This is a genomic window from Bradyrhizobium sp. IC3195, assembly GCF_020193585.1.
GTDB lineage: Bacteria > Pseudomonadota > Alphaproteobacteria > Rhizobiales > Xanthobacteraceae > Bradyrhizobium > Bradyrhizobium yuanmingense.
In genome coordinates, this window is record NZ_JADYVG010000016.1 from 1 (window position 1) to 57,671 (window position 57,671).

A 57,671-nucleotide genomic window follows, 5' to 3' on the forward strand; every position below is an offset into this window, starting at 1 on the left:
GCGCCGCCGTGTATGGGACCTGGGCACCCATCGCAGCCGAGCAGACCGGCGGCGGATACGACGTGGCCTGGAGGGACTCGGTGACAGGTCACTACACGGTCTGGAGCACGGACAGCAACGGCAACTATACCGGCAATATCGTTCCCGAGGTGACGGGGACGAATGCATCACTTCGATCCCTCGAAACCACCTTCCATCAAGACCTCAATGGCGATGGCGCCGTTGGAGTTCCTTCGGCGGCTGCTGGGGCCGACACGTCATCTGCGACAGCGCTCCTCCTGCTGCACAACGGAGGTTTCGTTTTCTAACCTGAGATCGAGCCCCCTGGTAAGGTAGATAGCAGTGGTTCCATCAACAGCGGATTGCCGGATTCTTCGAACCACCTATTGCGGACTGGATTTCTCATGGAGACGCAAGCGTTCTCGTTCGATCATGGATTTTGGGAAGACCAGCACAGTGATCCGGCCAAGCCTGTCCCACATTACGGAGCTTCTGGCGCGAACCTTCCTGTTTCACTAGGATGAAGAGTGCGCCCGCCAAGCGCTGCTCGATCCGAGTCCCTGGGCGACGGATCACGATAGGGAAAATGCACCGCTTCCTGACCGGCGTGCTCTCGGCTCCGAACGGTAAGCTATCGTGGAGCCGTGGCTCCAATCAGGCCAGTTCGAGCGAGTGCTTGAAGTAGGCGATCGTCTCCTTCAGTCCGTCTTCGAGCGCAACCTTCGGCTCCCAGTTCAGCACGGCCTTTGCTTTGGTGAGGTCGGGCTGCCGCTGTCGCGGATCGTCCTGCGGCAGGGGCTTGAACATGAGCTTGGAACGCGAGCCGGTAAGCTTGATGACCTTCTCGGCCAGCTCACGGATAGTGAACTCGGAATTGTTGCCGATGTTGATCGGACCGGTGACGTCTTCGGTCGTCGCCATCAGCCGGGTAATGGCCTCGACCAGGTCGTCGACATAGCAAAACGAGCGGGTCTGGCCGCCGTCGCCGAACACTGTGATCGGCTCGCCTTGGAGCGCCTGGACGATGAAGGACGACACCACGCGGCCGTCGTTGGGCTGCATCCGCGGCCCGTAGGTGTTGAAGATGCGCGCAACCTTGATCGGCAAGCCATGCTGGCGCCAATAGTCGAAGAACAGCGTCTCGGCGCAACGCTTGCCCTCGTCGTAGCACGAGCGGATGCCGATCGGATTAACGTTGCCCCAGTAATCCTCCGTCTGAGGATGGATCAGCGGGTCGCCATAGACCTCACTGGTGGAGGCTTGAAAAATCCTCGCCTTCAGTCGCTTGGCGAGGCCGAGCATGTTGATCGCGCCGTGCACCGAGGTCTTGGTCGTCTGCACGGGATCGCGCTGGTAATGGATCGGCGAGGCCGGGCAGGCCAGGTTGAAGATGGCGTCAACCTCGATATAGAGCGGGAAGGTAACGTCGTGCCTGACCGCCTCGAATAGCGGATTAGCGATCAGGTGGGTGATGTTGCGCCGGCTGCCGGTGAAATAATTGTCCGCGGACACCACCTCGGCACCTGCATCGAGCAGTCGTTCGCAGAGATGCGATCCGATGAAGCCGGCGCCCCCGGTCACGAGGATGCGGCTGTTCTTATAGCTTGTAAAAGGCATTGTCGGTTCCAAAATACCCGGCCGGGCGGAGTGGCTCGAGGAGTGGTATCGGCAACCGCCGGCTCCGCCAATAGCCAAATACTCAGCTGGGTTACGGTATCGCGCTACCATTAATCTTCATGGCGGAGTGATGATGGCGTGCGCCGTCTAGAACTGGCGCCGCTTCAGCCAGGCGCGCGCGCTCCAATGGCCGAAGCACCAGGCCGATTTGAGCAGCGGCAGGTGCTCGACATTTCGATAGATGTTCCAAACCCATTTGGCAGAGCGCACTGGGCGACTGGAGACGGACGAGCCTCTGACACGATAACGCGCCAGGTCCTCGTTGAGGCCGTGGGCGATGTGACCGCGGCGCAGGATGGACAGCCACAGGCAGAAATCGTCATAGCCCTCGTTGGTCATGGCGACGGGACCTGAAATCTGGCGGTCGACCAACGCTGTCAGTGTCGCGATTGAGGTGTTCTTCAGGAGCTGGTCATAGCTCAGCTCTGCCGGCACCTCGATCAGCCGGCCCGCCATTGTATTGGCTTCGTCGATGCGGCGGAAAGCGGTGTAGCTGAGTGCAGCGCGCTTGTCGCGGGCAAAGCTGAGCTGGTGTTCGAGCTTCGTGGGCAGCCATAGGTCGTCGCTGTCGAGGAAGGCGAGATAGCGACCTTCGGCATTGTCGATCGCCGCCTGGCGCGCCAGCGCCGGACCGCCGTTCTTTGGCATCCGGATCAGCTTGACGCGCGGATCGCGCGCGCCGATCTCGGCCACGATCGCGGGCGTGCGATCGGTCGAGCAGTCATCGGCGATGAGCAGCTCCCAGTCACGGAAGGTCTGGACCAGAACCGAAGCGACGGTTTCCTCGATGAAGCGCTCGACGTTCCAGGATGGCGTGATGATCGAGACAAGGGCCATCGCGCAATCCTTCAACCGGCAACGGCAGTCTCGACTACCGCGGCGCGCAACGAGGCCGCGAATGTGTCGAGCTGTTTGGCGTCGCTGATGTAGAGTTCGCCCGCAAACGACCGCCGCCAGGCGGCCTCGAAATACGGGGCGCCCCTGACCGGGTCGAATGGGCCATCCCGCAGCGCCTCGCGCAAGCGGGTCGGCACGTCGCGCAGGCGGTCGGCGGCATAGATCAGCGGACATGAGCTGTAGAAGGCATCCCCCATCACGACGACCGGCTTGCCGAGCAGGAGCGCCTCAGCGCCGGCTTTGCTGTTGACGGATATGACGGCGTCGGAGCGGTTCAGCACGGTGTAATTGTTGGTCTGCGGCGGCAACAGCACGAAATTGTCGAACCGGCGCGCGAGCTCGAACAGGCGGGCGGCCGAGATGGCGCCGATCTGGGCGGGATGCTCCTTCGCCACCAACACGTGCGAATCCGGGATCGTCCGCAGCAGGAAATCGACGGTGGCAACCTGATCGAGATAGTCTGGCGAGCGCAGGGTCAGAGCCATGTCGGCCGGCACGTGAAAGGGGTAGTAGACGAACCGCTTGTCCGGCATTGGACGATAGAGCTTCTTCAGCCATGTCGCATTGAGTGCCATCGCTGCATGCACGCGGGCGTGGCGTAGATTGTGCCCGAATTCCTGGTGCTTGCCGAGGGCGAACTGGTCCCAGAGTTTCTCGGCGAGGCGGCGCGAGTTGCGCAGGTTGACCACCTTCTTGAAGGCCGCCGAATAATGATGCTGGTCCTTCTTGGGGATGACGATCGCCTGCTGCTTCAGGGTGTCGTCGAGATAGCTGCGCACTTCGGGCGACACCTCATCCGCAGGTGTCGCCATCACCTGTGGCGCGGCAAGACTGTCCGGCGTGAAGTACATCCGGCCGCGGAAGAATGACGGCTCGATGAACCAATTGCGGATACTGCGACGTTTCGCAGCGTAGAAGCTCGAGATCACCGAGAGAAAGCCGCCGAGCTCCTGCACCAGCACTGCGTCCTTGCCTTGCCTCGCGAGACGGTCGAGCAACGCCTCCATGGCGTTGGCGTAGATCATGAAGCGCCGGCGCAACGCCGCGCTGTCGCGGATTCCGAATGTGAAGCGCTCATGGCTGAACAGGAAATTGGAGCCGTCGAGGCCATAAGCTTCGATCCGTGCATCAAAAGCCGTCCGCTCATCGGGCGAGGGACCGGCCTTGAGGCCCTCGCGGTACATGTTCGTGACCGGCACACCCGCGGTCACCGACATCTCGGCACTGCGATCGTCAAAGGCGAGCAGTTCGACCTCGCATCCTGACGCGCGCAGACGCTGCGCGACCGGAATCCAGAACCGGGTCTGGTACTCGGCGAGCGTCGTGATCAGGATCGTCTTGGAGGAGCTCATGGTTGGTTTGCAATACGCTTAATTGAAGTTTCCGCATATAGAAGCTTGCGCGATAGCTCAAGGGCGGATTGAAGTGAGTTCCGGCCCCTGATTGTGGTAGCCAACGCTCTCATCAGCTACGATCGCGGGCAGAACAAGGTCGTTGGTCGGGTTCACGAACAGCATGCAGCGAGTCGTCTTTCGCGTTGACGCATCGGTCCAGATGGGTATGGGGCACCTCACCCGATGCCTCACGTTGGCGAATGCGCTTGCCGAAAGGGGCGCGAAGTCTTCCTTTCTTCTGCGCGGCAACGCTGCGGGTCTCGTCGCGTTGGTCGAAGGAAACGGACACGATATACGGCTATTGCCGGATCCGCCGGCCGGGAGCCCTATCGAGATGACCGGAGCGGGCATGTATGCGCATTGGCTGCCGACAACATGGCGACAGGACGCGGAGCAGACCTCTGAGGCCACGGACCAGATCGGCGCGGCCGATTGGCTCATTGTCGACCACTATGCGCTCGATTTTCACTGGGAAAGCGCATGTCGGCGCAATGGTCTGAGAATTCTTGCGATCGACGATCTGGCCGATCGCCAGCACGACTGCGACATTCTTCTCGACCAGAATCTCGTTCGAGAGATGCACGCGCGCTATCGCGACCAAGTGCCAGAGACCTGTGTGAAACTGCTCGGGCCGCGATACGCCCTGCTTCGCCCCGATTTCGCGCAACAGCGTCGCATGTTGACACGCCGCACCGGAGAGATCGGCCGCATTCTCGTCTGCTATGGCGGCTCCGATCCCACCAATGAGACCGCAAAAGCGGTGCGAGCGATTGCGAGCCTCCAGATACCGTCAGTGGAGGTCGATGTCGTCGTGGGGATGAGCAATCCCCATACGGACTCGATCGTGCGGTGGTGTAGCGGGTTGTCGGGTGCGCGGGTCTATCGGGGGGCTAACAATATCGCCGAGCTGATGCGGCGGGCCGATCTTTCGATCGGGGCCGGCGGCGTAATGAGCTGGGAGCGCTGTTGCCTGGGCCTGCCGGCCGTAGTGGTCGATATTGCCGACAACCAGATTGGCGCGCTAACGGCCCTGGCTGATGCGGGAGCTGCGCTTTATCTTGGTTCCGCGGCTGTCGTCACGGTTGAAATGCTTGCGGAAGGCATTCATTCGCTGTTTGACAGTGCACCGCGGGTCAGGACTATGGGCGAGGCCGCCCTTGGGCTAGTGGACGGCGAAGGAAGGAACCGGGTCGTGGCTCGGATGTGCGGCTAGGCCGTTGATTTCACGCCAAAACCCTGCCACCCGTCGAAAAATTCCGGTAGGGTGCAGCCAGCTGCTGGCCAAGCCGGACTTTCGTGCTAAACGCAGGGCGAAACTTGGGAATCCCGCTGTTCGGACCGTCGGTTGAAGATGAAGATTTCGATCCTCTGCTCCAGCGCGTCGCATCCGATCTACCCGCACCTGCAGCATTGGGCGCAGGTTACAGGTGCAACGCACGAGGTCGAACTCGTGCAAAGAAAGGTTGAACTCTCGGGCGGGGACATTCTGTTCCTGATCTCGTGCCACGAGATCATTTCAGTGGGCGATCGCTCACGCTACAGCAAGAGCCTCGTAATTCATGCGAGCGACCTTCCGCAGGGGCGCGGATGGTCGCCCCACATCTGGCAGATCCTCGAGGGGAAGAATGACATCGTTGTTTCATTGCTGGAGGCGGAGGACCAGGTGGACACAGGCGCCATCTGGGCGCAGCGTCACCTGATCCTCGAAGGTCATGAATTGTTCGACGAGATCAATGCAAAGCTGTTTGCGATCGAGCTCGATCTCATGAACGAGGCATTGGCCAGCATCGGACGAAAGGCGCCGGTTGCTCAGGATGACCGCGCGCCGACGTACTATCCTAAGCGTTCGCCGGAGGATTCGAGGCTGGATCCGGCGCAGCCCCTGGCTCAGCAATTCGAGCTTCTGCGGGTGGCGGATCCTGAGCGTTTTCCCGCGTTCTTCGATTTTCGCGGTCATCGCTATGTGGTGCGCATTGAGAAGGTGGAATAACTGATGAGTGACACGATATCCATTGCGGGCCGATCGATCGGCCGGGCGCATCGGCCGTTCATCATTGCGGAGATGTCCGGCAATCATAACCAGTCGCTGGAGCGCGCGTTGGCGATCGTCGGCGCCGCAGCGAAGTCGGGCGCGCATGCGCTCAAGCTTCAGACCTACACCGCTGATACGATGACGCTCGACCTTGGCGGCGACGAGTTCTTCATCGACGATCCGAATAGCCTCTGGAAGGGGAGGTCATTGCACAAACTCTACCAGGAGGCGTACACGCCGTGGGAATGGCACGCGCCGATCTTCGAGCGCGCGCGGTCGCTTGGGATGATCGCGTTCTCCACGCCCTTCGATGCAACGGCGGTTGATTTTCTCGAGAGCCTTGACGTTCCCTGCTATAAAATTGCATCCTTCGAGAACACCGATCTGCCGCTCATCCGCAAGGTTGCTGCGACCGGAAAGCCGATGATCATCTCGACGGGCATGGCCACGGTGGCCGATCTGGACGAGACGGTGAGGGCTGCCAGGGCGGCAGGCTGCAAGCAACTCGTCCTGCTGAAATGCACGAGCACCTATCCGGCGACGCCCTCAGATACGAACCTCATGACCATTCCGCACCTGCGCGCGCTGTTCGATTGCGAGGTAGGTTTGTCGGACCACACTTTTGGGATCGGCGCGTCAGTGGCAAGCGTGGCGCTCGGCGCGAGCGTGATCGAAAAGCACTTTACGCTTGCGCGGGCCGATGGCGGCGTCGACTCGACGTTTTCTATGGAACCTTCGGAGATGGCGGCCCTCGTGGTCGAAACTGAGCGGGCCTGGATGGCGCTCGGTGACGTTCGTTACGGCCTGACGGAGAAGGAGCGCGACTCTCTGGTCTTCCGCCGTTCGCTCTATGTGGCGGAAGACCTGGCGCCCGGCGACCTCCTGAGCGAGCGCAGTCTGCGCATTATTCGCCCCGGTCTCGGCCTGCCGCCGAAATATTTCGAGACCCTGATAGGTAAACGTGTCGGCCAGGCGGTTCGCCGGGGGACGCCGATGAGCTGGGACCTGCTGTCATCCCCTGAAGAAGCGGCGTCTGCGCAGCAGTTGTCCACGACGAGGAGCGCACGTGGCTGACCAGCCGCATGTCTGCCTGATCGTAGATAACCCCCTTCGCGACCTCGAAGGGCTGGTATTACTGGCGCGCCAACTGGCAACGCGCGGCGCACGGGTCACGCTGGTGCCGATGTACGAGCAGGGGTTCGATGTTCCGGCGCTGCGGCCCGAACTTGTACTTGTGAACTACATCCGGCCCAATAACGTCGACCTAATCAAGTCATACAGGCGTGCCGGAGTTCTGGTCGGCATTCTCGATACCGAAGGCATCGGCGGCAAGAACGCTGATCAGTTCGCCGGCATGGTCAAAGGGATGGGGTGCGCCGATCTCATCGATCTCTATTGTGTTTGGGGACAGGCGCAATATGCCGCTTTCCTGCGGCAAGGCACCGTCTCCGCGGACGTCCTTCGCGCGACGGGCTGCCCCCGTTACGATTTCTGCGCACCTCCCTGGCGCGCCGCCTTGCCTGAACCGTCGGTTGCTTCGAATTATGTTCTGATTAATACGAACTTTCCGACGGTAAATCCGCGATTTTCGGACAGCTCCTCTGATGAGGAGGGGGCAATGGTGCAAGCTGGTTTCGCACGCGAATTTGCGCGCCAGTTCATTGCAGAGGGGCGGGAGGCTTATCGCCACACGTTGGGCATGGCGATCAAGCTCGCCGAGCATTTTTCGGATGTGCCATTTGTGCTGCGGCCGCATCCGTTCGAAAATCTGGATTCATACGAGGCGTTTGCGCAATTGCCCAATGCGAGCGTCATCCAGAGTGGAACTTCGCTCGAATGGATCAGCGGCGCACGCCTGCTTGTTCATCAGAATTGCTCCACGGCTCTCGAGGCTACGATGCTGAATGTGGAGCCGCTGAGCTTGGAGTGGTTTAACACGCCGGCCCTTCGCCTAGATGCGGCGAGCAGAGTCAGCCGTCCGGCGCAGGGCGAGGCGGAGCTGATTGAATTGGTGCGGCAGGGCCTTAACGGGGAGCTGCCGCAACCTCCCTCCGAGATTGCGGACTTTCGTAGAGAGATCATTGGTGATCTCTACTTTGCTATGGATGGCGCCAGCTCCGTTCGGGTCTCTGAGGCCGTGTTCTCGACGATAGCCGCAGCCGAGCAGCGCCCGCGGCAGCCGGTCGGTTCGCGTGCGCCGTCGCTTCGCGGGATCGTGGCGGCGGCCGCTCGCCGTACCCTGGGGCATAGGGCAAGTAAAGCCTTGCGTCGCCTGTACGGCTCGACCGAGGGCGAGCGTCGTCGCGCAGGAAAGATATTTGACGAGAGACTCGTCAACACGATATTGCAACGTATCGATACTGCCGCAGTGGACCGGCGGCGGTTTATCGCCCGGACGCCAGCAAATGTCCCGGGCGGCATGTTCAGCGGTGCAAGCCTCCAGCTGGCGGAAGTGAAGTGAAAAGTGCTGCGCCGTTTTCTCAATAACACGGCGATCTCGGCCGTCGCTTACGGCATCGCAGGCGTGCTGGGCCTGTTAGCGGTAGGCCTAATTGCGAAGTCCTATGGCCTCGGGGTGCTGGGGCTAATCGTGCTTTTGCGCGCTTTTCTGCCGAGTGGCTTCCTCGCGGTGATCGATCTCGGCGTTTCTGAGATCACCACTCAGGTGATCGCGCGGGGGCGGCTCGGGGACTGGGTCACGGCTAGTGAAAAGGTTTCGTTGCTGGTCTTGCTTGCCTTGGCAACCGGATTGCTGTCGGGTGCGCTGTTGTGGCTCTCGGCGGCCGAACTTGCCGTGACTTTCAAAGTTCATGCTGATCAGTCCGAGGATTTCATTGCTATCTTGAAGGTATCAGCGCTGATCATGCCAATTGCCTTCCTTGGGCTGGCTGCAGAAGGGGCGCTTAAAGGATTTGAGCAGTACAGCTGGCTGCGACTGACAGAGGTGGCGGTAAGCGTCGCCTATGTGGGAGCCATCTTCATCGCTGTCTGGAGCAACCTTTCATTTGCCTGGATTGCTTACGCCTATCTAGCAACCATCGTTGCCAAATACGTCGTTCTTGCGCTTGTGCTCTGGCTGCTTGCGCGCAACACCTCGCTTCGCTTCAGGTCGTGGACTCCCGAAAGCCGTCATGACGTGGCGTACAGATGCTGGCTAATGCTGAATAACCGGGTCGCTGGAACTTTCCAGCAGACTCTGGTTCCCTTGGCCATAGGTGCACTGTACAGCCCGGTTGAAGTTGGAACCTACGATATACTGACGCGCCTGCCCCGCTTTCTCAAGACGACGATGAGCCCCCTCTATTCTGCGATTCTTCCGATTTCGGCACATCTCGACGAACGAACCGACGTTCGACGTTTGCAATTGCTCGGACGAAATGGCCTCGTTCTCCCTGCCGCAATCGTCGTGCCGATCCTGGTCGTAGTTGCGTTGTTTTCCCAGGACATATTGCGTGTCTGGGTCGGGCCCGAGCACACGAGCCAATGGCCCTGGTTGGCTCTGTCGCTGTTCGTTCCCGCTGTGACTGTCATGCTGGGGGCCGGGCAAACCGCCTTGATGGTCAGGTCGGACTTCCTGCGCATCAACACACGCCTGCTTTATCTGCAGGTCCTAACGCAGTATATGGTGACAGCACTCTTCCTGTCGTGGCTGCACGAGCGCGCCTTCATCCTCGGGTGGCTGCTGTCCTATGTAGTATTTGCGCCTTTGATTGCGCACCGCATGCTCTCAGCCATGCACCTGCCAAGGATGCTGTTTTGGGAGCAACTGGGCAAACAGACATTGGTAGCAGCCGTCCTTGCTGCGGGGACGATCGCCTACAAAACCTATTCGACGCCTCATACGCTTCCGCCACTGATCATAGTGGGAGCAATTGCCTGCGCCGCGGCGTGGATGCTTAGCATCGCTCTTGTTCTTTCACAAACCGATCGAGCCATGCTCGGCAAATTCGCACGCGCGCTGACGCAGCGATGATCTCGTCGTATCAACCCACTTCTTCCTTCGGCCAACGAAAAAGAAATTCGAGTGCCGGTTTCCTTCTGCCCGGGCGGTGTAACTCTGCTTATGGTCCCCGCTGGATCCGTCGTTGTGGGGCCTTGATCGGGCTCGGTCTTCATCTAAAATTGAGGGGCTGAAGCGGCCAACCGCCGGCAGCTTGCAGAGTGGCCGGCGCTGCACCTGGATAGCCGGCATTTACGTAGATTAGGCGGGAGAATTTCGTGTTCAGGCTTCCCAATTTCCATCCTAAGGTTCTTCTCTGGCGTGCTGCGACCAATATCGGGCCTCTACCAGTGCTGGTGAGGGCGCGGGAGTCCGCTGTATGGCAGGATTTCTGGCGTACCGAGAGAAGCGAGGCAGCGTTTCTCGACTACGCAAAGAATACGCCATTGCGAGATTGGCTTGCGAATTATTGCGCTGGACTGCGGCCGGAATCGGTGGTCGAACTCGGTCCGAATGTCGGGGCAAATCTTCAGGCAATTTGGCGGGCCGATCGCAACATTCGGCTCTATGGGGTCGAACTGAACGACAACGCCGTCAAATGGGGCATGCAGCACATGCCAGATGGCTGCGGTGCGGAGCTTCTGAATGGTTCGATGGCAGACGTGGAAGGTGTGCTCAAGCGCAACGGCATCGAAGGTGTGGACGTGGTCTTCAGCTGCGGGGCCACAATGCACGTGAACGACGAGATTTTCGCGGCCGCCAAGCAACAGGCTCTCAAGCTTGCGCGCAAGGCGATCATCCACGTGGAGTACAATGCTTGGACTCCCGCGGAACTGCAAAACGGACGAAATTGGCGTTCGTCTTTCTTGTCGGATCGCTGGGTTCGGGACTATGTTGCAGAGTACGAGTCTATGCCCGGCGTTTCCCGCGTCCATTGCTTTCGCATACCGCCAGCGATCAATGTCGCGCGTAATATCGGTCGGCTTTGGATCAACGATTTGACCGCCATGGTTGTCGTTCATCGGAACTGAGCCGGTCGGTGCGAAGTTCGGTTCCCCCTATAGGAATGCGCTTCTACAACTTCTAGGGTGCGCGGTTCCGACGGGGTGGTCTTCGGTTGCCCGTATAGCGCGGATTTGCTAAGGGCAAATCCGCTTTGGCGGGGCAGATCACGGGGTCTGAACGATATTTCTTTCCGCCATGTTGGGGGGCAGCGAAGATGGGAGTGATGTCGAGGGCGCTTTGGCAGGTGAATCGGTCGCCGCTGCGATGGGCAGTCAAGACGGGCGTGAGCACTTGGCACTACGGCGCCAAACGACAGCGCAAGCGAGAGTTGAACGGCTTGGACGTCACCGCGGCGCAGGCTGCCGCGGCGAAACAGCTGGATCGCGACGGTTACGCCATCGTCAGCGAGTTGATCGATCCCTATTTGCTGCATGAGCTTGCAGCGGCGGGCGAAGCCAAGCTGTCTGAAATCGACGCCGCCGACAAGCAGCAGGCCGGATACTGGAAAAAATTCCTGGTCCACTTGCTCGACTCGGAAATGGTCGATGGCAAACTTGCGGCCGATAATCTGTTCGTGCGCTACGCTTTGCAGCCAGGTGTGGTGAATGTCGTCGCCTCGGCGCTCGGAGAGGTCCCGTGGCTCGACTATGTCATGCTGTCGTATTCGAGGCACACCGGCGAGGCGCTGGCGTCTTCGCAACTGTGGCACCGTGACCATGATGATGTCAGAGTGGTGAAGTTCTACACCTATCTCACCGATGTGAAGGAGGACGCCGATGGTCCCTTCACTTTCCTGCCACGGCAATCCACTGAACGATTTGGCTACCCGTTGCTCGGCAGTCATTTTAGGGACGATGAGGTATTCGAGAAAGTGCCGCGTCAAGATGTGAAGGTTATGAAGGCGCCTCGTCTGGTTTCCTTCATTGTCGATACCGGTCGTTGTCTGCACATGGGCAGCCGGATCGCACCTGGTCACGGCCGGCTGATGTACACTGCGACCTTCATTGCCTTTCCCCGTATGTTTCCCGGGGGCAAGAAACGGCCGTTCCGTGCGACGCCGGGCATGTCCGACCTGGACAAGATGATCTTGGGTCTTGGTTGATCTCGGCGTTTCCGCTATCCCGAACGGCGAGGCCACCGAGATTTTCATGGATCAGCAATCAAGAGCATTTTGGACAGGGTCGCATAATATTGCGCCGGCATCGAGGCTAGAATTGTCCCATGCCTATGCGGCGGACCTTGCACGGAGTCTGCTTCGCCTGGCATTCAAGAAGGTTAAACGGACGCGCGACGTCGTGGATTCCGAATACAATGGCGGCGCCTGGGACAGGGTGCTGAGCGAGCGCGCCTGGCTCGAGACGCCTCTGGAAGAGTTTCTCGTGGGGCAAAGTCACTCACCTCGGCTGGCGAAGGTGAGCGGTCAGCTCGTGCGTATCGCGACGAAGGACTATTACTCGTATCGCATCGGGGCGCTGTCAGAGCTAATGGCGCGCCATGCGGGTGACGCGACATCCCTGATCGAGTTGGGCGCCGGAACCGGTTACAATCTGTTTTCGCTGAGCCTGAATCCTCGATGGACCCAGCTTCGCGGGTTCGACATCGCGCCGAACGGTATTGAAGCGGGACGACAGATCGCTCGACATTATGGGCTGGATGGGCGCGTCAGCTTCGACCGGATCGATCTAACGGACGCGCACGACCCTCAGTTCGGTCAACTTGCAGGTGCGACAGTCTTTACTCATTTCTGCATTGAGCAGATCCCCTATGCCGTGGACGCGGTGATCGAGAACATTCTGCGGGCGCGGCCGAGCCGTGTCGTGAACATCGAGCCCGCGATCGACATGCTGAGCTTGTCCGATCCGCGCGATTTGGCAAGTTTTCTCTACTTGAAATCAGTTGATTACCAGACCCGTCTTTTCGCTCTGCTGGATGAGCTTGAACGGAAGGGGCGGATTCGGATTCTTGCTCGCGAGCGAATGGCCTACGCTCCCACATTGCACAATGACGGTCTGTTGTATGCATGGGAGCCGCTGGGCGGGTAATCGAATCAGGCATCCAGTTCGGTGCTTTCGCGCGTCTCGGCGGGGCGCGTCGCTAGATGGGGGAACGTGAAGTGGACGCATTGCTGGAACCTGAGCCGCTGCTCGCGTTGATGCTGAACATAACCGTCACGTTTTCGGTTTTTGCGCTCATCGCCCGAGTTTCGCTGAGCCAGCCCGGGTTGCTTCTCCTCGCTTTCCTTTTCCTCTTTTCGTGCGTCTGGAGACTAGCCTCAGTCTTCTACATTGACGTATTTGGGCCGATCTTCTCGGAGCAGCTGGGACGAAGCATTGGTCCTGGGATTGCGGTGGTGCCGCTGGGCGTCTGCCAAGCTGCTGTCCTCCTGATGTTGCTGGTCTCGTTTCATCCCCGGCGTCTGGAAGCTCTCGCAGGCGCGCCCAATTCCAGAATTTCAAGTCTCCTGCCGGCCGGCGGCCTCGACTTGTTTAGTCTGGCGTTCTGGGTCGTACTCTTGTTCGAGCTTGCTCTCTGGATAGAGATGTTGAACCGGGGCGCGATCCCGCTTTTCAACAAACTTGAACGGATCGACTATTCGCGGCAACTCGGGGGCTTTCTCCATGGTCGCCTAATGGATTGGGGACCGATGCTGGCTTTCCAGCTGGGACTGCTTTTCGCGATGCCGGCGCTCCGTGGCGCGCGCTTCGACTACCGATTTGGAGGCCTGTTCGGCGGCCTGATGGTTTATCTGCTCCTTGTCGGGCACAGGTTTTCGTCGTTCTTTCTGTATTTCTCGTTCTTCATTATGCCCCTGGGCAGCATTCTCTTGGGGCGAGGCCAAGCCGCAGGGTTCGACAAATCGGCGTTCTTCCGCATGCTGCGCGGACTGTGGTTGCCGGTGACCGGTCTTGGCCTCGTCGTTCTGGGGGCTCTCACATATTCCTACACCGTTGTGCGTGGTGCGGAATCGGAATTGCTGCAGACTAAACTCACTCAGCGGCTTCTCGTTCAGCAGGGCGAGATGTGGTGGATGACGTATGAGCGCGTTTTTGTATATGGAGACTGGAATGCGCTTCTGGCTTCCGTCAAACTTTTTCTGGATCCCTTCAATCCGAACCGCAATTCAACGATGCAACTGCTGATGGAGCTTAGCCTGCCGATCGAGCGCGCGCATGCCTTACTTGATTGGGGGGTGGCCTACACGGGCGGTTGGCCGGAAGTCTCGTTCGAACTTGGCGGACCCGTCAACGGTTTTATTCTTGTTGTGCTCTCGGCAATCATGTTTTCGGAGTTCTTGTTCTTGCTGACGCGATGTGTCGTGGAGGAGCGGTATGCTACTTGCTTTTTCCTGACGCCGATATTGTATGCAATTGAAGTCTACCTCGTGTCCGGAATGATGAATTCGTTCATCCAGCTGACTTTTATGATAAAGTTGGGAGCGGCGATTTTCGTTTACGCCCTGGAAGATAGGTGGCGGGCCAGCTTAATAGCATCGGCATCGTATGGAATGAGCGAGGCGACGGCACTCGAGAGGGAAGTCATGTCATGAGAAATCCGACGGCTTCCATATCCACTGTTGCTTATGTTGGCGGAATGCTCGGCTATCTGGCTCGCGCGATTAAGTTCCGGGCGAAGGCCATAGTCCTGATTCCGCTCGCTGCGGCGCTGGTCGTCTTCGTCGTGGACTGGATGCGTCCTATTGTTTACGCGGCGGACGCCCTGGTGCGGGTTGGCCGGGTTGACGGTGCCGAAGTCGCACCGATCTCGTCGATCGTGTTCCAGATGAACTCGATGTCATTCAAGCGCCGGGCTTTCGAGGCCGCGGGCTCATCCGCTGATGGCGACGCCAAGGCGCGTCAATTGGTCCTGGACAGTTTTAACGTGCGGCCTGCGTCTTCCGAAATGCTCGCATTGTTCGTCGGTGCTCCGAGCGAGCAGGCCGCCACCGAGGCGCTCCAAGCCGCAGTGCGCACGCTGAACGCCGATCAAGATAAGATTCGCGCCCCCGCGCTTTCAGAGATTAACACAAGGATCGCACTGATCGATTCTAATATCGCCAGTCTCACCAGGGTTCGGGAGGCGCTATCGTCTCCCGAGTCGATCGCGCCTTCAGCTGAAAACGATCCGGCCTCATTGATACTGCGCCGAATCTGGCTGCTCGACCTGATCGCGCGCAACGAGGAAAAGTTGGTTGAGGCGACGAACGACCGACGCGCACTGGCGGAGCGGATTGGGCCTTCCAGGACCTACCCGGCGACGCTCAGCGATGATGTGACCGTCCGGAAGATTTCTCCAAATCCGCTTCGGCGCGCAATTTTCGCCGGGGCGATTGTTCTATTAATTGTGCTCGTCTATGCCATGTTGAGGAAACCAATCTCGGCCTAGGCTGGTGGTCCATTCGCAGTTTGTCGATGCAGGCCACGTTACGAGCGGTTGGCGCGATCGGGCAACTCTGAGTCAAGTGCCAGGCGGAGCATTCCTCAAGATGAATATCCTGGTGATCCCGGGAGCACCAAAGTGAGCTGAGAGACCGTCTAAGAGACTCTCCCGTATTTTTGATCGGATGGTCTGCTCAGTGTCGGGAAGGCGTATGTGCAGGACGTCGCCTCGGGAGCTACTTGGGTGTCAATGGTGCTCTGAACCCATTTAAAGAGGGATGATGACGATGTACCGACGCGCAAGCCAGCCCGGCAAGATATTGGATTGCATGATGGCTGGCCAGTTAAGCCCGAAGGCATTCTCCCCGTCGTCGACAATGCTTCGCTACATGGAAGCGGCCCTTGCCGCGGGAATACGAGCCTTCGCTCAAGCGGGACGATCTCGCCGCGGCCCTTCGTCCCTGCTCGTCGCGCGGGGCTAGCTGCCGTTGATCGCGCGGAACATGTGTTCCGCCTGTTCCCAGTCTTCGACGTCGTCGATGTCTTGCACCAAGTGTCGTGGCAGCACGATTCCCACCGAACGCTCTGAAAAGAGAGGAATATCTTCCAGGAACGCCGCGGCGGTCCCCCAGTAGAATTGGCCAGCGTCGTGGTAGGCCGGCTCGAGATCCTGTGACCTCGTCATGCGATGCTCCGGGTGAAACGGATCGACGCGTCCGGCAGGGGTCATGCGCAAGGCACGCTGGATCGGAAAGGCGTAGCTCGTCACCGAAAACGCGAAGGCAGCGTCGGAACTCGTGAGGGCGTCATAGGCCTCTCGCAGAAAGCACGCTTGGATCAGCGGCGCAGTCGCATAGATGCAGCAAACATGTGTGATGTCATCGCCGCGTTCGAGAAACCAACTTACCGCGTGCTTGACGACTGCGGCAGTCCCGGTGTGGTCGTCAGCTATTTCTTTCGGGCGAACAAAAGGGGCGACCGCGCCGAATTGGCAGGCGACCTCGGATATCTCCTCGTCCTCGGTAGAGACGATGATCTCGTCGAACAGGCCGCTCGCCTGCGCCGCTTCGATCGAATAGGCGATGATGGGCTTGCCGCAGAACGGACGGATGTTCTTGCGCGGGATGCGCTTACTGCCGCCGCGGGCCGGGATGACCGCGATCTTCACGCGAGAATCTTGGTGAGCGCCGCGACGACGGTGTCCTGCTCGGCATCCGTCATCTTCGAGAACAGCGGCAGCGTGATGGCGTCCTGGTAGTAGCTCTCGGCCTCCGGGAACATGCCGACCTTGAAGCCCAGGCGCTGGAAATAGGGCTGGGTGTGCACGGGGATGTAATGCACGTTGACGCCGATTCCGGCGGCGCGCAGGGCCTCGAACACCTGGCGGCGGCTGAGCTTGATCTCGCTGCGTCGCAACCGGATCACATAGAGGTGCCAGGCCGAGTTCGTATCGGGATGCTGCCATGGACAGGTCACCGGCAGCTTGGTCAGCAGGCGATCGTAGCGCGCCGCAAGCTGGCGCCGGCGCGCCACGAAGGCATCGAGCCGGTTGAGCTGGCTGCTGCCGAGCGCCGCCTGGATGTCCGTCATGCGGTAGTTCAATCCGAGCTCGATCTGCTCATACATCCAGGGACCGTGTTGGTCCTCGTTGGAACGCCGCTCGTCGGCCGTTGCGGGCGATTGCATCGGGCGGATGATGCCATGGGTACGCAGATAGCCGAGCCGCTCAGCGAGCTTCGGAGCATTGGTCATCAGCATGCCGCCTTCGCCGGTCGTGATGATCTTGACCGGATGGAAGCTGAACACCGTGGCGTCGCTGAAGCCGCCATCGCCGACCTTGCGTCCGCGGTAGGCGCCGCCGACCGCGTGCGATGCGTCCTCGACGATGTGGAATCCGTAGCGGTCCGCGAGCGCGCGGATCTCCACCATCTCGCAACACTGCCCGGCGAAATGCACGGGCACCACTACTTTCGGAAGTCGGCCCGTAGCTTCTGCCTGGGCGAGCTTTTCGGCCAGCGCCGCAACGCTCATGTTGTAGGTGCGCGGATCGATGTCGACGAAATCGACGTTTGCGCCGCAATAGAGCGCGCAATTGGCGGAGGCCACAAATGTGTTCGGCACCGTCCACAGGACGTCGCCGGGCCCGAGATCAAGTGCGAGACAGGCGATGTGGAGCGCGGCGGTTGCGTTCGACACCGCGATGCCGTAGGCGGCCCCGCAATATTTCGCCAGTGCCTGCTCGAAGCGGGGACCGGCCTGTCCCTGGGTCAGCCAGTCCGAAGTCAGGACGTCCCTGACCGCGTCGATGTCATCGGCAGAGATATCCTGGCGACCATAGGGGATCATTGGACCGCTGTCTCGTTGAACTCTCGGATCTCGGCAACGTCGAGGAAGTGATCGTTGCTGCCGGAATTGTACTCGAACCCGTCGGAGACCGGTTCACCATGTTCGCCGATCTGGTTGGTGAGGTAGTCAACGTCACGGCGGAAAAACTTGATCGTCGGCTTGATCACGAAGTGGTCGCTGAACTTCAGCGTCAGATGCGAATCGTCAGTTGGGCACATCACCTCGTGCAGCTTCTCGCCCGGCCGGATACCGATCACGCGGGTCGGCAGGTTCGGCGCCATCGCGGCCGCGAGGTCGGGGATGCGCACCGAGGGGATCATCGGAACGAAGATCTCGCCACCCGACATGCGCTCGAAGCTCTTGATCACGAAATCAACGCCCTGTTGCAACGAGATCCAGAACCGCGTCATTCGCGGATCGGTGATCGGCAGATGATCCGCCCCTTCGGCTATCAGCCTGTTGAACAGGGGCACGATTGAGCCGCGCGAACCGACGACATTGCCGTAACGAACCACGGCAAAAGCCGTACGATGGCCGCCAGCCATGTTGTTGGCGGCAATGAACAGCTTGTCCGAGGCCAGCTTGGTCGCGCCATAGAGATTGATCGGCTGCGCGGCCTTGTCCGTCGAGAGCGCGATTACCTTGTCAACGTTCGCAGCGAGCGCCGCTTGAATCACGTTCTCCGCACCATGGACGTTGGTCTTGATGCACTCCATGGGATTGTATTCGGCCGCTGGTACCTGCTTCAACGCAGCGGCGTGAACGACGAAGTCGATCCCTTCCATGGCCGTGCGGAGGCGTTCACCGTCCCGGACGTCGCCAATGAAATAGCGCATCTCAGGCTGATCGAAGTCCTGCTGCATCTCGTATTGCTTCAGCTCGTCGCGCGAATAGACGACGACGCGACGCGGCTTGAAGTCCCTCAGCAGGCAGCCGACGAACTTCTTTCCGAACGAGCCCGTGCCTCCGGTGATCAGTACAGATCTTTCGTCAAACATGGGCGTTTACAGCGACCTGCGGTGATGTCGGGGGGAACGGCGGCTGTTACCATAGTCATTTGAAGCCGTCTAGGCCGGAATCGCCTGTAGGAAGAAGCTGCGGCTCCGGCACCTTGGGGCCGAGCAAGTCGTGCTTTCAACCGGCGGAGAGTTTGGCTAGATATTGGGGAGGTTAACCGACCAGGTCGATCATGATTGAACGGATAAAGAGCCGCCCGGATGCTTTTCCGCAACGTCGGCGGCATCAGGATCTCATCGAGTTTATCAGGGAAGAGAAGTCGGGTTTGGTGGGCAGGGTGCTCGATGTCGGTTGCGGACCGGGATATCTTGCTGAGCTAATGAGAGAAGCCGGGTTCCCGGAGATTCACGGGGTGGACTGGGGAACCCCTTCCTCGGTTATTCCGAATTCCCTTGCATCCTACCAGCAGGTCGATCTCAACGAACAGAGGTTGGAAGAAGTAATCGACTCCAAGTTTGATCTCATCGTGTGCTCGGACACGTTAGAGCATCTCGAGTGCCCGGCCAAAGTCATACGGTCGATGAGACAGCTGTTGACGGATACGGGTTCCCTTTACGTCACAGTGCCGAACTGCGCTAATGTCTTTCAAAGAGTGAGCTGGCTGCTGACAGGCAACAGTTATCGTTACCGAACGGAGCGTCCCGGCGAGTTTGGTCACATATCGCTGTTTCCGTCTTCGGTAATGAACTCCCTTATCAACCGCGCTGGTCTGCGACAGGTGCGCAAGGGAAAGGGCTATATTGCCGCAGCTGGCTTCATTACCCGCAAGGGCATGAAGTTCAGCGACTTCTGGAGCTATTCGAGTTATTACCACTTCAAGCCGGTTGGATCGAAGCCTGAGTGAGCCCTAACGATCCTCGAATTTGGCAAGCCGCTGGAGAGCGACGCGAAATCCTTCGCCATCGTTTTCGTGCCCCTGCCAAATTTCCGGGATGAAAGAGGCTTGCGGTGCCTGCCTGTTCAGCACCCGGAAGACGTTGCCGAAGTCGATCTCGCCTTCGCCGATCTGGAGGCCCTCGCCGTCGACGCCGCGGGCGTCAGCTATGTGGACATGAGCGACGAACTGACCGATCGCCTCCATAAACTCGTCGAATGACCAGCCGTTTTCAGTGCATGCGAGCTGGGAATGGGACGTGTCGAAGCAGATGCGGACGCCGAGCTCGCGGCAACTGCGGGTAATGTCCTCGCTGGAGACGAACAGATTATGATAGCGCTGGCCGCCGAAATGCCAAGGGTAGGGCGGCATGGTCTGCGGCCAGAGCTCGACCGAGGGATCGGCAAGCTCCCGGACACTGGTAAGAAGATGGGATTCGCGAACCCCCCGTTCCTCCGCAGTCAAAAAACGCGTGGATGAGAAGCCGCCGACGTTACAGATGATGCCGACCGGGCCATCGTTGCGAAAACGTTGCGCCAACGCCTTAGTCTTGGCGATGACGCGCTTCATCTCCGCCACCGAGCGCGTACGATAGTCGTCGTCTGGTATCGTCAGGTCGAGGACGTGGTCGCCCTCGAACAGCTCCGGCGCGTGCACGATCAAGCCGCACGAATAGCTGTCCGCAAGGAAGTCGGCATCGTTGATGCTGAGGTCGCGATAGCTCAGGTGAAATTCGACGAAATCTGGATTAATCGCCTTGATCAGCTTGTCAGCGTCGCGGTGGCGCACGGGAACACCCCAGGGGCGCTTGAACTTGATCTGTCCCCCGGCGGCGAGCTCCCCGAGCTCTGAGATGTCGGATGGATAGAGCGGCGTCTGAGCTGGGATCGCGCGGGGGGCCTTCCGTCCGATCACTTCGTCGATACGGTTTGGCGAAAGTCCCTGTCCCGGGCTGCGGATCTCGATCATCTCCCGCGTGATGGTCGCGCCGGCCGCAATGGTCTCGATGGCGAAGATCGATTTACCGAGGCTAATGCGGTTGGCCTTCTCGCCCTGGCTCAGGATGCGGGGCAGGGCACTGCCGAGGGAGTCCTCGACCTGGCGCACACCTTCGACCATGCGCTTGAATTCATGAGGCAGCAGGCTGACCTTGTGGTCGTTGCCTTCCTGGTCGCGCGCCAGCGTGAAGTGCTTCTCGATCAGGCGCCCGCCCATCGCCACTGCCGCGACCGATACAAAGACATCGCGTTCGTGTCCTGAATAGCCGACGACGCTCTCGCAGAGCTCCTGGAGGCGCAGCATGTACTTCAGGTTGATATCGCGGAAAGGCGCCGGATAGGTCGAGTTGCAGTGGAGCATGACGTACTCCGCACCAGACCTCTGGAGCAACTTCACGGTCTCGCGAATCTCGTCCTCAGTTGACATGCCTGTGGAGCAGATGAGCGGGATTCTCCGATCGACGATGTGCTGGAGCAGCTCGTGGTTGGTGAGGTCGGCAGAGGCGGTCTTGATTGCCTTCAGTCCGTAAGCGTGGCACTTATCCGCGCTGTTGACGTCGAACGCGGTGCAGAGCGGCTCCATTCCAAGGGAGGCCGAATAGTCGAAGCAGCGATAGAGGTCCTCGTCGCTGAGCTGGAAGCGGTCAAGCAGGTCGAGGACATATTCGGTGCCGAGATCCTCACTCTGTCCCGTCGCCCGCTTTCCGTACAGGCCGGACATGTCCCGCATCTGGAATTTCGCGGCGTCGGCTCCGGCCGCCGCCGCCGCCTTGATTAGCGCGAAGGCAGCTTCCAAGCTGCCATTGTGGTTGTTGCCGATCTCCGCGATCAAAAAGGTCGGGTTCGCATCGGCTATGGTGCGGCCGCCGATGCTAATGCCTTCACGGAGATGGCGCTGACGGGCAACGCCCACGACGTGCCGCTCGGCGTCGACCAACGGCACGTAGAGCACATCGCGCAGCAGCCGGTTGGCGGTCTCCCGGTCGCCGGCGATGGCGCTGCGGACGCGGCGGTTGCAGAGGTCGCCAACCGCGGCCTGCACGCCTGAAGCGGCGCCCGTGGCTATCCAGCGGATGATGTCGCCGTTCGACAGGCTGCCGAGCAGCCGACCGCTGCCGTCAACGCAGAACACGATCTCGCGCCGGTTCGCCGCGACCTTGCTCGCCGCCTCCTGGATGGAGGCGTCCTCGTGCACAAGATAGCTCTGAAGGTCCCGGTCGATGATCATCCTGCTATATTCCTGCGGAACGCGGCTTCTAGCATCTCCCAATCGGACAACTCGTCGAGCTCGATACTGGTGCTCTCGTCCATCTCATGGACGACGATCTTGCCGTGAAGGCGCGCGCTGCGATCACGCAATCGATCCACGGTGGAAATGTAAAACGCGCCGTTCTCCATCAGCGTGCCATTCCATTGCTGGCGCAGCGGACGGCGCGAGGGATCATAGTTGATCGGCGTGCCATCGTCATTCCAGAAGAATCTTCGGGTCCTGACGCAGGTGACAAGGGAATCCGCTTTGCTCGACAAGAAATGAGAAATAGCGTCCGCAACGTCGCGACTGGTCGTCTGCGGGCTGGTCGCCTGCGCGATGACGAGATATGGCTCCGAGATGTCGCAGGAGTCGATCAGGTCGTAGATCGCCTCTTCCGTGGTGGAGTTGTCGGCGGCGAGATGGCTGGGGCGGAGATGCACGACGATCCGGGAGTCGACCGACCTGACCACGGCGGCGATCTCCTCGCTGTCGGTCGACACAAAGACGCGAGAGACCATGTCGCAATCGACGAGTGCCTTCAGCGTCCAGGCACAAAGCGGCCGACCGCAGAACGGTTTGACATTCTTACCGGGGATCGATTTCGAGCCGCCGCGGAGCGGAACCAGGGCGGCAAAGCTCGGCTTGCTAGACAGCGCGTTCATTGAAGCTACGTTCATCCAATGCCAGGTGGGATCACCGCGCAATCGGTGCAGGTACGGCGACGGTTGGAAGGCCCCTCAAAAATTGTGCGTGCCCGTCCGAATAAGAACCGGAGGTATTTCCGGCTCTTATCTCCCCGCACGGGCTGCTTGATCGACCGTGATCAGTAAGTGGCTAAATACGGCACAGGGCGCGATTGTGCAAGGTAAACGCTAGCCGAAGCCGGGATTGCCTATTCCAGGGCTCGGCAGACTGGCTGAACCCTGAGGGTTCCACTAAATTGCGTCGCCGAACGACATCGCCTGAGTGCTTTCCTCCAGGGGTCCATCGGACTCTTGGTTTGGTTTCCGCTGCGAGCAAGGCTTCGTCCGAGCTAGCGCAGCTCTCCAGGACGCGCTCCGCAACTCAAGCACGCTGGGCCAACAGCCGCGGCCGACTAAGTCGTTCGCTAAGACGGATCATCGGGCGCTCAATCGCAATCCATGTAGAATATGAAATAAGACAGCAGATGAGCATCACGGTAAATCGCCAGATCTCGCAGCTCCATCCTGGCAAGGCGAAGGGTAGCCATTGACCCCCGATGATCGAAGCGGTCAGAAATACAATGTAGTGCGTCAGGTAGATCGAATAGGATGCATCTCCTGCCTTAACTAGCCAGACGAATGGCCGCTGCCGCCAAGGCAGCTCAAGCGTGACCATACCCGCGAGGATCAGCGCCATCGATATTGGCGCGGAGAACAGGAAATCATGCTCTCGCGTCCAGGCAAGCAGCACGACGCCGGCAGCAAACGGAACGGCACTTCCGAATCGGGTTAGGGGTTTGCGGAGGAGGAACACGAGAACGCCTGCAAGAAAGTCGGCTTGCGTGGTGGACACGATGTGGAACGACCAAGGATTGCCGAGGTACCAGCCAGCGAACGCCAGCGCGCCGAGCACCAGCGCCAGGCCGGTGATCCCGATGAATGGCACACAAAGCGCGGCAAGTGTGTAGAACACCAACTCGCGCTCGAGTGTCCAGCTGACGTCGTACGTGGGAGCGCCCTGCTGCGGCAGCAAGGTCATCGAGTAGATGAAATGCCCCAAAGTTTGAGGTGCGTACTTGCCCCAGGCGATTAGGCCAATCACAGCAATGAGAGTCACCCAGTACATCGGGTAAAGGCGGAACACCCGCTTAGTAGCGAATCCGGCTACGGTGAAGGAGGGTCTCGAGGTGACGAGGCAGATCACGTAACCGGATATGGCGAAGAAGAAGTTTACCCCGAGAAAGCCCCAGCGCGCGAGACCGGGAATCGGCAACCAAGCGCTTTCCGGATAGGCGCCGCGCACGGCTACGTAGGAATGAAAATAGGCTACTGACAGCGCGGCGAGCGCGCGGGCAGCCTGTAGTCCCTCCAGCTTCTGCTCCTGCCCCATGACGTTCTGCTAGCGATATCCGGGCGATCAATCAAGCCTGCACCATACACTAGGACGGTGGGACGCTGGCCGGCTTGACACTCCCGGCGATCCATAGGGGCTTGGCCGCACGCTTCGCGCTCTGCGCACCATTGAATGTTTGACCCGACGGGACGAACGTGAGCAAGCATCTCGTCACAATCTTAAGTAGGAAGATGCCGGTTTTCGCAAACCAAAGCCAGTTTTTCTGTGCAAATTCAACGTTGTGGGCTTGGCGCGCGGCTGCGCACTGGTCGGATAGCCTGGATTTGGCTATTGCGACAGTCCCGTGTCGTGCCGCGAGTGGTTGGGGCATCATCCGATATCGGGTTGTAGAAGGACGTTGCCTGCGTGCATTCTCTCCAATCCCCGCTGGATGAATTGGGTCGATCTCCGGGAGCGGAGCAGGCCTCGTCCGACGCCAACGCCGTTTGCTTCGCTGCGAGTTTCGCGTGCGCGATGTCAGCAACGTCAGGCGCATTATGCGCAATCGTGCGAAGTCCTTTGGGGGGTCCGCACTGGTTCGTGATCGTGAAGGCGTTCCTGCTGCTGGCAGCGGTCGTCTCGTGCGTCGTGGTGTTGGCCCCCAGGCGCGGACTGCAACAGCGCGCACGCCACGGCGGCATGGTTCTCGCGATCATCGCGGTGATGTTCATGCCGTGCCTGGCGTTGGTGAACCGCACCATTGCCGATATCCTCATCTACCCGATCTTGCTCGCGGCAATAGCCGCAGGGGCTTTGCGTTCAGTAGCGCTGGCGCGTAGCATGGCTCGGCGTACGTTGATGCTGGCCATCGTGTGTGGCTGCGGCGCGGGGATTGGCTACTTCTTCGTCGTGAACTCGCGAGGTTATGCGACCGTCCTCACGCCGGAACAGACGTTAACGGGCCTGCAGCACCTCGACACGCTATTTCATGCGTCCATCGCCAACATGCTGGTCAAGTATGGCGTGCTGAGCACGGGCCTCGATGGGCTTGCACACATCAAGTACCATTTTCTGTCTCACATATGGTTCGGCGGTCTGGGTCTATGGCTCCGTGTCAGCACGCTTGAAGCGTATTACATCGCCGGGCAAATCGTCGCCATTCCACTGTTGTTGTTCAGCCTGGTCTCGTCAACCAATCTGCTTCGGCAATCCAGCGCAGGACCGACAGATAGTGCACTGATCACTTTGGTGCCCCTCCTGCTTCTCCTCATCGTCGATCTGTGGGGTTGGACATCCTATCTCGTTTCCGAATCCTATTTCCTTGCGTTGATATTGTTCCTGCTTGGCCTGCCGTTGTTGGCGGAAACCGCTTCGGACCATTTTCGCTTGCGCCCGAGCTTGCAGATCGCTGCCCTCGTCGTGATCGGCGTCCTGATGTTGCTGTCCAAGATCTCCGTGGGGGCTATCTATTGGGCCGCCACAGGCTTTCTGCTGTGGCGACAGCTGGGTCTCACTTTGCTGAATCTGCTCGGGCTTGCGATCCCTATCCTTCTGCTGGTCGGAACCTGCGCCGCTTTCACCTCTCCGGATTCCGGAACCTATCTGCATGCTCTGCGCCCGCTGAGCTTTGTCCGCGAGTATCCGCAAGGCGCCCTGCCGAACATAGTAGCGAACCTGATTCTTCTGTGCGTGGCGTGGCCGATTTGGCGGTCCGGTTCGGGTCGGCAAAAGAAATTGGCTGAGGTGTTTGCAATCGTTGCGATTGGCGGACTGGCTCCGGCTCTTCTGCTCGATCTCGCGGGTGGTGCCGCCTATTATTTCGTGAATGTCGGCACCTGGGCGTGCATCGTGTTTGTAAGCGCCCATTTTGTCTCGATTGTCGGAGGTCGCCGCCCTCGCTTTGCCGGACCTGCTGTTGTTCTTTTCGCCATTCTTCTGGTGGCGCTGGCGACTGACGAAAAGAGGAGCAGCCTTCGAAAATTTGCAGCTCAATTCGAAGAGCTACGGGCCCGCGTTGGGGTGCTGATTGGCGATGCCGGCGTTGCTGCGCTTCCGCCTTGGCGACGAGTTGTTGCGCTTCTTGCTCCGGGCGACCCAGTTCGACGAAAGCTGGCCGAAGATCTGAAGCGGACGCCTGGAGCGCAGGCAAGGCAAACGCTGGTGTCACTGGGGGTGATGGACGATCTGCGCACCGCTGTCTTTGTACCTCCGGACAATCAGGCCTTCTGGTCCACATATCTCGACTGCCGGGGCAATCCGTTGTTTGTTCCCGCTGTTCTCGGCGTGCCGATGCTCAAGGGACTCAATCCTGCAGGCCTAAAATGCGCACGAGATCCATTCTACAGCTTTGCGGCTTACAGGCCTGACGCCATTTCCGAGGCGTCGACGGATCTGCAGCTCTGCGCCCGAGCTGCGGAGTTGGAGCTTCGTTGGGTGGTTGTTCTGATGACCCCGACCGCCGGCCGCAAGATCGAATGCCGAACCGAATGAACTCTAGGGCTGCTTCGCAACGACCACGCCCAAATCAAAGATCTCGGGAATGGCCGTCTTCCAGGCTGACAACGGATACACGTAGGAATCCGAAACGGGAATCCCGCTCTCTTCATACAGAGAGACGAGCTCGTTCAGCGGGCGCAAGAAACGGCCCGCCTCCATGCCGCCAATGATCTTCCGCGGAATCGATGCGTTTGGATGAACCGGAAGCGGATCGTAGGACATTATTGTCGCGTTTGGCCCGGCCAGCCGCTTGGCTTGGCGGACAAGCTCCAGCGATGTTGCGCGATCGACGTGATGCAGGACTCCCGCGATCATCACGTAATCGAACTTGCGATTGAGTGCTTCCAACGGCTCGGATGTAAACTTCAGGGTATCGAGGCGCTTATTGGCGATTTGCAGCGCTCTCTCATCGATATCTTGGCCGAGAAAATCGTTGGTGCGACCTGCAAAGGCTTCCGACACATTCCCGACGGAACAGCCGATCTCCAAGACGCTGCCGCCGGGATAGTGGGACAGGGCAAGCCGTTGCTTCCCATATGTTCCGCCAATCAGCTTTTGCGCTGCCAGCCAAAGATGCAAATACATTGAAATCCTCGTCGCTTCGCCGCGATTCAGTGCGGCACATGAGCCGCCATACAGTACTGCGCGCCGAGCGGCAGCCAACCGAGGCTCGCCTCCAGCTTGTGGAAGAAGGGGGTGTCGAACGGGGTAAAGATGATGAATTGGCGCCTCGGCTCCACCAAGCCGGCGGCTCGGCATAGCTTGGCGAGGCGGCCCGAGCGGAGCAGCACCGCGTTCTGGTCGAACGGACAGCTCCTGACGATCTTCTGCGTCAGCGGATTGAGCGGATTGTGCTCGATAATGATGACAAGCCCGCCTGGTCGGACGACACGGGCCGCCTCCACAAGAAACGCTTCCCAGTCGTCCGGCGGCACATGGTGCATCACGGCAATGGCGTATGCCACGTCGAAGCTGCGGTCAGGGTAGGGAAGCTGCACCCCCTCATAAACGTCGTAGTGAACGTCCGGGTTGGCGGCCCGCGCCTCCTCGATCACCGTACCGGCGACATCGATGCCCGTGAGTTTGATGCCGGCCTGCGTGGGCCGCAGATGCGGATGGATGAGACCTTGTCCGCAGCCGATGTCCAGCACGTCGAGCGACTGCGATGGAGCCAACTTGCGCTGCGAGCGGAAGGTGGCGAACACGTCTAGCAGGTAGCGTGCCTTCGCCCGTGTGAAGAAATCCTGAGGCTGACCGCTGAAGGCGACCGCATTGTCGATCTGTTGGCTGTAGCCCTCGCGATATTGGTCGAACTCTGTCATCGCGCTTGCCTCGTCTCGGTCCGGCGAGAAAGTATGTCAGCCGCGTCGCTGGTGGCAGCGTAAGGCCGGGTAAGCTGCGACAGACGGCCGAGGGATAAGTCCGGCACGTTGACACTGTATTCGATCACCGTCATCGGCCGCGACCGCACCTGATTATAGATGCGCCCGACATATTCGCCGATGATGCCGAGAAAGATGGCGTTTAGGCTGATGCCGAACAGCAGCAGCACGGTCGTGGTGGCAAATCCCGCCGGCCAGTTGATACCGAAGAGCAGCCGCGAGAAGATGTAGAAGAAGCTGGCGAGACAGGTCAGCAACGAGATTCCCAGTCCGACAAAGGCTGCAAGACGAAGCGGGAAGATCGAATGGGTGATCAGCCCGTCGACCGCAAGCGCCATCAGCTTCCCGAGCGGGAACTTGCTGACGCCCGCCTGCCGCGCTTGCCGGTCGTAGGCAACGCCGACCTGCTTGGTGGCGAGCAGCGAGGTCAGGCCGCGCGTATAGGGCGCGACGTCGTTGATCAGATGGAGTTGATCCAACACGGAGCGGTCGATCAGCCTGAAATCGCCGCTGTCGAGCATCAGGTTGTCGTCGGACAGACGTTTGAGCAGCCGATAGTAGAATCGCCGTGCCCATTGCAGCAGCTTGCTCTCTTGCCGAAAGCGCCTGATGCCCACGACGACGTCGTGACCCTGCTCCCACAGCTCCAGGAATCGGGGGAATACCGAGGGCGGATCCTGGAGGTCACAGTCGATCTGGATGGCGGCGTCTCCAGAAGCCAGACGGTAGGCCGTAAGCACGGATCTCTGGAATCCGAAGTTCCTGGCAAAGCGCACTGCGCGGACGCGCGGGTCCATCGCGGCCAGTTCGGAGATGATTGCGATCGATGCATCGGTGCTGTGATTGTCGGTGAAGATGATCTCGAACGCGTAGCGATCCTCCATCTGCTCGAAGACATCGCGAACGGCTTCATAGGCCCTGCGGATATTCCCTTCCTCGTTGAAGACGGGAATCAGGATGGAAATGAGCTTGCGGTCGCTTTCGACAGGCGTCCTGCGCATTACTTGCTTTGTCCGTTCGTGTCTGAAGGGCTTCGTCCGAGAGGTGATGTCAGCCGGACATGCTAGTACCAGATGCCGCGCACCGCGCAAAGCCATCCGAATTCTTCCCACGGCAAATTATGCAATGTTGCGAAGGACATATGCTTGATTAATGGGGGGCGTTCCAGTAAGGGTCGCCCGGCGCGCTCGATGTCGCGCCAGCACTTGCGGGTGCTCTTCCGGAAATTTGCAGTAATCCGATGTCGCGACTAAGGTTCCGAATGCCCAACGCCTCACATCATGACATCCCGACCGGAAAGCTGACGCGCTGCCAGGTTTGCGGCTCCGAACGGCTCGAACTCGTGATCGACCTCGGTCATCAGCCTCTGTGCGATTCGCTTCCCTCGAAGGCGCAGCTCGACGGCCCCGAGACCAGCTATCCGCTGCGCCAAGTCTGGTGCCGGGATTGCTCGCTGTCGCAGATCGACTACGTCGTTCCGCCGGAAGTCGTATTTCACCCCGAATACCCCTATCGCTCTGGCATCACCAAGGAGCTTGCGGTCTATCAGGATGCGTTCGTTCAGGATGCGGTTGCAGACCTCGGGCTCAAGCCGGACCAGCTCGTCGTTGACATCGGATCCAACGACGGGACGCTGCTGTCCGGTTTCAAGCGGCGCGGCATGCGGGTTCTCGGCATCGAGCCGACCAACATAGCGCGCATCGCGCGGGAGCAGGGCGTCGACACGCTGCAGGCCTTCTTCGACGAGGAAACCGCGCGCAAGGTCGTGGAAACGCACGGCCAGGCCAAAGTGGCGACCGCGACCAATGTCTTCGCGCATGTGGCGCAGCTCGGTGGCTTCATTCGCGGCCTGGAACGGCTGCTTGCGCCCGATGGCGTCTTCATTCTCGAAAACCACTATCTGCTCGACGTCATCGAGGGCGGCCAGTTCGACACGATCTACCACGAGCATCTGCGCACCTATTCGCTGAAGTCGATCGTGAAGCTGTTCGAATTTTTTGATTTCACCTGTGTCGATGCCCGGCGCGTCAGTCGCTATGGTGGCAACATCCGCGTCTACGTGGCGAAAGGGCGCGGACGCCCCGTCAAGCCCGCCATCGCCGAGCTTCTGAAGGCCGAGGATGATTTCGGCCTCTCGCGCCCGGAATGCTACGAGGCCTTTCGCGCGCGCGCCGAGAAGGTCAAGCTCGATCTGCTGGAGCTTGCGCTCGACTGCAAGAAGAAGGGGCTCAGCTTCGTTGGCAATTCGTGCCCTGGCCGCTGCAGCACGCTGCTGAACTACGTGGGTATCGATCGCATGCTGATGCCTTACATCTGCGAGCAGCCCACTTCGCTCAAGCTCGGCCTGCATCTGCCCGGTAAGCAGATCCCGATCGTCGACAACGAGCGCCTGATCCGGGAGCAGCCGGACTATGTGGTACTGCTGGCCTGGCACTACGGTCAGCCGATCGCCGAGCAATTGCGGGCGAGGGGACTGAAGTCGAAATTGGTCATGCCGTTGCCCGAGGTCCGCATACTCCCGGATTGAGCGGTGCGCCGGAGATCAAGCCGGTCTGCGCGGGGCTGCGTCTGGTAGGAATGGTGTCATGAAAGCGATGATCCTGGCCGGAGGACTCGGCAGTCGCCTCAGCGAGGAGACCTCCGTGCGACCGAAGCCGATGGTGGAGATCGGCGGGCATCCCATTCTCTGGCATATCATGAAGATCTATTCGTCGTTCGGCATCAACGACTTCGTGATCTGCCTTGGTTACAAGGGATACCTCATCAAGGAGTACTTTTCGCATTATCTGCTGCACACCTCGGACGTCACGATCGATCTCAAGAACAATCAGATTGACTTTCACGCCAGCCGATCGGAGCCATGGCGCGTGACGCTGGTCGACACCGGGGCGGAAACCGAGACGGGCGGCCGTATCAAGCGGGCGCTGCCTTATGTCCGCGATGACGAGGCGTTCTGCCTGACTTACGGCGACGGCGTCGCCGACATCGACATCGCAAAATTGGTCGCATTTCATCGCTCGCACGGCAAGCTTGCGACGGTCACCGGCATTCGTCCGCCGGGGAGGTTTGGCAGCCTCCAATTGGAGGACACCGTCGTGAAGGGATTTACCGAGAAGCCGCTCGGTGACGGCGGATGGATCAATGGCGGATTCTTCGTGCTCAGCCCCCAAATCGCGGAGCTGATCGCCGGCGATTCCACGATCTGGGAGCGCCAGCCGCTCGAGCGATTGGCCGCGAGCGGAGAGCTTCGCGTATTTCGCCACGAAGGGTTCTGGCAATCCATGGACACGTTGCGAGAGCGCAACCTGCTCGAAGGGCTTTGGAAGGGAGACAATCCGCCGTGGCGCGTGTGGACGTAAACCCGGACTTCTGGCGGGACCGGCGTGTCCTCGTGACCGGTCACACCGGTTTCAAGGGCTCCTGGCTAAGCCTATGGCTGTCCACCATGAGTGCGCGCGTTTTCGGTTTCGCTCTGGCGCCGCCCACCTCGCCGTCCTTGTTCGAGCGAGCCGAGGTCGGGGCTGTCGTAGACGATACAAGGGGCGATGTCAGGGACATCGAAGCGCTCTCCCATCTCCTCGCGAGGAGCAGGCCCGACGTTGTGTTTCACCTGGCGGCACAATCGGTCCTGCGGGAATCCTATATTGATCCGGTCGGCACGGTAGCAACCAACGTGATGGGGACGTTGAACGTGCTGGAGACGGTGCGCCAGCACAATCTCAAGGCAAAGGCGGAACGATCGGGTGACGGCGTCCGTTCGCTCGTCGTCGTCACCAGCGACAAGTGCTATGAGAACCGGGAATGGGTATGGGGTTATCGCGAAGACGAGGCGATGGGGGGCCACGACCCCTATAGCACCAGCAAGGGTTGTGCCGAGCTACTGCTGACTTCATACAATCGCAGCTTCGCCGAGCCACCCGCAGCCTCGGGCCGCGCCGGCAACGTCATCGGCGGCGGCGATTGGGCCAAGGACCGTTTGGTCCCAGACGCGGTTCGTGCCTTTGCGGCTGGACGTTCTCTCGAGATACGCCGCCCGCACGCAATTCGTCCGTGGCAGCACGTGCTTGAACCACTCTCGGGCTATCTACTCTTGGCGGAGGCCCTTGCGGTCAGGGGTGCGGCTGTGGCGCAGGGTTGGAACTTTGGCCCGGGACCGGAAAACGAACAACCAGTAGCGCGCGTCGCGGACACGCTCGCGGCGATTTGGGGCAACGGCGCGCATTGGCAACATGTGGGCAGCGATAGATTCCACGAGGCGACTTTTTTAAAGCTGGATTCTTCAAAAGCGCGAACACTGCTCGGCTGGCGCGCTCGGCTCGGATTTGAGGAAGCGTTGAAAATGACAGTCGATTGGTACAAGGAGGATTTGGCGGGGTCGGCTTCCTCGATGCATGATTTTACAGTCGGTCAGATTCGGGACTATTGTCGCGCGACCTAACCGAACGCGTCCGACGGTTCATAAGCTGAGGTGAGGAGAGTTAATCATGCGCCGGCTCACCGTGGCTTTGGTCGGCGGCGGACGATGGGGGCGAACGCATGCTTCTGTCTTAGCGCAGCTTTCGGACCGCGTGGGTCATGTACTGTGGGTGTCACGCCACAACGGCGAAGCCCTCAATTCGTTTCTCGCTGATTGGACGGAAGCGCGTCATCGGTTCACGCCACTTGCAAGCCTGGACGCAGCACTAGCTCTGGGTCCCGACGCTGCCATCGTTGCCACACCGGCCGCCGATCATGTCAAAACTGCCGAATGTCTCCTCCGTAGGGATGTGCCAACCCTAGTAGAGAAGCCGCTTGCGCTGACCGTCGAGAGTGCGAAGCGCCTGGTCGGTCTGGCGGCTGAGCGCAACGTCCCGCTTCTTGTCGGATTACATCTGCTCAGTGCGCCTTTCCTGCAACATTTCTTGGGCCTGTGCGCGGGACGTGCGATTGCCGCCATCGAATTGGAATGGCTGGATCCGGAGCAGGAGATCCGGCACGGCATCGTCAAATTCTCAAATCTCACGACGCATAAGGTCGACGAGATCATACCTCATCTTTGGTCGATGCTGCACCTGGTCGACAGCGCTGAGCCGCAACTGCACGCGGTGAAGCCGTTGGCGCAAGGTGCGGTCGAGGTGGAGCTGGTTCTGAGGCGATCACTTGCCATTGTCCGATTTGGACGAAGGGCTGCGGCGCGCAAACGAATGATTCGCCTCGAATTTGGCGACGGCGGCAAGGCTGAGCTTGATTTCACCGTCGAGCCCGGACGAATCTTGATCGATGGCGCGGAGTTTCCAAGCCCACATCTCGGCGACAAAATCGGGCCGCTTGCGACCGAACTGGCTGGATTCCTGAACATCGTCGACGCAAGTTGGGCCTTCTCGTCGTCCCCCCAACTGGCATCCCGTTGTATCGGCGCCGTCGAGCTGGCAGAAGCGTTGCGGACACGCCTGATTGCAGAAGAGGCGCAGGCAGTGTCAGCCCGTCTCGCGCGCGGGGACGCAATGGAGGATCCCGATATCTCGGCCTGGATTATCGATAATATTGCCCCGATCCTAGGCATCCAGGAACCACATGGCCTTGATCTGAGAAGGGAGCTTGCAGACGGCATCCTGAATGCCTTCCGAGCCGCGGGCCCGATGGCCAACGTCTGCGACCAGGGATTGCGCTCTGCAATCGCAACAATAAGACAATCGAAGTTCTTTGGTCATCTGTCGCTGAGCCGGTTGGCTTGAGGTTTCTGTCTTACATATCTTACATAAGAGCCGGCGCGAACGCCAAAGCGCGGAGGATGATGTGTAATTGTATCGCCTTCATTTCATTTCCTACAGACGGCTTCGAGTGCAGGACTGATCGTGATTGGAATAGAGCTCAAGTCAAGTAGAGCGTCACAACCAATCAGAGGCCGCCAGGATTGCCCATGACTGCTCTTGTCGTTAGTAGGCGCCGGTTCTGACTCAACCTTTGGCGAATTAGGCAGCGCGCGTCATCGGACACGCAAAATGCCGTTCATGGCCTATTCAGGCGGTCTGTGATACGTTGCGTGTCGAGGGAGACCGATTATGATCATTAGCATTACCGCGGCTGCGTTCGCTCTTCATTTTACGACCGTTGTGACGCACCACACTCCATCCGAGGTTCACACCGTCCAATACCGTGTCCCCGCCCATCCGCCTCCGTGCGGTCACGGCTGGGATCTCAGCGCTCGCGACGGAATGTGCTATCCAAATGGCTACCTGCTCCCTCAAGATATGGATGCCTATCGTCGCCGGTATGATCGCCGCGGGGGGTATTATCGTGGCGGAAGGTACCCAGTACCATGCGGCCACGGTGCCGACGTCGATATAAGGGACGGGCAATGCTATCCCAATGGTACGGTGCCGCCGCAATTTCAGCAGGGCCGACAGGGGTACTACGGCGATGACTTTGAACCACGTCTCAGGCGCCGATATTACTGAAAAGCCTCCAACGTGAAGCACGTCTATCCGACACATAGAGGATCAAGGCGGGAAGGTCCAAGTGAATCTGCAGCGGATTTAGCGAGCCGAGGTCTGAGAGAGCAGGATGTCATCATGAATTGGGATAGGATCTAGGTGTGTGCAGCCCCTTGCCTAAGATGCATCTTTTTGACTGCCTGAGATTGCTGATCTCCTTCAGCAACAAAAGACGTCGTAGTTGAGCTCCGTTCAGCAGCGCTTCAAACACAGCCAAAATCTCCCTTGCCTGGACATGGACTTCCATGTTCAGCGCATGCTCATCGAATCCGTAGAATCGGAGTCTAGCTTCGATCTCCGCCGCAGCAGATGGGTCGAGCTGCCAATCCAATGCGTTCTTGATGGTGTGGATTTCCGCTACTTCTTGTAAGTGGCAAGGCACGCCCAGCACATCGATGCGCCGGAGCGTCACCTCCACCGCTTTCTGCCGATATGCGCGGAGCAATCGATGTTGCAATACGCGGTAGCGTTGCACCTCCCAGGAAAGTTCGGCGATGTCGATGGCGAGAAGCCATTCGACTGCGGATTGAGGCTCAATGTCGCGGAAGATCGCGCCTTGGACTGCGCGATAATGCTCGATGTTCTCTCCGGGTAGCAGTTGAGGCGGAGGACACAGCGCCTGGAACTGAGAGGGCAGGACGCTCGCGAACTGCTCTTGATGCAGGCTAACGGGACCATTCATTGACGTGCCTCAGATGGCGAGCCTGATGTTTGTGCAGCGATGTTTGCTCCGTCGGTCAATTGGACTGGACTGGCATCCCAAAGGTGCTTCGCGATCGGCAGCGGCGAAATTTGCAGGTTGGTCCACCAGGCTCTTTCGTCTCCGTGTCGGTGCAGGGATTGATGATGCGATCGGCAGAGCGGCACGGTGAACTCGTCGCTGACTTTGCGACCTAAGGTGCGCGGCTGAGCGAACTTCAGGTGATGCGCATCAGCAGGTGTCTTCTGGCAAACCAGACAGCCCTGGCTGCTGATAAAAGCGAGGTGATCCTTGCTCCGCCGCCGAGCCGGCTCTTTGGGAAAGGCAAGACCGACCTGCTCGCCGAGAGATGTGGTGGCAGGTGCGAGGACGTCGCCGCTTGTCTCTGAAGAAGATGGCTCAGGTCGAGGCCGTCCAACAACTGACACTGCCGGCTGCCCTCCCGGATCCATGTCTGGAAGGGCAACTTCCTCGAGCGTCTTCTGATAGGCGGCCTCAAGCACGCGAGCGTCCCCCTCTAGCAGAGTGTTCTTGAGGGGGAGGCTGATCCTTGCCCAGGCAAGCAGTGCGTCGTGGTCCTCCTGGGCGGATAGCTGGCCCAGGAGCGTGTCCAGGAGCTCGGCGGAGCGTTCGGGAGGCAACATCGGGGGCCGGTTCAGGACGCGTCCAGGTGGCTTTCCTTTCGGTCCTGGCAGGGTCTAGGGCTCGCGCGCCGCCGGAGACCCCGTTATTGCATCAGGCGTATCCAAATCGTCTTCGCCGGCGATCCCGACCAAGGCGAACAGGGCATACCGGCGGGCATAGGTCAGCGCCGCCCCCATCCGGTGCGGCGCCTCGACCTCCTTGGAGGCGCAGACCGGTAGGTCTGAGGAGATCCATTCTCCGGAGGCGTGGGCGAGCAGGGTGGTGAGATGGATTTGGCCCGTGACCTGTTTGATCCGCGTGGTCTGGATGGTCGCAATCTCCTGCTGGCTCAACGTCTTGCGGACAATATCGAGCCCTGAGGCCAGAGATGCGTAGCGGAAGGTTCGATCGTCCTCTCGCGGAAAGGGCGACCGGATCACGGCGGTCAGGGTCTTCTCGGGGTTTGTCAGGTCAGCCTGGGCCCGGGCGAGGGCAGCAGCGATGGTCCCGATGTGCTCACTGGACTGATGCATGGGATCCCTCGGTCGCGTGGGCTTCGAAGTTGATTGCGCCGGATTTGGAGCGCTTGGCCATGATCCCGTGCCCGGTGGCTTCCTTGTCGTCTCCCGGCATGAGGGCTTTCAGGTCGGCCTTCGCTGATTCATGTTGCCCGTGGGCCTCTCGGGTTCGCAAATAGGTGGCCGCCAGCTCTGCCCATTGGTTGGAGGTGGACATGTCGACCACTCTGACAGCCTCCAGTCTTGGGCGAGGCGTCTCGATGTTGAACAGAGCGGGAGTCTCGCCGCTCTGGACACAGCGCCAGAACTTCTTCTCGGCGGTCAAAAGGAGATGCTGATAGAGCGGGTCGGCGTGCACCTTGATCTCCACCCACTTGCCCCGCCGGTAATGATCGAGAGGACTGCGTTGCGGCTGGCTGTGACCCACATGTTATGCTGCAGCTGGGCCATGTGCTTCTCTGCCGCCGCTTCCTCGGAGAAAGCCCAGGGCAGCATGAATTTGGTTTCAAAGACCGCGCTGGTTTGCTCAACGGTCCCATCCAGGGTCGCCGCCATCCATTTGTGCACGGGATGACGAACACGCTTCTGGATGTCCTTCACTGTGAGTCCGCTCACGCGCTGATACCAGGCGCGGTTCAAGACCTCCATCACAGTCCCGAGTTGGACAATCAAATTGTCCGAGAGATCCTGCGGCTCTGCTTCACCGCGCTTTTCGCGCCAAAGGCGAATGAGACTCTCTTGATCATCTCCCATGATGATGCGGGCGTCTGAGCCGCCAATGAAATGCCGTCGGTCATTTGGGTTGAATCTGATGATGTGATTGGGCGCGTCCGCGCCATTCGTTTGAACCGTTGTCACCGGTATCTCCTACGCGAGAACAAGCGGCTGTACATGCCGCACTGCCCGAAGCCCCGCGTCCGCGAGGCGAGATACCGGCGCTATAACCGGCGTTGGCGCCCGGCCGACTCAGTAACGCTCCAATCGCTTGAGAATGCCAGTCCTTTCAGCAGCAACATTGTTGCTTCCTTTAGGGGCAAGAATGGCTCTTGTTCTCACGCGTTTGGGGCAGGGGCGACGGGAGGCGGACCAGCATCAAAGCGACAAAACGAAGCCAATCTACGCTTCAACAGCAAACAGCTGGATGCAAGGCGCGGGCGCAGAGGAGGATCTTGTCCACCCGCGACTTGTTGAAATGGAGCAGTGATTGTCGGAAGATAGGCAGTATTGTTCCGAACGTGGGTGAATGAGCTTTGAAGCGTCCAGCAGTTTTCTTTGATCGTGATGGCGTCCTCAATGAGGACGACGGCTATGCTTTTGATCCGGACAAGATCCGGTGGGTGGAAGGAGCCCAACAAGCCGTGAAAGCAGTCAATGACGCAGGGTACTTTGCCTTTGTCGTAACGAACCAATCAGGAGTTGCGAGAGGCTATTACGAGGAGCGGCATGTTCGCAACCTGCACGAATGGATGTCGCGTGAGCTTGCTATTGTTGGTGCGCATATCGATGCGTTCGAGTTCTGCCCACATCACCCCGATGGACTGATTGAGCGATACCGTGTCCTCTGCAACTGTCGCAAGCCGCAGCCGGGGATGATCAGAGCCCTGCTTGAACGGCACTCAGTGGATCTCGATGCAAGCTTCATGATCGGGGACAAGCAGAGCGACCTTGCCGCAGCGCGGGCGGCTGGCATCGCGGGCTGTCTGTTTGATGGGCCTAACCTCCATACCTTTATCGCCCCGCTGTTGACGACTTGGTCCCGCGATCTTCCTCATCAACATCGCGGGGTCGCGAGAACGGAGGATTAGCGCCGTCGATTAGCGATCGAGATCGGTCGATCACGAGCTCTCGAAATCAAGGAGGGAAGTTGGCGACAAGGAAGCAAATCGAAGCCAATCGCGCAAACGCGACAAAGAGTACCGGCCCGCAAACAAGTGGTGGGAAGGCAGCATCGAGCCGCAACGCTTATCGGCATGGTCTATCACGTTGGGACGATTCCGAAGGTTCTGGTTGCGCCGGATTCGATGCACTATTTGTGGAGGAGTTCAAAGGCGCCGGTATGGAGCTCGCGCTTCAAGATCTGGTTCAGGCCAGGCATCGACAGGATCGCCTGCGAACTCTTCGGTTAGGTCTGATCTTAGCCGTCATAGAGGGCGCTGAACCAAGGCAAATGAGACGTCTGTCGAGCTTGGAGCGTTATGAGAAGGTGGCCCTGTCGCGGCAGCGGCGAGGGCTCAAACGAATCAGGCGGAACAACGGATGAGGACCTCAAGCTGGCCGGGTCCATAGAAGCGACGGGGCGGTAGTACGCCGGGAAACATCGCCCCGATTGGATAGTGCATCGTTGCCAGATTTATTCCGAAGTCATGGAGCCGGTATGAACTACATTTACCCCCGCCATCGGCGGCGGCCACCATCGGCCCCTTCCTGCTCTACGCGATCGTGCGGCCGACTCTGCGTCGATCCCCGCCGGTCGATGAGGTTCCTCGCTGGATTGATTCAAGTCCGAGCTGCCAATGGAGCTACTTGGGTCCGCATTTTGGTTGGCGCGGCTAAACAAGACGCCCAATGGCCGTCCTCGCTGGGCGTATCGAAAAACCGAATTGGAACTTGCATCGTCGGGCAAAACAGTGGTTCATAGGGTGCTGGTCCAGCGCAAATGGAGCCCAGCCAATGGCCGACGAATGCAAGTCTTTGTCCGATCTGCCGGAACTAGCGAAGCTTAACGGAGAATTCCGAAGGAATTACGGGAAGGTTCTCGGAGCCTTTCTGTATCTGCGCTCAATCAGCGCTGCCGGTGGGCGTTCCTGGTTCTGGACTGCATTGCTTTCGGCCGCTTGCTCGACGGCGCTAGCTTGGCTCGGGAAGCGGATGCTGCTGTGAGCAGCCAACTGATAGCTTCCCAACAGAACGCTATTGCCCGTCGAGAAACGATAAGGAGGCCCTCGATCTCGCGTGCAAAGGAGGAGGCGATCTCTGGAAGAGTCGCCTAAACCATACCGCCAAAGTCGATGCCTTCCTTGGCAAGCTCCTCGGCTTCCTCGGCGGAAGCGGCGGGTTTCGTATCAAGGTAGGGATGCTCAGAGGTTGGCAGGATGGTTCGGATGTTTTGACCATCCGCCCGTGTGATGCGGGCAACCCAGCGCTTATGGCCGTGCTCAAACCGCTGGATGTGATACTGCTTGTACGTGATCATGAAACCCGAACGCAACTGACGTTAGCACAGGCCTTATCTACATGACCCGGCGCCGCCGCACAACGGGTGTTAAAGCGCAGTTAACGTTCGCGAGTCTAAACCGACCCATTTCGTCGGTCAGGTTCATAGAAAAGCCCGCCGACTTGGAAGACGGCGGGAGTTAACTGAGATTACGACCGCATAAGTGGCCGCCCCATGAGGATAGCACGGCGGCTCGCTGGCGTGAACGGGGTCGCATGCCCGTTTATTAGCTCGTCCATGCAAAGTCTGCGGTCCGATACGAGGCGTCCGGTTAGAGAGGGCTATAGTTCGCGCTTTTGACCGCCGACCGCCAGCTTCAGCAACACCCTTCCTTTCGGCCTGACGCAATCCGCTCTGCAATTTGTCATGGGCAAGTCGGGACGCATCGGATACCTGCATGGCTGCTCGTCGAAGCAACGCAGCGCGAAAAGCGCGAGAAGGCTAGTCGCGATGGCGGCTCGCGGAGGCGAGGTCGCGCGCGGCAAGCTCCAATTCAAGGTCAGTGATCCGCTCGAAGATGTGAGCGGCGATCGTCTCCGACTCCTGGATGGTCAGCGATCGGATTGCCTATTGACGTGAGTTCATCCCTGAGGATTTTCGCGACAATCGACCTAACACTCATAGTAGGTATATCCCAAATGCGAGCATCAAAGCTCAGCCCGAGCGCCAGCACAAGGTCTCAAATCCGGCTTTGCCGGAGATCAGCGCCGCCGGCGGATGTTTCTGGTTTTGGATCGTGGCGCTTTCTGCCGCTTGCTCCTCGGGCCTTGCGCGATGTGAGAAGTAGGATCCGGCTTTATGAATCGGCGGACGACGGCTTGGATTAGGCCATTGACTGTCTTGAAACGCGCAATCCCCCGCCGCGCTCGTGACTTTTCGGAAAAGCGGATTGTGCGTTTCATTTTGCCGTCGGTGGGCAATAGTACGTAGTCGAGTACTGTCTTGTTGTGCTCGGCTAAGCGGATGGCGGCGATCCAGCCGTGAGGAAGGCACGCCTCGCGCTCGATACTCCAGCACGGTGCATGCGTTGGCTTTTGGCCAGGGGTCCAACGGGCGGCCCTGACTGATAGACAGGCCATCCCGTTCACGCAGACGCAATCGCTCCAGCCTCCCGAACTGATCCGCCCGCCTGCCGCCTTGATTGCAGCAGCGGCCTGTTCGACAAGCTTTGACCTGAGCTCGGACCAGACAGGACGAGCGTCGAGAAATTCGTAATTTCGCTTCGGCGTGTAGCCGAGCAACCGATAAAGATTTCGAAAGTTGCCAAAATGGGTTTGGCAGGTCGCAGAGCAGGGCAGTCCCGGAGTTCGATCGATAATAGCCGGTGTCAAGCGGCCTTCTTTGAGAAGAGTTTTGCGCAACCGCACGAGCATTTCCTCCTCCGTAAGGTCAACGCGCCGCTCTTCGATAATCTTCCTGACGCTGAAGAAAACCTCGTGATCAATGATCGGTTCGATGCAGCCCTCGCATCTGATCCATTGCTCAGGCGGATTCCTCACCGCGACCTGTCGGAGCTTTTGGGACTTCCGGTTGAAGATGAGGTTTCCGATATAGCTCTCGTTTCTGAGAACAGTGCCAACGGCGGCGCGGGTCCATGCCGCGCCGGTACTCGAGACGAGCCCTTTCTGGTTGAGCTCCCACGCGATCACCGTCTCGGACCTAATCTCCAAGAACCGTTCGAAGATCCACTTCACGACCGCGATTTCCATGGGGTCGCCCGGTCTGATACGAATGTGGTCGGTCAGGATGTACTTCCGCTCGCCCTTCTTCATCACTCGTCTGGTTTGCATCTTCTCGTCGACGAGCTCCCGCACCAGCGCATAGCCGGCACGTCCGCATGGCTTGTAGCCCAGCCGCGCAAAGCGGCATTGACCGGCGTAGACCTTCGCGGACAGCTCGCGGCTATACTCGGCAGCCATCACGCGCTTGATGTTTTTGACGATGCTCGCGAGCATGCTTCCATCGTTCTCGAATTGCTCAGCGCAATATGCAACCTTGATGCCCGCGCGCCGACAAACGAACTCATAGTGCGCGCTTTCATCAACGTCCTGGAAACGGCCCCATCGACTTACGTCATAGACCAGAAGGTGACCAAAGTCGGCCTGGTTGCTCTCGACATCCTCAAGCAATTGGAGGAGCCCGGTCCTGTTCTTGATAAGCAGGCCGCTCTCGCCCTCGTCCTTGTAGGTTCGTACCAGCGTCAGATGATGGGCGTGGGCGAAGGCGGCGATGACGGCAGCCTGATTTTGGATCGAGTAGTGCTGCCGGTCGGTTGACATACGGACATATTGCGCTGCCCGTACGCTGAGGAGCGATTTTGGCAGATGAGCTTTGTGAACGATGAGCGCATTACTCATTTTCACCTCATCCGGACGCGAGCCACCAACACATAGAATAGCTTGCTCTGTCGCTCTTCAAGGATCCAAACACTTGTACGAGTTGGATTGCTGCGCTTGCGAATGGCATTTGTGGCTCTGGCCCGCGTGATCAACCGGTCAAGACCCATCCGGTCCGCCTCGCACTGCCAACGCGCCATGCGCAGCGCTTCCCGAACTGCTTACTTCTACCGCGGTTTCAGTGGGTTGACGATCTAGCTCGATCTGCTTTAGAGGCACGGTCGTCGCATCGGTGCGCTGACGAAGCGCTGATGCCTGATCTCGCGCAGCAGCAACGTGCGCTTGGTTTGTGCGGCGTTGAGCAGGCCTTCGAACAGCACCAGGACCTCGCGCGCCTGGATGTAGACTTCGGTGGTGACGGCGTCTTGATCGCAGCCGTAGGCGGCAAGGCGCGCCTCGATCTCGGTCGCAGCGATCGGGTCAGTGCGCCAGCTCAGGGCATTTTGCTGGGTGTAATACTCGGCCTGGGGTGCGAAGTCGGGATCGATCCCGACCATGTCGATGCGCCGCAGCGCCGCCTCAATCGCCTGTTGGCGATAGATCTCGAGCAATTTGTGCCGCAGCATGCGGTAGCGCTGGATCTCCCAGGACAGTTCGGCCACATCGATTGCGAGCAGCCATTCGATGGCGGACCGGGGCGCAAGGTCGGCGAAGATAGCCTGTCGCAGCGCGTGGTAATGCTCGAGATGTTCGCCGGGCAGCAGCAGGGGCGGCGGCGCCAAGGCGGCAAACTCCGCCGGGGGCGCCGTGGCGGTCAGCTCGGGCGCGGTTTGGAAGGGGCCGTTCATCGGGATGCGGTCTCCGCGCCCAGGCTGGCGAGGGCGGCTGCGCTGCCGCCCGCTGTCTCGGTCGGACCCTGCACCGGGCTTGTTGCCCACAGCTCCTGCGCGACCGGCAGTGGGGCGATCTGCAGGTTGGCCCACCACGCCCGTTCGTTGCCGTGCCGATGCAGCTCCTCGTGATGGGCGCGGCACAGCGGCACCGTGAACTCATCGCTGACCTTGCGCCCGAGCGCCCGCGGCTGGGCGAACGTCAGATGATGGGCATCGCACGGCATTTGCCGGCACACCAGGCAGGGCTGCTCCCGGACAAACAGCAGGTGCGCCTTGCTGCGCTTGCGGGGCGGCTCCTTGGGATGAGCGAGCCCGGCCTCGGGTGGCGTGGGCTGCAGCGCGGCGTCGGCGTCCGCAGCCGCCGCCGCCGGCAGGCTTGGGGCGCCATCCAGGACGGCCGGTTGGTCGGTCTGGCTTTCGGCGGGACGCGCGGCGTCCTCAAGCTTGGCCTGATAGGCGGCCTCGACGCGCCGGGCATCCGGCTCCTGCAGGCTGTTCTTGAGCGAAAGGCTCGCCATGGCCCAGCCGAGCAGATCGGCGCTGGCGGGCAGCGCGTCGAGCTGGCGCAACAGCTGCTCCCGGAGTGCGGCGGACTCGCCCGGCCGCAGCACCGGGGCACGGTTGAGCGCGCCCTTGCCGGGCGCGACCTTGAGGTTGGGCGGTGCCGGGGGACCGGCGGCCGTCTCCGGGGCGTCCAGATCATCCTCGCCGGCAATCCCGACCAGCGCGAACAGGGCGTAGCGTCGGGCATAGGTCAGCGCCGCACCCATGCGATGCGGCGCCTCGATGTCCCGCGCGGCGCAGACCGGCCAGTCCGAGGAGATCCACTCGCCGGAGGAATGGGCGAGCAGGGTGGTGAGGTGGATATGGCCACTGGTTGGCTCGACCCGGGTGGTCTGGATGGTGGCGATCTCCTGCTGGCTCAAGGTCTTGCGCACGATGTCGAGGCCGCTCGCCAGCGAGGCGTAGCGAAAGGTGCGGTCGTCATCGCGCAGGAACGGCGAGCGGATCTGAGCGGTCAGGGTCTTTTCCGGGTTGGTCAGCGCGGCTTGCGCGCGGGCCAAGGCTGCTGCGATCGCCCCGATATGCTCACTGGCCTGGTGCATGGACGGCCTCCATCTCAACCGGATCAAAGCTGACGGCGCCGGCTTTGGAGCGCTTGGCGCGAACGCCGTGTCCAAACGCCTCCTTGGCATCCTCCGGCAGCAGCTTCTTGAGCTCGGCCTTGGCCACTTCGTGCTCGGCATGGGCCTCGCGGGTGCGCAGGTAGATCGCCGCACATTCGGCCCAGACATTGGACGCGGTCATGTCGACGACCTTGACGGCGGCAAGCCGCGGCCGTGGGGTCTCGATGCCAAACAGCAGCGGCGGCTCGCCGCTCTGCACGCAGCGCCAAAACTTCTTCTCCGCCGTCAGCAACAGGTGCTGATACAGCGGGTCGGCATGCACGGTGATTTCGACCCATTTGCCGCCGCCGGTGATGATGGAGAGAACGGCGCTTCGGGACGCGGTGACCCACATGTTGTGCTGCAGCTGCGCCATGTGCTTCTCAGCCGCGGCCTCTTCGGTAAAGCCCCAGGGCAGCATGAACTTGGCCTCGAACACCGCGCCGGTCGGGGCGACCATGCCGTCGAGGGTGGCCGCCATCCAGCCGTGCACGGAATGCCGTACCCGCTTCTGGACGTCGGTGATCGCGTGGCCGGTGGCGTGCTGGTACCAGGCGCGGTTGAGCGCTTCGGTGGCCAGGCCAAGCTGAACCACCAGGTTGCGGGTCAAATCTTGCGGCGCGATCTCGCCGCGCTTTTCCCGCCACAGGCGAAGCAGCGCGTCCTGATCGTCGCCCATAATGATGCGCGCGTCGGAGCCGCCAATGAAAGCTCGGCGGTCGTGGCGGTTCAACGTGATGACGGAGCGGGGCGCCGCGGCGCCGTCGGTTGCAATCGTGGTCACCGGTCTCTCCTTGGTTGACGCGGCTTGCCGCCGCACCGCCAAAACCCCCGCCGCTGCGAGGGGAAAGACCGGGGCCAAGGGCCGAAAGGCCGGTCCGGTGATTAACGCTCCTTTTGCGCGGGAATGCCAGTCCTTTCTGCAGTAATTTTGCGGCTCGTTTGGCGTCAAAAGCCTTGAAGTTTCAGGAGGTTGGAGCGAGCGTTCGGGGGCCGCAACCCGCCCCCGACGGAGGCGCTTGGACATGACGTCAGTTCGACAAATCGAAGCCAATCGCCGCAACGCCAAGCGCAGCACGGGGCCGAAAACGGCGGGTGGCAAGACGAGGTCCAGCCGCAATGCACTGCGTCATGGGCTGGCGCGAAGCGCTATCAGCGATGCTGCCGAGGCGGCGAATCTTGCCGTCGCGATTGCTTCCGGGCTCGGGCCTCAAGTCTCGGCGGATGCGGCGATGGCGCTTGCGCGGTCCAAGCTCGCGCGGCTGCACATCCGCAGCCTGCGGCAGGCGATGTTGGCCGCGCTTCTGACCGGCCCGCTGCCCGCCGATCTGAAAGGCCTCCAAGGGCTGGAGCGCTACGACCGCGCCGCTTTGGTGCAGCAGAAGCGGACGCTTCGCTTGCTAGGCTTCGCGCGCGGGTGAGGCAAGGCCAGCTGGCTTCGTTCTGGAAAATGGCCGCAGCGCCCGATGGCTGCGGCTCCTCCACTGCGCACCGAAGGTGATGGGCTTAGCGCTTGGGCTGCTTCGGTGCCGAACCCCGGGTCGACAGAAAGTCCCGGAACAGCCTCACGGGATCAACGCCCAGCGCATGGGCGATGGCGACAAATTCCACGACGTCGATCCGCCGTTCACCGCCCTCGTACTTCGCGATGAAGGATTGCGGGCGGCCGAGCTTCTTGGCCAAAGCATGCTGGCGAATGCCGGCCTTCTGTCGCGCTGCGACAAGAAGTTCGATCAGGCGGGCATGTTCCGCGGTTCTCAGGGACTTTTGCATGACCGCCGGGCCAGAGAATCGGCGGCGGTCAATTTGATCCTGAAGCTGGATTATCCCAAAACTGGATAAATTCGATGGCCGGAGCTATCAGTGGTGGCAGCGACGGGGCACCTGATGAAGGTTTCAGCAACGACGGTTCGGTACATCAAGCTCGGCGCCGGCGGCCGGTGGGAGAGCAGCCTGGACCGTGCTGAGCTGCACTTCGGATACGGTTCGGTGAGCCACGAACTTGCCATTGAAGGCGACCGGGCGAAGATCATCGCGAATCTGATTGCACTGGGCCGATCGCCACAGTCCGCGGCGCGCGACGCACAGGAGGTTGCCGACTTCTACGAATTGGACGAAAGGTGTCTTTGGATCACGTTCGCGCGCGATCATTTGTGGTGGACGTTTGCGGAGCCAGAGGTCACCTGGGTCAAACCTGATCCAACGCGTCCAGGCGAACGCTTCAGGACGGCCATCGTCGGGTGGCGCAAGACCGACATCAATGGGACACCGCTCAAAATCAATTCGCTCAGCACAAAGCTGACCAAGGTCGCAAGCTATCGGCGGACGATTTGCGCCGTGAAAGCGCAGGACTATCTGCTACGGCGGATCAACGGGATCGAGGAGCCGATCGTCGCAAAGGCGAGCCAAGCGCGAACCGCGCTGCTCGAGGTGACGATTGAGGCGCTGCAGCTGCTGCACTGGGCCGATTTCGAGACCCTTGTTGACATCATCTTTGCGCGCAGTGGCTGGAACCGGGTCTCCGTGCTCGGTGGCACCAAGAAGTTGGTTGACCTCGAGCTGGAGCATGCGGTGATCAACGAGCGCGCGGCGGTCCAGGTCAAGTCTGCCGCCAGCCAAAAGACCTTGGACGCCTATATCCGCCGGATGGACGCCACCGAGCAGTTCGACCGGTTCTTCTTCATTTGTCATTCGCCGAAGGGGGCGCTGAGCGCCCCCGACGACCGCTCTGACATTCACGTCTGGACCGGTCGCGAGTTGTGTTCGACCATCATGCGGCTGGGGCTGCACGATTGGGTGATGGAGAGGCTCGCCTAGCCAACCGCGATCGATTAGAGACGACAGCGTCAGACTGTGCCTTGGCCAGGATAGCCATCTGGCCGGATCTTCTCCGGGCTACGGGAAAGAATCTTCAATCCCCGTGGCAGGGGTGGAGTCGGCCAGGATGGTGGCCCGTAGTCGCGCGAACCGGGCCCTTGCTTCCTCTATCGACACCGGGTCACGATCGTTTTCGATTTTTTCACTTTCGATTTCGCGAATTTGCTCGGTCAGTTTCATTGTCATCCTCAAGGCTTTCTCATTGCCCTTGACCGCGAGATCGACTACTCGCTTCACCAATACCTCGTCTGTCTGGATACGCAATCGCTGTCCATCTTCGACAATGGTTCGCTTCCGCCTCAACTCGCGCGCAAAAAGTTCGATCAAAGAGAGACATTTTTTCGGCCTACCGCGTGGATTGCCGGACTGGCCGGGCTTGAAGCGTCGCGCTTTCGGAGGTTTTCCGTAGCCAACTGAATAGTTTTCGGATTTGCGCTTGGTCATTGCCCGCGCTCCCGTTGCTTGTCTGCGGCGATTTCGTCGAACAGGCGTCCGGTTGGGACATGGACCGCGCTTTGACCGGTGTGGCGTTGCCAGCGCCTTATCGCGACATCAACGTAACGCGGCTCGAGCTCGGTCGCATAGAGGCGGCGGCCGACCCTTTCGGCGGCCAGCAAGGTCGAGCCGCTGCCCAGGAAGTTGTCCAGAACAATGTCATTGCGTTCCGTGCAGTCGAGGATCGCATCGGCGAGCAACTGAACCGGCTTCACAGTGGGGTGTACGGCAAGCAGGTTACCTTCTTCGCCGCTCCGTTCGAAGCTATTGCATCCGGGATATTGCCATACGTTGGTTCTGAAGCGGCCATGTCGACCGAGCTCGACGTTGTTGCGGTGGGGCGCTTTGCCGTGCTTAAAGACAAAGACCAATTCGTGCTGGCTGCGATAGAGCGATCCCATGCCAGCGTTGGATTTGACCCACGCGCAGATGTTCTTGAGTTCGAGGCCAATGGCCTGGCCGGCCGCAAGAATCTGAGCGCAGTGACGCCAGTCCATGAAGATGTAGAGGAGAGCTCCCGGGGAGAGGTGCTCGGTCGAGCCGCGAAGATAGCCGCTCAGGAAAGCGGTAAACTCCTCATTGGACATTTCGCCGGACGCCATCGCAAACTCACGGTGGCGAATGCGTCCTTTGCCGGAGACGTGGCCGTGAACGGGGAGGTTGAACGGTGGATCGGTAATCACGGCGCGGGCGCGCTCGCCGGCCATGAGGGTGGAGAATGAATCGGACTGAAGCGCGCTCTGGCACAATATCCGATGTGGCCCGGCTTGCCAGAGATCGTTGACAGCCGAAACGGGGGCCGAGACCACCGCAGGAACAATGTCGGCCGGGTCCGGAGCCGGCTCAAGCTGCAGAGATTCGAGGCTCTCGATGCGAAAATCGATCTCTCCCTGGGAGAAGCCGGTGACCTCGAGACTGAACCCGAGGTCGAGCTGAGAGAGCTCCTTGAAGGCTTCTGCGACCGAGCGATCGTCCCAAGGCGCTAGCTCGCCGAGCCGCTGCTCAGCAATCCGGTAGAGTTCGAGTTGTTCGGGAGTGAGATGCGTGACCCGGATGACCGGGAGCTCGCGCAAGCCAAGCTGCAGCGCGCCATGGTACCAGATCAAACCGGCGACGATCACGCCCGCAGAATCGATGATAACAGGGCTGATCAAGCCCAATGTCTCGATGCATTTCGCGTATTGTTTCTTATGCTGATCGGTGTATTTGCGGAGCGATCGTCGTGGCGGCGAAATTGCCTCAATGGGTAGACGCTCGACCGGTCCCACTTCTGTGAAGACCTCGTTGTGTTTCGATGATGTAGTCATCGTTTGCTCCTATGGGTTGGCCTTGGCGCCGCACGCAGATGTTTGCTCGGGTGCCGGCCGGTTAGAAGCGTCAACATGGGTTTCAATTGGACGTGGGTGCATCGTCGATTGCCCCTTCGGTGCACTCGGTCCGCGCCCTATGCGCGCTTCAGCACGTGGCTTTGCCAGCCCATGCACCAGTCGCGCCAGGTCTGGTTTGAAGCATCGGTACGGGGTTCAATTAATTGTGTGATGTGCGTAGTCCGTTTTTATTCGGCTAGTTCAGCCGCGTCCTCGCTTGCGAGGTCGCGTTTTGGCGAGCTGTTCTGATAACAGGTGTGCGGATCGCGTGAGTTCGATCCAAGTGGTGGACCGGCCCGGCTTTTCAATCCCGTGCTTGAATGCCGCGCCATAGTCCTCGAAAATCTCAACGGCCGGGGCGGGGTCTTCCGCCGTCCGTTGATCCGACCAAATCAGTAGAAGCGCTGGTGAGCTCGTCGCCAGAACTGGACTCCCGAGTCTGGCTTGCAGCCGGATCTGATTCGGATCGAACAACTTGGCCGGATCGAGCCTCATGATCTTTTTGTGCTGGCGTTGCAGCGCCGGCCTGATGCGCCGCAGCGATTCGACAACAAACCTCTGCGGCCATCTGTGATTGAGCATGTGCAAGCCGATCAGCAACGCAAAGCTCTCATAGTCCGAAAACGGAACCTCGCCGCCCTTTCCCGGAGCATCGCCACTCACAAACGCGTAGTTTGCCAGTTCGGGTTGGTCCGATTGGGGACGCACGTCCAGCGCGCGGTCGGTGTCTAACAGGCGTTTCAGTCGCGTGACCACGTTCTTACGTGATTTGTCGTCATTCGCGCCGAGCCCCGCCGCAATGGCGTCCTCGATCTGATTGCGCTTGTATGCTTTCATAGAAGCATGGTATCAGGTTACATATAGGTGTCCAACCGCCGGACATCTTGGAGCGCTGCTCGCAATTGTGAGGGCGGGATAAGCCGCTTTGACGTTGCTCGCAGCCGACGGTCTGCGGCTGATTGCGCGTGGCGCGACGCACTCATGTGGCTGAAAGCCAGAGCTCCATCGCTCATTCCCATCGTTAAGTCGAGGCCCGCGCGTGCTCAATGCTGGCGTTGTCCTCCAAGATGCAGCCGTCTTCGCGGCCGGAAGCTGACGTCTCGGCGACGCCTCCCTGTTCGGGCCGCGCCACTTCCCTGATCCTTAGCGAAATTTTCCCTGTTCTGTGTTGGTGCCCGACCACCGCGATGCGGTTGAATTCACGGGGCGTTTCGGCCGTTTCTCACGTTGCGGTGGCGGCGTTTTGCGTGGGTTTCCCTGCAAAATTCCCTGTTGGCAGGGAATTGGCTTCTTTGGGGACTAGCGCTCGTCCGCGATGACCTTGCCGTCATTCGGCAGCGTGCCGGGACTGACCAGCTCGACGGCTCCGCCGAGCTTCGTGACGGCGCGCAAGCTCGCCGCGATCTCGTCGCGGAGCGAGTCGCCAGCAGTCGTGGCTTCCGCTCTCAACGTCATGGCGTCGGTCTCGCCTTGGCGCGTGACGATGAGGCGAAGTCTTCCGAGCCCCGCGTGGCGCTTGCCGATCTCGGCGATCTGCTCGGGCCGGACGAACATGCCCTTGATCTTGGTGGTCTGGTCGGCGCGGCCCATCCAGCCCTTGATGCGCATGTTGGTGCGCCCGCACGGGCTCGTGCCGGACAGGGCCGCGGTGAGGTCGCCGAGCGCGAGCCGGATCCAGGGATGGTGCGGGTCGAGCGAAGTCACGACAATCTCGCCGACGTCACCTGGTGCGACCGGATCGCCAGTGCCGGGCTTGACGATCTCCAGGATCAGGTCCTCGTTCACGACCATGCCTTCGCGGGCCTCGGTCTCGAAGGCGATGAGGCCGAGATCGGCGGTACCGAAGGCCTGGTAGGCATCGATGCCGCGCCCCTTGATCTCGGCCTGAAGCGAGGGCGGAAACGCTGCGCCCGAGACCAGCGCGCGCTTGATCGAGGAAACGTCACGCCCCGAGCTTGCGGCGGCATCGAGCAGGATCTTCAAGAAGTCCGGCGTGCCGCTGTAGCCGACCGGCCGGTAGGCCTCGATCAGCTCGAACTGCTGTTCTGTGTTGCCGGGGCCGGCGGGGATCACCGCGCACCCTAGCGCCCGCGCCGACGCATCGAAGATGAATCCCCCGGGGGTGAGATGGTAGCTGAAGGTATTGAGGACGATGTCGTCGGGGCGGAACCCGGCTGCGAACAGCGCCCTTGCGCCGCGCCAGGGATCGGCTTGTCGCCCTTCCGGCTCGAAGATTGGACCGGGGGAGGTGAACAGGCGGGCGAACGAGCCAGGCGCCGCCGCCACGAAGCCTCCGAAGGGCGCGGAGGCCTTGTGCAGGGCGGGCAGTTCCGACTTGCGCAACACCGGCAAATCCGCCAGAGCCGCCCTGGAGGTCACGGCGGCGGGATCGAAGCCTTTCAGCCGCTCGGCATAGGCCGGGGCGGCCATCGCGGCTCGCAGCACCTCCGGGAGGCGGGCGAACAGGTCGGCCTCGCGCGCGGCTTGCTCACGCGTCTCGCGGGCGTCGTAATGGGCGGTCATGGCTGTTCTTTCCGTGTTGGCATCCGTTGCGCGCCGCCACCGGCATGGCTATCAGACCGCCAGGGGCGAGGCTTGAAAGGGACCCGATGGCGGACGAAGGAATCATTGCGGCGGACGAGGCGTCGAACGTCGTTGCGCGCCTGAAGCGCCGTATGATCGACGAGGCGCTGCCGCTGTGGTCGACGGTCGGCTGGGATCACGCCGCAGGCGGCTTCATCGACCGGCTGCACCGCGACGGTGCGGCGGATGCCGCCGCGCCCCGGCGCGTGTTCGTGCAGGCCCGCCAGATCTGGTGCTACGCCAAGGCGGCACAGATGGGCTGGTATCCCGAGGGGCGCGCGATTGCGCTGAAGGGGCTGGAGCACCTGCTGGCCAAAGCGAAGGCGCCCGATGGCCGGCCTGGCTATGTGCACCGGCTGACGCCGGACGGATCGGTGCTGGATGCCCGGCGTGATGCTTATGACCACGCCTTCATCCTGTTTGCGCTCGCCAGCGTCTATGCGCTCGACCAGGATACGCAGGTCCGCGCCGAGATCGATGCGCTGCTCGCCTTCCTCGACGGACACCTGCGCTCGCCGCATGGCGGCGTCCACGAAGGCCTTCCGGTCTCGCTGCCGCGCCGGCAGAACCCGCATATGCATCTGTTCGAGGCGATGATCGCGTGCTTCGAGGCGACCCACGATCTGTCGTTCCAGAACCGTGCCGGAGAATTCTTCGCATTGTTCCTCGCCAACCTCTACGACAAGCAGAGGCACGTATTGTCGGAATATTTCGAGGAGGACTGGTCGAAGATCGAGCCGGTCAGCGTCGAGCCGGGCCACCAGGCGGAATGGGTCTGGCTGCTGAAGAATTTTGAACGCATCACGGGATGCCCGACCGGCCAGCGTCGTGCGGAACTGCTGGAGACCTCGCTGCGCTATCGCGACGAGGCGACGGGCTGCCTCGTCGACGAGGGCGACGCAAGCGGCAACATCCGCCGCAGCACGCGCCGGCTGTGGCCGCAAACCGAGATCGCGAAGGCGTGGATCGCGCAGGCCGAATCCGGCGAGGCGGGTGCGGCGGACGAGGCGCGCGCGGCGCTGGTGCGGCTCGAACGGCATTATCTCAGCCATCCCGTCAAGGGCGGCTGGTACGACCAGTTCGATCGCGACGGCAAATCGCTGATCGACACCATTCCTGCGTCGTCGTTCTATCATGTTCTCTGCGCGGTCACGGAAGCCGAGCAGGTGCTCGGCTAGGCTCCTTGTGGATCACAGCCAGCGCTTGCGCCGCTTGAAGCTCTTGAGGTTCTTGAAGCTCTTGCGCTGGTCGCCGGCGCCGCCGAGGTAGAATTCCTTGACGTCCTCGTTGTCGCGCAATGCGTCGGCGCTGCCGTCGAGCACGACCTTGCCCTGCTCCATGATGTAGCCGTGGCTCGCCACGGAGAGCGCCGCGCGCGCATTCTGCTCGACCAGGAGGATGGTGACGCCGAGATCGCGGTTGATCTTCTGGATGATCGAGAACACCTCTTTCACCAGCAGCGGCGACAGGCCCATCGAAGGCTCGTCCATCAGGATCATCTTCGGGCGCGCCATCAGCGCGCGGCCGATTGCGAGCATCTGCTGCTCTCCGCCGGAGAGATAACCGGCAAGGCCGGTGCGCTCCTTCAAGCGCGGGAAATAGCTGAAGACCATGTCGAGGTCGGCGTCGACCTCGCGGTCCCGGCGCGTGAAGGCGCCGAGCTTGAGATTCTCGAGCGAGGTCATGTCGGCGACGATGCGCCGGCCCTCCATCACCTGGAAGATGCCGCGGCGGACGATCTTGTCGGGATCGATGCCGTTGATCCGCTCGCCCTCGAACAGGATCTCGCCGCGCGTCACCTCGCCGTCCTCGGTCTTGAGCAGCCCCGAGATTGCCTTGAGCGTCGTCGACTTGCCGGCGCCGTTGGCCCCGAGCAGCGCCACGATCGCGCCCTTGGGCACGTCGAGGCTGAGGCCGCGCAGCACCAGGATCACATCGTCATAGACGACCTCGATGTTGCGCACGGCGAGGAGGGGAGCGGGTGCCATGGCGGTTGGCTTGGCGCGGGATGCTTCGAGGGTGTCGGTCATGCTTCAAAACTCCGCTGTCGTCGCCCGGCTTGACCGGGCGACCCAGTATTCCAGAGGCGCCTGAGATTCATCGAGAAGCCGCAGCGTACTGGATCCCCCGCCCGGGTGCGCAATTGCGCACAACGCGAGGGATGACAGTGTTCGCGTGGTGAAAGCAGGGCTCACCACCCCAGCCATTCCGGCTTGCGCGGCAGCTCGACGGTCTTGACCTTCTCGAGCTTGATCGTGCCGTTGGCCATCAGGTCGTTCAGGTCGGCATTGGTCGAACCGGAGACCTTGGTGCGATAGAGATCGACCTTGAGGGTGCCGCGATGGTCCTTGTTGGTCCAGGTCGAGGGATTGCAGACGCCGTCCATGCCGGCCGGCACCCAGTCCTTCTTCTGGTAGAAGCCCTTGGCGACGTTCTCACCGGTGGCACCTCCGTTCTTGGCGGCCCAGTCGAGGGCTTCCCTGGCGTAGAGAGCGCTACAGACGCCTGCGATATAGTGCACCGGGCGATAGGCCTTGCCGCTTGCATCCGATATTTTCGAGATTTCCATCACCGTCTTCATGCCTGGGGCGTTGCCGCCCCAGGTTACGGCCGTGCGTAGCGGGAAGACGACGCCGTCGGCGGCGTCAGCCGCGGTCTTGGCGGCGTTCTCGTCCATGCCCCAGACATTGCCGAGGAACTGCACGTCCACGCCGGCGGTCTTGCAGGCCTTGAGCACGGAGATGTTCGAGGCTGCGGTGTTGCCGAGATAGGCGTAGTTGGCGCCGGAGCTCTTCAGGCTGAGGCATTGCGCGGAGTAATCGCCGGGCGTCAGCGCGAACACGATCGGCGGCAGCACTTCGAAGCCGAGTTCATTGGCGATCGCCTCGCCGGCGGCCTTCGGCGCGTTCGGGTACGGATGATTGCCGCCCATATGGACGAATTTCGGCTTACCGCTCTTGCCCTTGGCCTTCCAGTCTTCCGCCGCCCAGGTCACCAATGCCCGCATCGCGTCCGAATAGCTCGGGCCGTAGAAGAAGTTGTAGGGCGCGGGTTTGGCCTTGCCGCTCACGCCTTCCGGATCGGTCAGCGCCGCCGCGTAGGAGGCGGAGATATAGGGAATCTTGTCCTGCGCAACAAAGCCGGTCAGCGCTTCGGTATCTGCGGTACCCCAGCCCATGATCGTTGCAACCTTGCCATCCGGCGCCGACCACTTCTTGTAGAGCGCGATCGCGCGCGGCACCTGATAGCCGTAGTCGTTGGTATCGAGGTTGACCTGCTTGCCGCCGATACCGCCGTTCTTGTTGATCCAGGCAAAGGTGTCGGCGACGGCCTGGCCGTAGGGCGTGCCAACGTCCGACGTCGCACCGGAGTAGTCGGCGAGATGGCCGACGGCGATCTGGGCCTGCGCACTGGCCGCAAAACCAGCGATCGCAAACGCGAGCGACGCGGTGCTTAAAAACGATTTGGTCTTCATGGGTTGGTTCCTCCTGTTATCGTTTAAGTGAAGTAGCCGTGCTCAATGCGAGAACGGGTAGAGTTTCCAATACGCCTTGATCTGTCGCCAGCGATGCGCGAGCCCATCGGGCTCGAACATCAGGAATGCGATGATGATCACCCCGATCGCGATCTCGCGCAGAAAGGTGATGTTGGTGTTAAGCGAGAGCGCCTTGTCGATCGCGCCGCCCTTCAAATGATGGCTGATGAACTCCATCGCCTCGGGCAGCAGCACCACGAAGGCGGTGCCCATCAGCGTGCCCATGACCGAGCCGGTGCCGCCGATGATGATCATGGCCAGGAACAGTATTGAGCGCTCGATGCCGAAGCCTTCCTGGGAGACCACGAGCTGATAGTGCGCGTAGAGCGCGCCCGCGATGCCGGCGAAGAAGGCGGCGAGACCGAACGACAGCGTGCGGTACCTGGTGAGGTTGATGCCCATGATCTCGGCGGAGAGATAATGGTCGCGGATCGCCACCAGCGCGCGGCCATCGCGCGTGCGCATCAGGTTGGTGACGAGGATGTAGCTCAAGAGCACATAGGCCAGCACGACGTAGAAATATTGCCGGTCGCCCCGCAGCGTGTAGCCGAAGATCGAGAACGGCTCGGCGCTCGCCGGCACCGAGCCGCCGGAGAACCACTCGGCGCGCGAGAAGAAGTCGAGCAGGATGTATTGCGCGGCCAGCGTTGCAATGACGAGGTAGAGTCCCTTCAGCCGCGCCGCGGGGATGCCGAAGATCAACCCAACCAGCGCCGTCACGAGTCCCGCGAGCGGGATCGCGAAGAACACCGGGATCGGCGCATTATTGGAGATGTAGGCCGAGGTGAAGGCGCCGAGCAGGAAGAAGGCCGCGTGTCCGATCGAGATCTGGCCGGTGAAGCCGACCAGGATATTGAGGCCGAGCGCCGCGATCGAGAAGATGCCGATCTGGATCAAAATGCTGAGCCAGTAGCCGCTGAAGAGTTGCGGCGCGAGGCAGAGCAGCGCGACGCCCAGAATCGCGAAGTTGCGGCTGGTGGTGGTCGGGAAGATCGTGGTGTCCGCGGCGTAAGTGGTGCGGAAATCACCAGCGGGAATGAGGGCAGGGCCGGCCATAGATCAGATCCGCTCGATGTCGTGGGTGCCGAACAGGCCGTAGGGCTTGATCATCAGCACGATGATGAGAACGTAGAACGGCGCGATCTCGTAGAGATTGCCCCAGTGCAGATACTCGCTGTCGACATATTGGGCGACGTTCTCCAAAAGCCCGATGATGATGCCGCCGAGCACCGCGCCGCCGACGGAATCGAGCCCGCCGAGGATCGCCGCCGGAAACACCTTGATGCCGTAGGCAGCAAGGCCCGAGGACACGCCATTGACGACGGCGACGACGACGCCGGCGACCGCCGAGACGGTCGCCGAGATCGCCCAGGCCATCGCGAACACGCTCTTGACGGAAATGCCGAGCGACTGCGCCACCTGCTGGTTGAACGCGGTGGCGCGCATCGCAAGGCCGTACTTCGACGCGCGGAAGAACCAGGCCATGCCGATCATCATCGCGACCGACACCACGAGGCTCATGACGTAGACGGTCTGGATCTGCAGTCCGAACAGGTCGACCGACTGGCTCTCGAACACGCGCGGGAACGGCTGCGGATTGACGCCGAACATCCATTTCAGCGTCGCCTGCAGCACGGTGGAGAGGCCGATCGTCACCATGATCACCGAGATGATGGGCTCGCCGATCATCGGCCGCAGGATCAGCACCTGCACCGCGACGCCGAACACGAACATGAACACCAGCGTGATCGGCATGCCGATCCAGAACGGCACCTGGTATTTCGCCAGCAAGGCCCAGCACACCCAGGCGCCGACCAGCAGCAATTCACCTTGCGCGAAGTTGACGACCTGCGTCGCCTTGTAGATCAGCACGAACGACATCGCGACTACGCCATAGAGCGTGCCGACCACGAGGCCGTTGACCAGGAGCTGGATGAGGAAGGCGGTGTTCATGTTGAGTGACTCGGCCCGTCATTGCCGGGCTTGACCCGGCAATCCATCGATGAGGAAGGAAGACTGTTCAGAAGAGGATGGATGTGCGGGTCAAGCCCGCGCATGACGAGGATCTGTATCACTCCGCAGCCTCCGCCATGTGCCCGTGCCCGCCGAGGTTCACCACGCGCAGCGTCGTTCGCACCCGCTGCGTGGTGCCGTCCTGGAAGCGGATCACGGTGTCGACGGGGATGTCGGAATCGCCGCGGTAGATGGCATCGATGATGCCGGCGTATTTCTCGTTGATGACGCCGCGGCGCACCTTTCGCGTCCGGGTGAGCTCGCCGTCGTCGGCGTCGAGCTCCTTGTAGAGCAGCAGGAAGCGCGAGATGCGCTGGGCCGGCGGCAGCGTGGCGTTGACGGTCTCGACCTCCTTCTGCAGCAGCGCGTAGACCTCCGGCCGTGAGGCGAGGTCGCTGTAGGTCGTGAAGGAGAGGCGGTTCTTTTCCGCCCATTTCGAGATGATGGAGTAGCGGATGCAGATCATTGCCGCGAGCGCGTCGCGGCCGGCCCCAAGCACCACGGCTTCGGCGATATAGGGCGAGAATTTCAGCTTGTTCTCGATGAATTGCGGCGAGAAGCGCTCGCCCCGGGAGGTCTCGGCGAGATCCTTGATGCGGTCGATCACGACGAGCTGGTGGTTGGCGTTGAAATAGCCGGCGTCGCCCGAGCACATCCAGCCGTCCTTGATGTCGGCGACGCTGGCCTCGGGGTTCTTGTAGTAGCCGAGGAACATGTTGGGGTGCCGCACGACGATCTCGCCGACGCCGTGGACGTCGGCATTGTCGATACGGATCTCGACATTGTCGGCCATCGGTACGCCGGTGGTATCAGGATCGACCTTGCCCTCGGGATGCAGCGTGTAGGCCCCGAGCAGCTCGGTCTGACCGTAGAGCGTGCGCAGCGGCACGCCCATGGCCTGGAAGAACTTGAAGGTGTCAGGCCCGAGCGCCGCGCCGCCGGTCGCGGCCGAACGCAACCGGGTGAAGCCGAGGCGATCGCGCAGTGCGCGGAACAGGATCGCGTCGGCAAAGCCCGAGCGCTTGCCCTGTTCGAGCGCGGCAAGGCCCGACTTCATGCCGATGTCGAACAGGCGCTGCTTGAAGGGCGTTGCGTCCATCACCTTGGCACGGACGTCGGCGGCAATCGATTCCCAGACGCGGGGCGCGAACAGAACGAAGGTCGGTGCGATCTCG

48 protein-coding genes and 3 pseudogenes (1 of these 51 running past the window's edge) are annotated in these 57,671 nt (G+C 60.7%); 21 read left to right on the forward strand and 30 right to left on the reverse strand.

All coding sequences use genetic code 11. The features are described 5' to 3' along the window. Positions 1-308 (forward strand): annotated as a pseudogene (locus tag I6F09_RS25625) (protease); the annotation flags it as partial. Between the two features lie 346 nt (positions 309-654). Here the strand turns inward: I6F09_RS25625 and I6F09_RS25630 are convergent. The 3 genes from I6F09_RS25630 to I6F09_RS25640 form a co-directional block, all read right to left on the reverse strand. Beyond that, complete coding sequence (locus I6F09_RS25630) at positions 655-1,617, reverse strand: UDP-glucuronic acid decarboxylase family protein (protein WP_225189340.1); 963 nt, start codon at positions 1,615-1,617, stop codon at positions 655-657. A 147-nt stretch (positions 1,618-1,764) separates the two neighbouring features. After that, positions 1,765-2,514, reverse strand: coding sequence for a glycosyltransferase family 2 protein (locus I6F09_RS25635; protein ID WP_225189341.1), 750 nt, complete (start codon positions 2,512-2,514; stop codon positions 1,765-1,767). An 11-nt stretch (positions 2,515-2,525) separates the two neighbouring features. Next, positions 2,526-3,926 (reverse strand): capsule biosynthesis protein, encoded by a 1,401-nt coding sequence (locus tag I6F09_RS25640; protein ID WP_225189342.1) that lies wholly within the window; start codon positions 3,924-3,926, stop codon positions 2,526-2,528. Positions 3,927-4,089: 163 nt separating this feature from the next. On the opposite strand from I6F09_RS25640, the gene pseG reads away from it, so the two are divergent. From pseG to I6F09_RS25690, 10 genes are all read left to right on the forward strand, one after another. After that, a complete protein-coding gene (gene pseG / locus I6F09_RS25645) occupies positions 4,090-5,181 on the forward strand; it encodes a UDP-2,4-diacetamido-2,4,6-trideoxy-beta-L-altropyranose hydrolase (protein WP_225189343.1) in 1,092 nt (363 codons plus the stop codon). Positions 5,182-5,319: 138 nt separating this feature from the next. Further along, positions 5,320-5,958, forward strand: coding sequence for a formyltransferase family protein (locus I6F09_RS25650; RefSeq protein WP_225189427.1), 639 nt, complete (start codon positions 5,320-5,322; stop codon positions 5,956-5,958). 3 nt (positions 5,959-5,961) lie between these two features. After that, on the forward strand, positions 5,962-7,074 hold the full coding sequence (gene pseI / locus I6F09_RS25655) for a pseudaminic acid synthase (protein ID WP_225189344.1): 1,113 nt from the start codon (positions 5,962-5,964) through the stop codon (positions 7,072-7,074). Then, entirely contained in the window at positions 7,067-8,461 is a 1,395-nt protein-coding gene (locus tag I6F09_RS25660) for a surface carbohydrate biosynthesis protein (protein WP_225189345.1), read from the forward strand. Before pseI ends, I6F09_RS25660 begins: the two co-directional genes overlap by 8 nt. Positions 8,462-8,464: 3 nt before the next feature. Continuing rightward, positions 8,465-9,973, forward strand: coding sequence for a teichoic acid transporter (locus tag I6F09_RS25665; protein ID WP_225189346.1), 1,509 nt, complete (start codon positions 8,465-8,467; stop codon positions 9,971-9,973). 245 nt (positions 9,974-10,218) lie between these two features. Then, complete coding sequence (locus I6F09_RS25670) at positions 10,219-10,971, forward strand: hypothetical protein (protein ID WP_225189347.1); 753 nt, start codon at positions 10,219-10,221, stop codon at positions 10,969-10,971. A 197-nt stretch (positions 10,972-11,168) separates the two neighbouring features. Beyond that, a complete protein-coding gene (locus I6F09_RS25675) occupies positions 11,169-12,047 on the forward strand; it encodes a phytanoyl-CoA dioxygenase family protein (RefSeq protein ID WP_225189348.1) in 879 nt (292 codons plus the stop codon). Then, positions 12,040-12,987, forward strand: a complete 948-nt coding sequence (locus tag I6F09_RS25680; protein ID WP_225189349.1) for a class I SAM-dependent methyltransferase — start codon at positions 12,040-12,042, stop codon at positions 12,985-12,987. Before I6F09_RS25675 ends, I6F09_RS25680 begins: the two co-directional genes overlap by 8 nt. A 71-nt stretch (positions 12,988-13,058) precedes the next feature. Beyond that, positions 13,059-14,492 (forward strand): DUF6418 domain-containing protein, encoded by a 1,434-nt coding sequence (locus I6F09_RS25685; RefSeq protein WP_225189350.1) that lies wholly within the window; start codon positions 13,059-13,061, stop codon positions 14,490-14,492. Beyond that, positions 14,489-15,328: a hypothetical protein gene (locus I6F09_RS25690; protein ID WP_225189351.1), complete on the forward strand. Its 840-nt coding sequence runs from the start codon at positions 14,489-14,491 to the stop codon at positions 15,326-15,328. The genes I6F09_RS25685 and I6F09_RS25690 overlap by 4 nt, the downstream gene beginning before the upstream one ends. A gap of 471 nt (positions 15,329-15,799) precedes the next feature. Here the strand turns inward: I6F09_RS25690 and pseF are convergent, their stop codons facing one another. The 3 genes from pseF to pseB are packed head-to-tail and all read right to left on the reverse strand — an operon-like array spanning position 15,800 to position 18,665. Beyond that, the gene (gene pseF / locus I6F09_RS25695; protein WP_225189352.1) at positions 15,800-16,489 is read right to left on the reverse strand and encodes a pseudaminic acid cytidylyltransferase; all 690 of its coding nucleotides are present in this window, start codon (positions 16,487-16,489) and stop codon (positions 15,800-15,802) included. Further along, positions 16,486-17,667 carry a UDP-4-amino-4,6-dideoxy-N-acetyl-beta-L-altrosamine transaminase gene (gene pseC, locus I6F09_RS25700; RefSeq protein ID WP_225189353.1) on the reverse strand — a complete coding sequence of 394 codons (1,182 nt, stop codon included), beginning with the start codon at positions 17,665-17,667 and terminating at the stop codon, positions 16,486-16,488. Before pseC ends, pseF begins: the two co-directional genes overlap by 4 nt. Continuing rightward, positions 17,664-18,665 (reverse strand): UDP-N-acetylglucosamine 4,6-dehydratase (inverting), encoded by a 1,002-nt coding sequence (gene pseB, locus I6F09_RS25705; RefSeq protein ID WP_225189354.1) that lies wholly within the window; start codon positions 18,663-18,665, stop codon positions 17,664-17,666. The genes pseC and pseB overlap by 4 nt, the downstream gene beginning before the upstream one ends. A gap of 191 nt (positions 18,666-18,856) precedes the next feature. On the opposite strand from pseB, the gene I6F09_RS25710 reads away from it, so the two are divergent. Continuing rightward, entirely contained in the window at positions 18,857-19,528 is a 672-nt protein-coding gene (locus I6F09_RS25710; RefSeq protein ID WP_225189355.1) for a class I SAM-dependent methyltransferase, read from the forward strand. 3 nt (positions 19,529-19,531) lie between these two features. Here I6F09_RS25710 and I6F09_RS25715 read toward each other — a convergent pair whose 3' ends face one another. From I6F09_RS25715 to I6F09_RS25725, 3 genes are all read right to left on the reverse strand, one after another. Beyond that, a complete protein-coding gene (locus I6F09_RS25715) occupies positions 19,532-21,784 on the reverse strand; it encodes an N-acetylneuraminate synthase family protein (RefSeq protein ID WP_225189356.1) in 2,253 nt (750 codons plus the stop codon). Continuing rightward, positions 21,781-22,470: an acylneuraminate cytidylyltransferase family protein gene (locus I6F09_RS25720; RefSeq protein WP_225189357.1), complete on the reverse strand. Its 690-nt coding sequence runs from the start codon at positions 22,468-22,470 to the stop codon at positions 21,781-21,783. Before I6F09_RS25720 ends, I6F09_RS25715 begins: the two co-directional genes overlap by 4 nt. Positions 22,471-22,873: 403 nt before the next feature. Continuing rightward, positions 22,874-23,881, reverse strand: coding sequence for an acyltransferase (locus I6F09_RS25725; RefSeq protein ID WP_225189358.1), 1,008 nt, complete (start codon positions 23,879-23,881; stop codon positions 22,874-22,876). Positions 23,882-24,430: 549 nt separating this feature from the next. Between I6F09_RS25725 and I6F09_RS25730 the strand changes: the two genes are divergently transcribed. Beyond that, positions 24,431-26,314 carry a hypothetical protein gene (locus I6F09_RS25730; RefSeq protein WP_225189359.1) on the forward strand — a complete coding sequence of 628 codons (1,884 nt, stop codon included), beginning with the start codon at positions 24,431-24,433 and terminating at the stop codon, positions 26,312-26,314. A 3-nt stretch (positions 26,315-26,317) separates the two neighbouring features. Here the strand turns inward: I6F09_RS25730 and I6F09_RS25735 are convergent, their stop codons facing one another. Genes I6F09_RS25735 through I6F09_RS25745 form a run of 3 tightly spaced genes read right to left on the reverse strand, consistent with a single transcriptional unit; the run spans position 26,318 to position 28,703 of the window. After that, a complete protein-coding gene (locus I6F09_RS25735) occupies positions 26,318-26,905 on the reverse strand; it encodes a methyltransferase (RefSeq protein ID WP_225189360.1) in 588 nt (195 codons plus the stop codon). Positions 26,906-26,931: 26 nt separating this feature from the next. After that, positions 26,932-27,642 carry a class I SAM-dependent methyltransferase gene (locus tag I6F09_RS25740; RefSeq protein ID WP_225189361.1) on the reverse strand — a complete coding sequence of 237 codons (711 nt, stop codon included), beginning with the start codon at positions 27,640-27,642 and terminating at the stop codon, positions 26,932-26,934. Continuing rightward, positions 27,639-28,703 carry a glycosyltransferase family 2 protein gene (locus I6F09_RS25745; RefSeq protein WP_225189362.1) on the reverse strand — a complete coding sequence of 355 codons (1,065 nt, stop codon included), beginning with the start codon at positions 28,701-28,703 and terminating at the stop codon, positions 27,639-27,641. Before I6F09_RS25745 ends, I6F09_RS25740 begins: the two co-directional genes overlap by 4 nt. Positions 28,704-28,963: 260 nt before the next feature. On the opposite strand from I6F09_RS25745, the gene I6F09_RS25750 reads away from it, so the two are divergent. From I6F09_RS25750 to I6F09_RS25765, 4 genes are read left to right on the forward strand one after another with little or no spacing between them, the layout of a single operon-like run. Further along, positions 28,964-30,229, forward strand: a complete 1,266-nt coding sequence (locus I6F09_RS25750; RefSeq protein ID WP_225189363.1) for a class I SAM-dependent methyltransferase — start codon at positions 28,964-28,966, stop codon at positions 30,227-30,229. 58 nt (positions 30,230-30,287) lie between these two features. Further along, positions 30,288-31,061, forward strand: a complete 774-nt coding sequence (rfbF, locus tag I6F09_RS25755; protein WP_225189364.1) for a glucose-1-phosphate cytidylyltransferase — start codon at positions 30,288-30,290, stop codon at positions 31,059-31,061. Further along, a complete protein-coding gene (gene rfbG / locus I6F09_RS25760; RefSeq protein ID WP_225189365.1) occupies positions 31,043-32,140 on the forward strand; it encodes a CDP-glucose 4,6-dehydratase in 1,098 nt (365 codons plus the stop codon). The genes rfbF and rfbG overlap by 19 nt, the downstream gene beginning before the upstream one ends. A 46-nt stretch (positions 32,141-32,186) precedes the next feature. Continuing rightward, positions 32,187-33,416, forward strand: coding sequence for a Gfo/Idh/MocA family oxidoreductase (locus I6F09_RS25765; RefSeq protein ID WP_225189366.1), 1,230 nt, complete (start codon positions 32,187-32,189; stop codon positions 33,414-33,416). Between the two features lie 835 nt (positions 33,417-34,251). Here the strand turns inward: I6F09_RS25765 and I6F09_RS25770 are convergent. The 3 genes and pseudogenes from I6F09_RS25770 to I6F09_RS25780 form a co-directional block, all read right to left on the reverse strand. Further along, the gene (locus I6F09_RS25770; protein WP_225189367.1) at positions 34,252-34,857 is read right to left on the reverse strand and encodes a hypothetical protein; all 606 of its coding nucleotides are present in this window, start codon (positions 34,855-34,857) and stop codon (positions 34,252-34,254) included. Continuing rightward, positions 34,854-36,032: pseudogene (locus I6F09_RS25775) on the reverse strand (ERF family protein). Before I6F09_RS25775 ends, I6F09_RS25770 begins: the two are co-directional and overlap by 4 nt. Continuing rightward, a pseudogene (locus tag I6F09_RS25780) lies at positions 36,016-36,875 on the reverse strand (YqaJ viral recombinase family protein). Before I6F09_RS25780 ends, I6F09_RS25775 begins: the two co-directional pseudogenes overlap by 17 nt. A gap of 392 nt (positions 36,876-37,267) precedes the next feature. On the opposite strand from I6F09_RS25780, the gene I6F09_RS25785 reads away from it, so the two are divergent. Next, on the forward strand, positions 37,268-37,822 hold the full coding sequence (locus I6F09_RS25785; RefSeq protein WP_225189368.1) for an HAD family hydrolase: 555 nt from the start codon (positions 37,268-37,270) through the stop codon (positions 37,820-37,822). A gap of 1,181 nt (positions 37,823-39,003) precedes the next feature. Here the strand turns inward: I6F09_RS25785 and I6F09_RS25790 are convergent. The 5 genes from I6F09_RS25790 to I6F09_RS25810 all read right to left on the reverse strand — a co-directional run bounded on the left by I6F09_RS25790 (position 39,004) and on the right by I6F09_RS25810 (position 44,410). Next, positions 39,004-39,210, reverse strand: coding sequence for a hypothetical protein (locus tag I6F09_RS25790; RefSeq protein WP_225189369.1), 207 nt, complete (start codon positions 39,208-39,210; stop codon positions 39,004-39,006). 722 nt (positions 39,211-39,932) lie between these two features. Continuing rightward, positions 39,933-41,588, reverse strand: coding sequence for a recombinase family protein (locus I6F09_RS25795; protein ID WP_225189370.1), 1,656 nt, complete (start codon positions 41,586-41,588; stop codon positions 39,933-39,935). A gap of 248 nt (positions 41,589-41,836) precedes the next feature. Continuing rightward, positions 41,837-42,415, reverse strand: coding sequence for a hypothetical protein (locus I6F09_RS25800; protein ID WP_225189371.1), 579 nt, complete (start codon positions 42,413-42,415; stop codon positions 41,837-41,839). Continuing rightward, positions 42,412-43,566, reverse strand: coding sequence for an ERF family protein (locus I6F09_RS25805; protein WP_225189372.1), 1,155 nt, complete (start codon positions 43,564-43,566; stop codon positions 42,412-42,414). Before I6F09_RS25805 ends, I6F09_RS25800 begins: the two co-directional genes overlap by 4 nt. Next, positions 43,550-44,410, reverse strand: a complete 861-nt coding sequence (locus I6F09_RS25810; RefSeq protein WP_225189373.1) for a YqaJ viral recombinase family protein — start codon at positions 44,408-44,410, stop codon at positions 43,550-43,552. The genes I6F09_RS25805 and I6F09_RS25810 overlap by 17 nt, the downstream gene beginning before the upstream one ends. A gap of 241 nt (positions 44,411-44,651) precedes the next feature. Between I6F09_RS25810 and I6F09_RS25815 the strand changes: the two genes are divergently transcribed. Then, a complete protein-coding gene (locus I6F09_RS25815) occupies positions 44,652-45,047 on the forward strand; it encodes a hypothetical protein (RefSeq protein WP_225189374.1) in 396 nt (131 codons plus the stop codon). An 85-nt stretch (positions 45,048-45,132) separates the two neighbouring features. On the opposite strand, the gene I6F09_RS25820 is transcribed toward I6F09_RS25815, so the two are convergent. Next, a complete protein-coding gene (locus I6F09_RS25820) occupies positions 45,133-45,399 on the reverse strand; it encodes a helix-turn-helix transcriptional regulator (RefSeq protein ID WP_225189375.1) in 267 nt (88 codons plus the stop codon). Between the two features lie 114 nt (positions 45,400-45,513). On the opposite strand from I6F09_RS25820, the gene I6F09_RS25825 reads away from it, so the two are divergent. Further along, entirely contained in the window at positions 45,514-46,443 is a 930-nt protein-coding gene (locus I6F09_RS25825; protein WP_225189376.1) for a hypothetical protein, read from the forward strand. Between the two features lie 78 nt (positions 46,444-46,521). On the opposite strand, the gene I6F09_RS25830 is transcribed toward I6F09_RS25825, so the two are convergent. The 4 genes from I6F09_RS25830 to I6F09_RS25845 form a co-directional block, all read right to left on the reverse strand. After that, the gene (locus I6F09_RS25830) at positions 46,522-46,947 is read right to left on the reverse strand and encodes a DUF5681 domain-containing protein (RefSeq protein ID WP_225189377.1); all 426 of its coding nucleotides are present in this window, start codon (positions 46,945-46,947) and stop codon (positions 46,522-46,524) included. Next, on the reverse strand, positions 46,944-48,305 hold the full coding sequence (locus I6F09_RS25835) for a DNA modification methylase (protein WP_225189378.1): 1,362 nt from the start codon (positions 48,303-48,305) through the stop codon (positions 46,944-46,946). The genes I6F09_RS25830 and I6F09_RS25835 overlap by 4 nt, the downstream gene beginning before the upstream one ends. 261 nt (positions 48,306-48,566) lie before the next feature. Then, the gene (locus I6F09_RS25840; protein ID WP_225189379.1) at positions 48,567-49,202 is read right to left on the reverse strand and encodes a hypothetical protein; all 636 of its coding nucleotides are present in this window, start codon (positions 49,200-49,202) and stop codon (positions 48,567-48,569) included. Positions 49,203-49,664: 462 nt separating this feature from the next. Next, positions 49,665-50,888 (reverse strand): AMP-binding protein, encoded by a 1,224-nt coding sequence (locus tag I6F09_RS25845; RefSeq protein ID WP_225189380.1) that lies wholly within the window; start codon positions 50,886-50,888, stop codon positions 49,665-49,667. Positions 50,889-50,974: 86 nt separating this feature from the next. Between I6F09_RS25845 and I6F09_RS25850 the strand changes: the two genes are divergently transcribed. After that, a complete protein-coding gene (locus I6F09_RS25850) occupies positions 50,975-52,126 on the forward strand; it encodes an AGE family epimerase/isomerase (RefSeq protein WP_225189381.1) in 1,152 nt (383 codons plus the stop codon). Between the two features lie 12 nt (positions 52,127-52,138). On the opposite strand, the gene I6F09_RS25855 is transcribed toward I6F09_RS25850, so the two are convergent. The 5 genes from I6F09_RS25855 to I6F09_RS25875 all read right to left on the reverse strand — a co-directional run. Next, complete coding sequence (locus I6F09_RS25855) at positions 52,139-52,978, reverse strand: ABC transporter ATP-binding protein (protein WP_036015696.1); 840 nt, start codon at positions 52,976-52,978, stop codon at positions 52,139-52,141. 161 nt (positions 52,979-53,139) lie between these two features. Next, positions 53,140-54,423, reverse strand: a complete 1,284-nt coding sequence (locus tag I6F09_RS25860) for an ABC transporter substrate-binding protein (RefSeq protein ID WP_225189382.1) — start codon at positions 54,421-54,423, stop codon at positions 53,140-53,142. A 42-nt stretch (positions 54,424-54,465) separates the two neighbouring features. Further along, positions 54,466-55,539, reverse strand: coding sequence for a branched-chain amino acid ABC transporter permease (locus tag I6F09_RS25865; protein ID WP_225189383.1), 1,074 nt, complete (start codon positions 55,537-55,539; stop codon positions 54,466-54,468). 3 nt (positions 55,540-55,542) lie between these two features. Beyond that, on the reverse strand, positions 55,543-56,436 hold the full coding sequence (locus tag I6F09_RS25870) for a branched-chain amino acid ABC transporter permease (RefSeq protein ID WP_225142518.1): 894 nt from the start codon (positions 56,434-56,436) through the stop codon (positions 55,543-55,545). 118 nt (positions 56,437-56,554) lie between these two features. After that, on the reverse strand, positions 56,555-57,671 hold the 3' portion of the coding sequence (locus I6F09_RS25875; RefSeq protein ID WP_225189384.1) for a long-chain fatty acid--CoA ligase. 815 nt of this gene lie beyond the right edge of the window; the window shows 1,117 of its 1,932 coding nt (coding positions 816-1,932); its start codon lies beyond the right edge, outside the window; its stop codon occupies positions 56,555-56,557.

Bases quoted from the DNA above. Each gene is read 5' to 3' on its own strand.
- I6F09_RS25650 (WP_225189427.1), top strand. From the start codon at position 5,320: ATGAAGATTTCGATCCTCTGCTCCAGCGCGTCGCATCCGATCTACCCG.
- rfbF (WP_225189364.1), top strand. From the start codon at position 30,288: ATGAAAGCGATGATCCTGGCCGGAGGACTCGGCAGTCGCCTCAGCGAG.
- I6F09_RS25640 (WP_225189342.1), bottom strand. From the start codon at position 3,926: ATGAGCTCCTCCAAGACGATCCTGATCACGACGCTCGCCGAGTACCAG.
- I6F09_RS25690 (WP_225189351.1), top strand. From the start codon at position 14,489: ATGAGAAATCCGACGGCTTCCATATCCACTGTTGCTTATGTTGGCGGA.
- I6F09_RS25750 (WP_225189363.1), top strand. From the start codon at position 28,964: ATGCCCAACGCCTCACATCATGACATCCCGACCGGAAAGCTGACGCGC.
- I6F09_RS25815 (WP_225189374.1), top strand. From the start codon at position 44,652: ATGACGTCAGTTCGACAAATCGAAGCCAATCGCCGCAACGCCAAGCGC.
- I6F09_RS25635 (WP_225189341.1), bottom strand. From the start codon at position 2,514: ATGGCCCTTGTCTCGATCATCACGCCATCCTGGAACGTCGAGCGCTTC.
- I6F09_RS25850 (WP_225189381.1), top strand. From the start codon at position 50,975: ATGGCGGACGAAGGAATCATTGCGGCGGACGAGGCGTCGAACGTCGTT.
- I6F09_RS25805 (WP_225189372.1), bottom strand. From the start codon at position 43,566: ATGCACCAGGCCAGTGAGCATATCGGGGCGATCGCAGCAGCCTTGGCC.
- I6F09_RS25865 (WP_225189383.1), bottom strand. From the start codon at position 55,539: ATGGCCGGCCCTGCCCTCATTCCCGCTGGTGATTTCCGCACCACTTAC.
- I6F09_RS25765 (WP_225189366.1), top strand. From the start codon at position 32,187: ATGCGCCGGCTCACCGTGGCTTTGGTCGGCGGCGGACGATGGGGGCGA.
- I6F09_RS25845 (WP_225189380.1), bottom strand. From the start codon at position 50,888: ATGACCGCCCATTACGACGCCCGCGAGACGCGTGAGCAAGCCGCGCGC.
- I6F09_RS25840 (WP_225189379.1), bottom strand. From the start codon at position 49,202: ATGAAAGCATACAAGCGCAATCAGATCGAGGACGCCATTGCGGCGGGG.
- I6F09_RS25800 (WP_225189371.1), bottom strand. From the start codon at position 42,415: ATGAACGGCCCCTTCCAAACCGCGCCCGAGCTGACCGCCACGGCGCCC.
- I6F09_RS25835 (WP_225189378.1), bottom strand. From the start codon at position 48,305: ATGACTACATCATCGAAACACAACGAGGTCTTCACAGAAGTGGGACCG.
- I6F09_RS25860 (WP_225189382.1), bottom strand. From the start codon at position 54,423: ATGAAGACCAAATCGTTTTTAAGCACCGCGTCGCTCGCGTTTGCGATC.
- pseG (WP_225189343.1), top strand. From the start codon at position 4,090: ATGCAGCGAGTCGTCTTTCGCGTTGACGCATCGGTCCAGATGGGTATG.
- I6F09_RS25855 (WP_036015696.1), bottom strand. From the start codon at position 52,978: ATGACCGACACCCTCGAAGCATCCCGCGCCAAGCCAACCGCCATGGCA.
- I6F09_RS25830 (WP_225189377.1), bottom strand. From the start codon at position 46,947: ATGACCAAGCGCAAATCCGAAAACTATTCAGTTGGCTACGGAAAACCT.
- I6F09_RS25715 (WP_225189356.1), bottom strand. From the start codon at position 21,784: ATGATCATCGACCGGGACCTTCAGAGCTATCTTGTGCACGAGGACGCC.
- pseB (WP_225189354.1), bottom strand. From the start codon at position 18,665: ATGTTTGACGAAAGATCTGTACTGATCACCGGAGGCACGGGCTCGTTC.
- I6F09_RS25725 (WP_225189358.1), bottom strand. From the start codon at position 23,881: ATGGGGCAGGAGCAGAAGCTGGAGGGACTACAGGCTGCCCGCGCGCTC.
- I6F09_RS25675 (WP_225189348.1), top strand. From the start codon at position 11,169: ATGTCGAGGGCGCTTTGGCAGGTGAATCGGTCGCCGCTGCGATGGGCA.
- I6F09_RS25745 (WP_225189362.1), bottom strand. From the start codon at position 28,703: ATGCGCAGGACGCCTGTCGAAAGCGACCGCAAGCTCATTTCCATCCTG.
- I6F09_RS25870 (WP_225142518.1), bottom strand. From the start codon at position 56,436: ATGAACACCGCCTTCCTCATCCAGCTCCTGGTCAACGGCCTCGTGGTC.
- I6F09_RS25710 (WP_225189355.1), top strand. From the start codon at position 18,857: ATGATTGAACGGATAAAGAGCCGCCCGGATGCTTTTCCGCAACGTCGG.
- I6F09_RS25795 (WP_225189370.1), bottom strand. From the start codon at position 41,588: ATGAGTAATGCGCTCATCGTTCACAAAGCTCATCTGCCAAAATCGCTC.
- I6F09_RS25720 (WP_225189357.1), bottom strand. From the start codon at position 22,470: ATGAACGCGCTGTCTAGCAAGCCGAGCTTTGCCGCCCTGGTTCCGCTC.
- I6F09_RS25770 (WP_225189367.1), bottom strand. From the start codon at position 34,857: ATGAATGGTCCCGTTAGCCTGCATCAAGAGCAGTTCGCGAGCGTCCTG.
- I6F09_RS25790 (WP_225189369.1), bottom strand. From the start codon at position 39,210: ATGATCACGTACAAGCAGTATCACATCCAGCGGTTTGAGCACGGCCAT.
- pseI (WP_225189344.1), top strand. From the start codon at position 5,962: ATGAGTGACACGATATCCATTGCGGGCCGATCGATCGGCCGGGCGCAT.
- I6F09_RS25820 (WP_225189375.1), bottom strand. From the start codon at position 45,399: ATGCAAAAGTCCCTGAGAACCGCGGAACATGCCCGCCTGATCGAACTT.
- I6F09_RS25740 (WP_225189361.1), bottom strand. From the start codon at position 27,642: ATGACAGAGTTCGACCAATATCGCGAGGGCTACAGCCAACAGATCGAC.
- pseC (WP_225189353.1), bottom strand. From the start codon at position 17,667: ATGATCCCCTATGGTCGCCAGGATATCTCTGCCGATGACATCGACGCG.
- I6F09_RS25630 (WP_225189340.1), bottom strand. From the start codon at position 1,617: ATGCCTTTTACAAGCTATAAGAACAGCCGCATCCTCGTGACCGGGGGC.
- I6F09_RS25735 (WP_225189360.1), bottom strand. From the start codon at position 26,905: ATGTATTTGCATCTTTGGCTGGCAGCGCAAAAGCTGATTGGCGGAACA.
- I6F09_RS25825 (WP_225189376.1), top strand. From the start codon at position 45,514: ATGAAGGTTTCAGCAACGACGGTTCGGTACATCAAGCTCGGCGCCGGC.